Genomic DNA, 40,389 nt, shown 5'->3' with positions numbered 1-40,389 from the left:
TCAAAAGCCCCCGGTCCAAAACCGGGGGCTTTTTGCGTTGCATGAAGCGGGAATCGGAGAACCGCCGAGTGGCCGGTTTAGCGGGGGAAGGGCACTACAAACGGCGCAGCATGTCCCACATGAGCTTGAATTCCTTCAAGCGGTTCGCGTCATCTTCGAATTGAAGACCCACCAGCGTGGCGTTGTAGCCTTCCTCGAACTCCGTGTCGCTGAATTCGTAGCCGTATTTGGCGAGAACCTCTGCGCGATCCGCCGCATTCGATGTTGAGATCAGCTTGTCGCGGAAAGTTTTATCGGTGAGAATCTGCTTGAGAAATGGGCGGACATGGGCCATGGGCATGGGGTAGCTCCTTCGTCTCGTATGGTCGCGCATGTTACCACGCACAGGTTTTCCGGGCCATGGAAAAAACCATCGCGCGGGTCGTGTTGTCTGCGATTCCGTTGCCCTTCGCCCGGACCTGTGCTACCCGACACGAATCCACAAAAACCCGCAAGGAGTCCGAGCGATGCGTCTGAATCCCAAGGAATGCATTCTGTACAGCGGCGGCGCCAACGGAGCGGAACAGGTTTTCGGCGAAATGGCCGAGAAGTACGGGCTCGATGAAGTCAATTACAGCTTCGAGGGGCACCAGCTTGCCCGGACCCGCGGCGTGCGCATGCTCACCCAAGAGGAGTTGAACCTCAAGGACGTCAGCATGACGTATGTCTCTCGCCTCATGCATCGCGACTACTCCCGCGCGCCCCTTTTTCGTAAGGTTTTGCAAACCATCTGCTGGCAAGTTTCCAGTGGGCACGAAGTTTACGTCGTCGGATCCATTTTGGAAGACGGTACTGTCAAGGGCGGCACGGGCTGGGGCGCGGAGTTCGCCAAGCTGTGCAACAAGCCCCTGTACGTTTTTGATCAAGTGAAGGATGGTTGGTTCTTCTGGGACAAGGAGAATTGGGAGAGCTGCGGGGAGCCGACGATCACCCATAGTCATTTTACGGGCACGGGCACTCGCTTCCTCGAAGAAAACGGCCGCAAGGCCATCGCCGTCCTCTTCGCCCGAAGCTTTGGCTAAGCGACGATCAAAGCGTAAGAAACGCCCACGTTAAACAGGATTTTCTCGAAGACTTACTTGTCCTTGATGGGCCGCGTGGCGGCCATGGGAACTGGAGGTGTATAATGAGTGCAGCCGAAAAAATATCTACCCTCAACGATTACCGGCACGAGCCCGAGAACCAGCCTGCGGAGGCTCCGGAGAAGACCAGCCGCGACATGGGCAAGGTGGCCCTGTTCGTTTCGATTTTGGCGGTCCTTCTTTTGGTAGTGTTCTTTTTCGGGCTGAACCAGAATTTGAAGGGGCTGACCGCCGAGGTGCAGGTCATGAGCGGCGACGTGGCTGCACTGAAAACTACGGTGGCCGACATGCCCGAGCAGGTGCGCAAGTCCATCGTGGCCGACGAGCTTTTCGAGATCACCTCCAAGCTCGGCTACATGCGGGGCAAGGTGAGCGAGGAGCAGGCCGCCCGTCTGACCGAGGCTCTGACGATCCTACAGGGGATTCAGGGACAGGTGCAAGAGTAGCCCTGGAATGTGATAACGACTCTGCGCGCCTCGGATCCCCTGATCCGGGGCGTTTTTCTTTAGCATGCACTTGAGATATGCGGATGCGTCCGAATACCCTTGATCGTCGGGAGTGTGGCGTTTCTGCGTAGTCTGGGGTAGATGCTTCCTAGGAGTTTGACCCCCGATGGCAGAGCGCAGCGGGCACCACGAGCATGCGCCGGTGATTCTTCATCTGGATATGGACGCCTTTTTCGCGTCCGTGGAGGAGGTGGACAACCCGTCGCTCAAGGGCAAGCCAGTGATCATCGGCGCGTCGGACAGGGGCGTTGTTTCCGCGGCTTCCTATGCGGCGCGGAAATTCGGCGTCCATTCTGCCATGCCCGTGGCCCGGGCGCGCAAGCTCTGTCCACAGGGCATCTTTCTGCCTGGACGTCACAAGCGCTATGGAGAGATCTCTCGCCTGGTGATGCGGGAAGTGGCGAATTTTTCGCCACTCGTCGAGCAGACCTCCGTGGATGAGGCATATGTGGATATCACGGGCATGGGACTCTTGCACCAAAGCCCGCGAGTCCTGGCCATGCGCATGAAGGAGCGGATTCACGAGGTGACGGGCCTAACCTGTTCGATCGGCATTGCCCCCAACAAGTTTCTGGCAAAGATATGCTCGGACATCAACAAGCCGGATGGCATCTACATTCTGCCTCCCCAGGATATTCCGGCCTTTTTGACGACCCTGCCGGTGGGACGCATTCCTGGCGTGGGTAAACGACTCGAAGCGGAATTGAACTCCCTGGGCGTGCGTCACACCTCGGATATCCTGCGCTTTACAGAGGCGTTCTGGGCCGGTCGCCTGGGTGAAAAGGCCGCGCAGTTTCTGTACGCCAGAGCCAAGGGTGAGGGGAACGCGGTGCTCAGGCCCCACGCCGCGCCCAAATCCTCGGGCGCGGAAAACACCTTCCGCGCCGACACGAATGATCGTGAGGAACTAAAGCGGTGGCTGATGCGTCAGTCCGAGCGCGTGGGCCGTGATCTGCGCAAGGAAGGGTATTTCGGCCGGACAGTGACCTTGAAGATGAAGTTCAAGGACTTTCGCACCATCACCAGGAGCCGGACCCTGGCCCGTCCGGTTCAGTGCACGGACGACATCTTCAGGGCGGCCGAGGAACTTCTCGATGCAGAGTCGCTTCCCATGCCGCTTCGGCTCATCGGGGTGAGCGTCTCGGGCTTTTCGCGCGGGGAGCGGCAGCTTGGGCTTTGGGACGAGCCGGGAGAAGAAGAGATGCTTCGCCTGGACAAGGCGCTCGACGCCATTAAAGAGAAATTCGGCGGTACAGCGGTTTTTCGGGGCCGTACGTTCGATTTCTGGAGAACCGGAAAATAAGGAGAGCGCGTGTTCACGCAGACACAACTTGAAAAATACGCCGAAATTCTTCTTTGGGGACTCGGCATCTCGCGCAAGGAGCCGTTTAAGCACGGCGACGCGGTGTTGGTGCGCTTTGACAAGGCAGCCCTTCCCTTGGCCGAAACGGTGCATGCGCACCTGCTCGACGAGGGGCTCAATCCCGTGCCGCGCATGACCATGACCCCGACCATGGAAACGGATCTCTACCGTCTGGGTCGGTTCAATCAGCTCAGGTTCGTTGCGCCGGGCGAGGAGCATCTCATGCGCGGTCTGGCCGGGGGCATCTACCTTCTCGCGCCTGATTCCCTGACACATCTGTGCCATGTGAATCCCGAGGACATCACGGTGCGGCAACTGGCGCTCAAACCATTGCGGGACATTTTGGACCGCAAGGAGGAATTGGGCGGCTACGGGTGGACTCTGGCGTTGTACCCGACCTGCGCGCTCGCTGGGCATTCCGAGTTGTCGCCCGAAGAATATTCCGCGCAGGTCGCCAGCGCCTGTCACCTGGGGGCGAGCGAGCCGGTCAAAGAATGGCGTCGCATATTCGAGCACGTCCAGGAGATCAAGTCCTGGCTCAACGGGCTTTGCATCTCTTCCCTGCACGTGCAGTCCGAGAACACGGACCTGGAGCTCTCCCTTGGCGAGCGGCGACGCTGGCTCGGCATCACCGGGCACAACATTCCGAGTTTCGAGGTCTATACCTCCCCGAATCAGAACAGCGCGCGCGGCGTGTTCTACGCCGACCAGCCGTCCTTTCGCAGCGGCAACATCGTGCAGGGCGTTCGGCTCGTTTTCAAGGGCGGCCAGGTTACGAGCCTCTCGGCGGAGGCGGGCGAGGGTTTCGCGCTCCGGCAGATATCCATGGATGCCGGAGCGCGGCGGTTGGGAGAATTTTCGCTCACGGACAAGCGCTTCTCACGCATCGACAAATTCATGGCCCACACCCTGTTCGACGAGAACTACGGAGGGGAGCACGGCAACTGTCACGTGGCGTTGGGTATGTCCTATTCCGACACCTTTGACGGCGACGCCGCGATCCTCGACGAGGCCATGAAAAAACAACTCGGCTTCAACATCTCGGCCATGCACTGGGACCTTGTGAATACGGAGGACAAGGTCGTGACCGCGCGGCTTCCCGGCGGAGAACGGCGGGTTATCTACGAGCGCGGCCAATTCACCCTCTGAACTTTTTTAAAAAACCCTGCTTGCGGGCTTGGCATCCAGAGGGACTTGTGATAATTGTCACATGTCCTTTGGTTACATGACACTAAAGTCCCTTTAGGAGGAGATCATGGCTATCATTGCTGTTGGTCACAAAAACCCGGATACCGACACCATCGTGTCGGCCATCGCCGTCGCCGATCTCTACAAGAAGGCGTATGGCAAGGACGTCAAGCCCGTGGCTCAGGGCGCCGTGAACCCCGAGTCCAAGTTCGTGCTCGACAAGTTCGGCCTGGCCGCTCCCGAGATCGTCACCGACGCCACCGGGCAGCAGATCATCCTGGTCGATCACACCGACCTGTCTCAGTCCCTGGCCAACCTCGACAAGGGCGAGATTGTGGCCGTCGTGGATCACCACAAGCTGGGCGACGTGACCACCACCAACCCGCTCGAGATGTGGGTCTGGCCCGTGGGCTGCTCCTGCACCGTGATCAAGGGCATGTACGACTTCTTCAAGGTCGAGGTTCCCAAGCCCATCGCCGGCGCCATGCTCTGCGCCATCCTCTCCGACACGGTCATGTTCAAGTCCCCGACCTGCACCGACGCCGACAAGAAGGCCGTTGACGCCCTGGCCAAGATCGCCGGCGTTTCCGACTACATGTCCATTGGCGTGGAGATGTTCAAGGTCAAGTCCGCGGTGGAAGGCACCCCCATGAAGGATCTGCTGAACCGCGACTACAAGGATTTCGACATGTCCGGCAAGAAGGTCGGCATCGGCCAACTCGAGGTCGTGGACCTGTCCATCCTGACCCCCTACAAGGACGGTCTGTACGCCGAGATGGAGAAGGCCAAGAAGGAAGGCGGTAACCACTCCGTGTTCCTGCTCCTGACCGACATCATGAAGGAAGGCTCCGAGATGCTCTGTCTGACCGACGATCCTTCCGTGGTCGAAAAAGCCTTCGGTAAGAAGATCGAAGGCAAGAGCGTGTGGCTGGACGGCGTGCTGTCCCGCAAGAAGCAGGTCGTGCCTCCCTTCGAGAAGGCCTTCAAGGGCTAGGCTCCAAGGATTCGCCTGACTGATATTAAAGGCCCGTCCGGTTCGCCGGGCGGGCCTTTTCGTTTGTAGCGGCAGGTGCGGATTGCCGGGCACGGCGCGAACGGGTAAAGATACGTGTTCGTGTCGCCAAGATATGCCGATCGCCAAGGAGGACCGCATGCAGCGGAAAAAGGTCTTCATTACCCGTAAAATCCCGCAGGCTGGAGTCGCGCTTCTTGAGAAATCGTGTGACGTAATGATCAACCCGGAAGACAGACCATTGTCGCGTGAAGAGCTTCTGGCCAAGGTCGCGGAAGTCGACGGGGTCATCGGGTTGCTCACGGACAAGATCGACGCGGCGTTTTTCGACGCGGCGAAAAATCTCAAGGGATACGCCAATTACGCGGTGGGCTACGACAACATCGACGTGGCCGAAGCCACGCGTCGCAAGATTCCAGTCTCCAATACACCGGATGTTCTGACTCTGGCCACGGCCGAGCTCGCCTGGGCCCTCATCTTCGCGGTGGCACGCCGCGTGGTCGAAACGGATGCGGTGATGCGCTCCGGCACGTGGACCGGCTGGGGGCCTTTGCAGTTCATCGGGCTCGACGTCAGCGGAAAGACGTTGGGCATCCTCGGGGCAGGGCGCATCGGCGCGGCAGTGGCCCGTATGGCCCAGGGATTCGGCATGCCTCTGATCTATTACAACCGCTCCTCTAACCCTGAACTTGAAGCGCAGACCAAAGCCCGGAAAGTTTCCTTCGATGAGTTGCTGGCCCAGTCTGACTTCATCAGCATCCACGCCCCGCTGACCCCTGAAACGCGCCACCTCTTCAACCGCGAGAGCTTTTCCCGCATGAAGCGCACGGCCGTGCTCGTGAATACCGGGCGCGGACCGATCATCAAGGAAGACGACCTCGTCTGGGCGCTTCGAAACGGGGTCATCGCGGGCGCGGGGCTCGACGTCTATGAATTTGAACCCCGCATGGCCGAAGGGCTTTCGGAACTGAAAAACGCCGTGCTGCTGCCCCACATCGGGTCGGCCACGAACTCCTCGCGCGACGGCATGGCCGAGCTTGCGGCGCGCAACCTGCTCGCCATGCTCGCGAGCGCGCGGCCCCCGACGATCCTCAATCCGGAAGTGCTCGGTTGAGGCTTTTGGCAGCCTCGGCTTTCAGCGGTGACGACAAGACAATGGAGACAGCGATGACGAAGGACGCGCTACGCGACGCGGAAGCCATATTCCGGGCCGGACTCGCCCGGGTCGATCCTCTGGGCATGATGGAGCGCATACTTTCGCTGGATGGCGACATCCTGCGCGTGCGCACGGAGAGTGAATCGTTCGCCTACGATCTGTCATCGTACGAGCGCATCATCGTGCTCGGCGCGGGCAAGGCCTCGGCCCGCATGGCGCTCGGTCTGGAGCGGCTGCTCGGCAAGCGGATCACTGGGGGCATCGTCGCGGTCAAGGAGGGGCACCTCGAAGACCTCGCCCACGTGCGCTTGATTGAAGCCGCCCACCCTGTGCCGGACGAGCGGAGCGTCCGCGCGGCCGAAGCCGTGCTGGAGGAGGCAGGCAAGGCCCGGCCGAATGATCTGGTCATCGTTCTCGTTTCAGGCGGCGGATCGGCCATTCTGGCCGCGCCGTACAAGGACGAGACGCATGCCCTGACCCTTGAGGACAAGCAGGCAGTGACCCTCAAGCTGCTCGCCTCGGGCGCGTCCATCCAGGAAATCAATTGCGTGCGCAAGAAACTTTCACGCATCAAGGGAGGCAGGCTCGCCCAGGCCATTGCCGGGGCGGACGTACTGAGTCTCATCCTTTCCGACGTCATCGGCGACGATCTGGACGCCATCGCGAGTGGGTTGACCGTGCCCGACAGCACGACCTGCACGGACGCCCACGGCGTGATCGAGCGTTATGGCCTGTCGGGCAAGATTCCCGCCTCCGCGGAGGCCGTCTTGCGCGACGGGGCAAAGGGCTGCCTGCCGGAAGCGCCCGGCTGCGGCGACAAGGCGTTCGACACGGTGCGCACGGTGCTCATCGGCACCAATCAGCAGGCCCTGCTTGCGGCGTGCGACAAGGCGCGTGAACTCGGCTACGACACGCTGCTCCTGAGTTCGCACCTGACGGGCGAGGCGCGAGAGATCGCGGGCGTGTTCCTGGGGGTGGCCAAGGACATCGCCGCCCACGGCATGCCCGTGAAACGTCCGGCCTGTGTCATCGCGGGCGGCGAAACCACCGTGACCCTGCGAGGCCAGGGCAAGGGCGGCCGCAATCAGGAGATGGCCCTGGCCTATCTTGCGGGCCTTGATCGTTCGCCCAAGGACGCTCGCGAGGCGGTGTTTCTGGCCGCATCCACGGACGGCAGCGACGGCCCAACGGACGCCACCGGAGCCTTCGCCTCGGCTTCGATCTTGGACGAAGGCCTACAGAAAGGCCTGAAGCCAGTCGCCTTCCTCGCCCACAACGATGCCTACCATTATTTTGACAAGCTCGGCCGACTCCTGAAAACCGGACCGACCAACACCAACGTCTGCGACATCCAGGTTTTGCTCGTGCCCTGAACGCGTTTCGGTGAGTACAAAAAAGTCCCGCCGGACGTGCGTCCGGCGGGACTTTCCGTTGCTGGGGGGCGATTGGATCTAGACGAGTCCGGCCTTCTTCAGGATGTCGCGCAGGCAAGCGTCGTTCTTTTCTTCGAGGGGAACCAGGGGCAGCCGCAGCTCGGGGGTCAGCCGACCCATCATGCCCAGAGCAGTCTTCACCGGGATGGGGTTGGTCTCCAGGAACATGGCTCGGCAAAGGGGCGCAAGGGCGTAGTGCAACTCGCGCGCCCTGGCCAGATCGCCCGCGAAGAAGGCGTCGCACATCTGGGACATCATTTTCGGGGCCACGTTGGAGACCACGGAAATCACGCCTTTGCCGCCGATGACCAAGGTGGGCAAAACGGTGAAGTCGTCGCCCGAGAGCAGGGTGAAGTCGGGGCCGCAGCATTCCATGACTTCGGAAATCTGGGTCAGGTTGGCCGTTGCTTCCTTCACGCCCACCACCTCCGGGATGCTCGCCTTCATGGTCGCGAGCGTCGCGGGCAAAACGTTCGTGCCCGTGCGACCGGGCACGTTGTAGACGATGAAGGGCATGCTCACTTCGGCGGCGATGGCTTTGAAATGGGCCACAAGACCGCGCTGGGTGGGCTTGTTGTAGTAGGGAGTGATGAGCAGCGCGCCGTCGGCCTTGGCGTCTTTGGCGAAACGGGTCAGTTCGATGGCCTCGGCCGTGTTGTTGGAGCCCGCTCCGGCAATGACCGGGACGCGGCCCTTGACCTGATCCACGCAGATGCCGATGACCCGCTTGTGCTCCGCGTGGCTGAGGGTGGCGGATTCGCCCGTGGTGCCGCAAGGAACGAGGCCGTGGATGCCTTGCTCGATCTGCCACTCGACGTGGGCGCGATAGGCCTCTTCATCGAGGGAGCCGTTCTTGAAGGGGGTCACGAGGGCGGTAAAGGCCCCTTGGAAATGCATGGCGGACTCCTTTTGGCGCTTAGTCGTTCATGATCCGGCCAGCAGCGCCGCAACGGCCGGGTCGTCCGGCAGATCGTCCCGCAAGGGCAGGACGTCGAAGCGCAGACTCGAATTGATCCACACGTCGGCTTTGCCGGGCTCAGGCCAGGAAAACGCGTCGATACGCCCCACGCCCTTTCCGTCGGAATAGGGTCGGACCCACAGCGTTTTGCCGAAGGCCATGGGCATGCCGACCAAGCCCCGGCCGGAGCCGCCGCCGATAAGGATATGAAATGCGCCATCGGCGCGACCGATAAGCAATTGCTCGGCATCGATGCCCCAGGAAGAAAGCCCAATGACGAGGTCGACCTTGCCGGACAAGGAGGCTGCAGTCTCCACGACTTGGGTCATGAGGGCCGAAGGCGGCGTCTTTCCGTACGTGTCGGGCAAAAAGATCAGCCCCACGGTTCTGTCCCCCACGCGCGCGAGTGCTGTGTCCGGGGCGCGGGGCGCGATGAAACCAAGCGGCACGGCGGCCTGGACCGCTTCCAGGGCCGACTTTTCGGCTTCAAAGAGCAGGCCAGCATCGTAACCGAGTTGGCCATAGACCCGAGCCATTCGTTGCAGAAGTCCGGGCTTGGGCATGACGCCGTTTTCGTCCCGGAACTCTCCGGCGCTGGCCAAGAGGAGCAACCCAATCCCACGATCTGCCCGAATCCGGGCGAAGAGGGTGGCCCTCCGGGCCAACCCGCCAAGCGTCGTTTTGCCTCAGGTGGGGCAGGGCAGGTATTCGCCGTGGCTCCTGCCGGTATACAAAATCGTCAGGACCGGTTCGCTGCCCGCCTTGGCGGGCGGCGCGGACACAAATAAGACGAAGGCCGCGAAGACGAAAAGAAACCGTCCCATGCTATTTGTTGAGGTATTCCTTCAACTCCTTTCCGGGACGGAAAAAGGGAAGCCTTTTGGGATGAACTTCGACCAGGTCGCCGGTCTTGGGATTGCGGCCGGTGTAGCCCTGGTAATCTTTGACTTTGAAGCTGCCGAAACCGCGGATTTCGACGCGGTCGCCACGAACCAGCGAATCCTTGATTGAATCGACGAAGGCATTGACGATGACCGCCGCCTCGTCCACGTGCAACTCTTTCTTTTCAGCGAGCTTCTTGATGAGTTCGCTCTTGTTCATTCGCATACCTCGGAATTATGTTGGCGTGCCATCCGGGAAACGTTCCCGAACGGTAGGAAATCCAGTCTGTTCCTATCTCCCGGCGTGGCCGAGAGTGCCCAAAAGACACGCGGTTCGTCAAGCCCCCCGGTCGTGGAGATCGGGAAAACCCTTGAGCGGCGGAGTGGCCGCGATGAGTTCCAGGTTGTCCTGGCGGAAACGCTCGAATTTGGCGGCCACGGCCGCGATGTCCTTGGCCGCGTTCGAGGCGGGCGCGAATTTCATGAGTGGCGTCTGATGGCGCACAGCCTCGACGACGCTCTTGTCGTGGCGCACCGCGCCGAGCATCCTGATGGTGATGCCCAGAAATTTCTGGCAGGCTCCAAAGAGACGCTCAAAGGTCTGTTTGGCCTCGCTGTGACTCGCCTGATTGACAACGACCAGAAAGTCGTCGATGCCGTGCTGCTGTTTGAGCACCTTCATGAGTGCATACGAGTCGGTGAGGGAAGTGGGCTCCGGCGTGACGATGACGACGCGCATCTGGGTCATGGCCGCGAAGGAGAGCACCGTCTTATTGATGCCCGCGCCGAGGTCGAGAATGAGAAACTCATAGCCTCCCACGAGTTCCACTAGCTTGCCGAACAGCACGGCCTGCATGTCCTCGTCCATTTCCACGAGTTCGGGAACCCCCGAGGCTGCAGGCAGAAAGTCAAGCCCGTGGCTCTCGATGGGCACCACAACATCTTTCGGGGTCACGTCGGGCCGCAAGAGGTCCTGAAGATTTTTTTCGGGCGAGAGCCCGAGCAGGATGTCCATGTTGGCCAAGCCGAGGTCGCAGTCCATGAGTAGCACGGAGCTACCGCTTTTGTGCAGCGCCTGTCCCATGGACAACGAGAGGTTTGTCTTTCCCACTCCGCCCTTGCCGCTCATTACGGCCACGGACAGGGTTTTGGCGACGTTGTCGAATGCGCCTTTCATTTTATCCCCGTGAACAGGAATTTCTTTTCGTTGGAATGGACGAGGCTCTTTTCCGGTAGCGGAGCCGCCATGTCGGGTATGGCCGCGCTCACGTGTCTGTTCTTACCCGAATGCTTGGCCTCGTAGAGCGCCTTGTCGGCCAATTCCACCAGTTCGACCGGAGTCAGGGCTACGCGTCCCTTGTAGGAGGCGATTCCGGCCGAGCAGGTCAGACGGATGGGTTCTCCGTCGCAGTCGAGTTGCAGTTCTCGGACAGCCTTGAGCACTCTATCCACCATGGTTTGTGCCCTGATGAGGCCAATGCCGGTGAGGACAAGGGAGAACTCCTCGCCGCCGGTGCGGGCGGCCAAGTCGTAGCGCCGTTTTTCCTCGAGCAGGACGTTGGCCACGGCAACCAGCACCTTGTCTCCGAAGGGATGTCCATACGTGTCGTTGACGCGTTTGAAGTCGTCGAGATCGAGGACTACCAGGGAAACGGGCGTGCGATTGCGGCGGCACCGTTCCACCTCGATGTCCAGGACCCGTTCGAAGGCCCGGCGGTTGGCAAGACCCGTGAGGGGGTCGTGTTCCGAGAGGTGCGCCAGCCTCGCCAGTCTCTCCTGGAGCCGCTGTAGTTCGGGAAAGAGATCTCCGCTGATCGGCATAGCCAACCAGTCCGCCAGATTGTGGTTCTCGGAAAGACTGTGCCAATCCGAGATGGGCAACCCTGGGCAAACGCGCAGGATGGCCAGCACCTCTTCCGATGAGCGCGATTCGCACACGCCTCCGGTCTCGCTCAGGATGGTCCGTAGCCGTTCAAGTTCGCGGGCCAGTTCGAGGCCGTTGTCGATCTTGGTACCGTCAGCCATGAACATGCAGAAGGTAGCTTCGAATGAGGTGGTCGATTTCGCCGTCCAAAACGGCCTCCACGTTGCCGATTTCCGTGCCGGTTCGGTGGTCCTTGACCAGCCGGTAGGGCTGAAGCGTGTACGTGCGTATCTGGCTGCCGAAGCCGATGGCCTCCTTGGTCTCGTACTGGGCTTGACGCTCGGCCTGACGCTTCTTGACCTCGACCTCGTACAGTCGGGCCCGAAGAATTTTGTAGGCGGTCTCTTTGTTGCGGATCTGCGACTTTTCGGTCTGGCACTGAGCCACGATGCCCGTAGGCAGATGGGTGAGCCTGACCGCCGAGCTCGTCTTGTTGACGTGCTGCCCGCCCGCGCCACTGGCACGATAGGTGTCCACGCGCACATCCTCCTCGCGAAGATCGATCTCGATATCGTCCTCGACGTCCGGGTAGACGTCCACCGATGCGAACGACGTATGGCGTCGTCCCGAGGCATCGAAGGGGGAGATGCGAATCAGGCGGTGGATTCCAGCTTCTCCCTTGAGAAAGCCGTAGGCGTAAGATCCCTCGATCTGCAGGGTGACGCTCTTTACGCCCGCCTCGTCGCCTTCCAGGAAGTCGAGGAAGGAAACCTTGAAGTCCATGCGTTCGGCCCAGCGGCGATACATGCGCAGGAGCATCTCGGCCCAGTCCTGGGCCTCGGTCCCGCCTGCGCCAGGGTGGATTTCGAGGATGGCTGCGCTTTTGTCCTCGGGCTGTGAGAGCAACTCGGCCAACTCCATTTCCTCGATGAGGCGCTCCAGGGCGTCGATCTGTTCGCGCAACGCGGTCAGGACATCCTGGCTTTGTTCATCCTGAGCCAGGACGAGCCATTCCTCGACGTCGTCGCGCCTCTTGCGCAGTGCCGAAAGTCTCGCCGCCTTGTCTTCCAGGCGACTTTTCTCCTTGAGTATGGGGCGTAGTGCCTCAGGCCTGTCCCATGCGCCGGGTTTGGTCAGCTCGTGCTCGATTTCGGTCAGGCGTTCGGAAATGGCCGCGGGGTCAAAGACGCCTCCACAAGGAGTCGTACTTGTCCATCAGCGGAAGGCTTTCGGTCTTGAGGTCGGCGTATTGCAGCATGGTCTGGGCAATCCTCGAATCAGTTTTTCCGGGTGCGGCGGCATCCGGCAAGCACAGCCGTCAGCGCCAGGACGATGACGACGCCGTGCACCAGCGAGCGGTGGCGGTGGTACGGCGTGGTCGGCTCGGCGAGGGTCAGCTCCATGACGGCGACAGCCTCCCGAAAGAGCGGCGTGGACTCGTGAACGCGGCCCCTGGAGTCGATGAAGGCCGAAATGCCGGTGTTCGTGCTTCGGGCCATGGCTCGCCCCTGTTCCACGGCGCGCACGAGCGACAGGTGCAGATGCTGCAGGGGGGCGCTCGAAATTCCGAACCAGGCGTCGTTGCTGATGGTCACGAGCAGGTTCGCGCCTTGGGCCACGCGCTCCTGCGCCGACCCGCTGAAGATGGCCTCATAACAGATCAGCATTCCGGCCGCAACCGGACCGTGCCGGAGAGGCCGCGGGTCCGCGCCGGGCGCGAAATCCCCGATGCCCTCGACGAGCTTCTCGAGGGGCAGATATTCACCGAAGGGGACGTATTCGCCGAAGGGAAGCAGGTGCATCTTGTCGTAGAACGGATCGGCCAGCCCTTCGCCCGTGATCAGGTAGGCCCGGTTGAAGAGCGTATAGTCGTTCGCACCGACGTCCAGGGTGTAGGCGGGCGATCCGGTGAGCACGGCCGCGCCGTGTTCCCGGACGAACTCGCGGACCTGGCGGGAAAGCTCGTTCCCGTCCTGGTAGTAGAAGGGCAGGGCCGTCTCGGGCCAGATGACGAGGGATGGCGCATGCCGGTCAACGAGTTCGCGCGAGAGGGCCAGATAACGCTGCACCGTGTGGGCCTGGAGCTCGGGGTTCCATTTCAGGCTCTGGTCGATGCTACCCTGGGCCAATCCGATGCGCGCGGTCGCAGCCGCTTCGTCGGGGGCGTCCAGTCTGTGCCAGCCGAAAGCGGTGAGCCCCGCCAGGAGCAGAAGCCCCGCGAATCGCACGGGCAGGTTCGGGCGCGGCAGACCGAGGAGCCAGACCGAGGCCGTGGCCAGCAACAGGCCGAGCCCGAGCCCGCCCACGATGGACGCGCCTTGAAGCATGACGGGCCAAGGCGCGAAGGCCGAGACCAGGGTCAGCCAGGGAAAGCCCGTCAGGGCGACTTCCCGGAGGGCTTCGAGACCGGCCCACAGCGCGCCGCAAGCGGGACCCAGCAGCCAGGGCGAAAGGCGCGATCCCAAGCGGTGCGTGAAGAAGCAGAAGACTCCGGCGTACAGGGCCAGATACATGGAGACCAGCACCGGGCAGGGGGCCGCCAGCGCCCACGGCAGGCCACCAAAATCGTGAACCGGGATGGCTATCCAGTAGAGGCAACCCGTGAAGGCTGCGGTCGCGGCCCAGAACCCTCGCCAGAATGCCCTGCGCGGCGTGGGCGCGAACAGGCCGACCAAGGTCAGCCCGGCGGGCAGGAGAAGGACGGCGGCAGGCACGTGCAGCCAGAGGTTGGCATGGCCGAGCCATGCGCCGAGGACGCTCGCGGCGGCGGGAAGCATCACGGGATCATTCGCCCGGTTTTGCCTTGGAGGGATCGGCCGCGAGGGCGTCCTGGGCCATGCCCGGAGAGGCGGTCTTCAGGTGCAGCCAGCGAATCTGCTTCTTGTCCGCTTCTTTCACGGTGAGCCGTAGGCCCTGCAAGGTGAAGGTCTCGCCCTGCTTGGGGACCCGACCGGTAAGCTCGCACAGGTAGCCGCCGATGGTCTCGACCTGATCGGAAATGAGGTTGACGAGGAAGCGCTCGTTCAGTTCCTCAAGTTCCAGGCGTCCACTGACCAGATGACTGCCGTCGGGCAGTTCCTGGATCTCGTCGGGCTCGTCCACGTCGTGCTCGTCCTCGATGTCGCCAACGATCTCCTCGATGACGTCTTCAAGGGTGATCAGACCCGACGTACCGCCGTACTCGTCCACGGCGATGGCCAGATGTTGGCGGCGTTTGAGAAATTCGTGCAGCATATCGCGCACGTTCTTGTTCTCGGGGATGAAGAGAGGCGGTCGCATGACCTCGCGGATTTCGGGACGCTTCTCTGGCGGAGTCAGCAGCACGCCGAGCAGATCCTTGGAATGGATGATGCCGATGATGCTGTCCTTGTCGCCTTCGAAGATGGGAATGCGCGAATGGCCTTCCTCGACGATGAGGCGGCAGACTTCATCGAGTCCAGCGGAAACCTCGCAACAGACGATGTCCGTGCGGGGAACCATGAGCTCATGAACGTAGAGACGTTGGAGGCGGAGGACACCGAGGAGCATCGGGACATCGTGGCTGGTCAATTCACCGTCCCGCAAGGCCTCGCGAATGGCATCCTCGAGGGTGTGCCCGTTCTTGTTCTTGAAAATCCCGACGAGACTCGACCAGAAACCGCCTTCCTGAGGACTACTGTCGTCCAAAAGATACTCCTTGGTTGCAGGTTGGGGAAAAGGTCAGGCGACTCCCTTCTCCCTATGCAAATCCAAATGACGTTTGAATACCCAATTGTCAATGCTTTCCACGCTGGCATCCCCCGTGAGGGCGCGCCATTCGACCAGGTCCGGGGATTCGGCAGAGATGCGCGCTTCTGCGGTGAAGGCCATGCCCATTTCCAGATCCCGGGAAGAGCCTCTTGTCGAGGCGGTCTTGACCGTGGCGTGCAGCAATAGCCGCAAGAGGGCGTTAGTCTTGGGATCGTGCAGTCCAAGGTCGATGAAGAATCGCACGCCCGGAACGAATTGCGGCCGTCTGTCGCCGGTGAAGCGCTGTTGCATGGTCCCCTGTTGGACGAGCACCTTGACGCCTCCGCCGGAGATGTCGAGGATGCGAACGGCGCGCGGATTTTTCGGGTCGAGGCGCAGCAAAGGCGTTCCCCATGCCCTGGGATCCTGCGAAAGTGAGCCCTCTTCGTTGCGTTGTTCAGGCCAGACCGTGAAGTTGCGCACGAGCTTGAAGGGCGGCTCGATGCGCAATCGGGAGCGTTTCTGGCGCAGTTCGATCCGGTCGGGCAGCCGTACTGTGACGACAGTTGCTCCGTGAGGCGAAACTCCGACGTTCACGACTTCGGCCGCAAAACCGAAGAAACTCGGCAGGTCCGGGTCTTCCAGCTTGAGTTTGAAATATACCTTCGCCCTCTGGTCAAGCCATTCGTCCGAAAGCTGGATCACCTCGGAAAGTTCAAGGGAGACGCCATCGTCGCCGCTGGCCACGAGTGCGCAGGGGATAAAGCGGCTGCGTGCTGCCTTGTTTTCGAGCACGATATCGAAGCGAGCCCGTTGATTCAGAGCCAGGTCGAGCATGCCCAGGATGTTCTCGCGACCCGTGGTCCACGTGGAAGGGGGGGGAGTGACGCGACGACTGGCTATCCAACGACTGAGGAGCCAGCCCAGGACGATCGCTGCCCCCAGCAGAAAAACCAGCGTCAGGAGATTGGCCAGCAGTTCCGGGGTTGTCCCATGGCCGGAGAAGGTTCGTTGCACGTCGGCGAAACCGCGGTCCATTTCGCTGCGTTGCCTCCCTTTTGATCGTCTTTATACAGGTTTCGACCAAAACAAAAGCGGAGGGAAAGATCAGCGGCGCGACATTTTCCGCAGATGGATTTCCAGGCAGGAGACGGCGGCCGGGGTGAGGCCGGGAATGCGCGCCGCCTGCCCCATGGTCATGGGCCGCACGCGCAAAAGCTTCTCGCGCGCCTCGCGGGTCAGGCCGCAGACCGCCGAGTAGTCGATATCCGCAGGCAGCGGCGTCTCCACCATGGCTTCAGAGCGCGCCACCAACTCCTCTTGGCGCTTGAGATAGCCCGCGTATTTGATCTGGGTCTGGGCCTCTTCCAGCACATCGGCCGGAAGCTCTCCCAGCCGGGGCCAGAACACGGCCATGTCCCTGATCTCGACCTCGGGCTGGCGAAGGATGGTGGCCAGATTCGCGGCCGCATGCGGCGCGGCGGCCTTGATCCCGGCCAGCCGTTCGCGCGTGGCAGCATCGGGCGTGAGCGTAATTTCCTCGAAGGCCGCCAGCGCCTCATCCAGGAGACGTTTTTTGGCGGAAAACACGGTCCACTGCGTGTCACCCACGAGTCCCCGCGCCCGGCCAAGCGCCGTGAGGCGGAGGTCGGCGTTGCCCTCGCGCAAAAGCAGCCGGTGCTCGGCGCGCGAGGTGAACATGCGGTAGGGTTCGCGCGTGCCCTTGGTCACCAGGTCGTCCACCAGGACCGCCATGTAGGCCTGATCTCGGCCGGGCAGGAAGGGCTCCTCCCCGCGAAGCGCGGCCGCGAGGTTGCATGCGGCCCAAAGTCCTTGCGCGGCGGCCTCCTCGTAGCCCGACGTGCCGTTGATCTGGCCCGCGCAATAAAGGCCGGGCACGAGCTTGGCCTCAAGGGTGGGCAGGAGTTGCTCGGGCGGGATGTAGTCGTACTCGATGGCGTAACCCGGCCGCACGATCTGGGCCTTTTCCAGCCCGGGGATGCTCGCGATCATGCGCTTTTGTACGTCCAGCGGCAGGCTCGTGGGAATGCCGCCGGGATACACTTCGGGACTCTCGACGCCCTCGGGTTCGAGGAAAATCTGGTGCCGTTCCTTCTCGGGGAAACGGGCGATCTTGTCTTCGATGGATGGACAGTAGCGTGCGCCCACGCCCTGGATGACCCCGGTGAACATGGGCGAGCGCGAAAATCCCTCGCGGATGATCTCGTGCGTCGTCGGCGTGGTCCAGGTGATGTGGCAAGACACCTGCGGCAGGGCGGGCGCGGCGCTCGCGAAGCTGAAGAGCGGCGGGGGGGCGTCGCCGGGCTGCGGCGTGAGCCTCGCGTAATCGATGCTTTGCGCCAGGAGCCGTGGCGTGGTGCCGGTCTTCAGACGGCCGAGTTCGAAGCCGAGGGACACAAGACAAGCGGACAGCCCCACGCTCGCGGGATCGCCCATACGACCGCCGGAGAAGTTCGTCAGTCCTACGTGGATCAGGCCAGAAAGGAAGGTGCCCGTGGTCAGGAGCACCGCGCGAGCCGAGTGGGTTTCGCCAAGCCCTGTACGCACCCCGGCCGCACGGCCGTCCCGGATCAGGATCTCCTCGGCTGTGTCTTGGCGCACCCAAAGGTTATTCTGGGCGAAGACATCGTTCTTGACCGCGCGCATGTAGGCGTCGCGATCCACCTGGGCGCGGGTGGAGCGCACGGCCGGGCCTTTTCGTGTGTTCAGGGTGCGGAATTGGATACCGGCGAGATCGGCCCAACGCCCCATGCAGCCGCCCATGGCGTCGATCTCGCGCACCATGTGGCCTTTGGCCAGGCCCCCGATGGCCGGGTTGCAGGACAGATGCCCAACGCGGTCGATGTTGATGGTCAAAAGCAGGGTGGCGAAGCCCATGCGCGACAGGGCCATGGCCGCTTCGCAGCCCGCGTGGCCAGCGCCGACGACCACGGCGTCGAAAGTCTCGGGAGGCGTCGGCTTCATCGTGGTCTAGGCCTGTCCGTCGTCCAGGAGCATGCGCGCGATGACTTTGGCGTCGTTCAGGTGGTTGGAGATGCGTGCCCTTTCGCCCGGTTGATGCGCGTTGTGCAGCAGCGTGGCCCATACCGCGGCCTCATAGCCTCTGCGCCTGAGGTAGGCGGCCACGGTGCCGCCACCGATGCCGCGCGGCGTGGGCGCCTTGCCGGTCTCGGCGAAGACCGCGCGGGAAAGGGCGCGGGCTACGTCGGAATCGGGCGAGGTGGCGGGCGCGGCCTGTTCTTCCTGCACGACGTGATATTCCACGGACACGCCGTAGGCTCTTTCTATCTCGCGGCCCATGTCGCGGATGGCGTCGAAGACCTGCGTGAGCGGATATTCCGCCAGAACGCGGCAGTCGACATAGAAGACATCGCGGCCGGGCACGGTGTTCACGTTCTCCACGTTGGCTTCTTTTTTGGTCGGTTCAAACGTGGAGCGGGGCGGATCGAAAAGCGGGTCCACACGATCGAAGCATTCGCCGAGCGAACGGATTTTGAGGATGAAGGCCGCAGCCGCCACAAGGGAGTTCACGCCTTCATGCGGCACCGAGGCATGGCACTGTTTGCCCGTGACCGTGATCTTGAGCCAAAACATGCTCTTTTCGGCCAACTCCAGGAGCGATCCGTCCGGTTCACCGAAGTCCGGGATCAGGAACAGGTCATCCTTTCCGAAGCGCTCGCCATGCTCGCGCAGCACGAAGTCGAGACCGTGTTTGCTGCCGGTCTCCTCGTCGGCAACGAAAAGCATGCCGTAGGACAGATTCGGCGTGACGTTCAACTCCCGCAGGGCTTTGGCCGCGAGCAGGGAGGAGACGACGGCTTGGTTGTTGTCCTCCACGCCCCGCCCGATCAAGATATCGTCCTCCACATGCAGTCGCCAAGGGTCCGTGGTCCACAGCGAGAGATCGCCAGCCGGAACGACATCCAGATGCGAGATGACCCACAGAGTGCGCGGGCTACGACCTTGGATGCGCACAGCCAGATTGGGACGCGAGCCACTGTTGACGCGTGGATCGGGAGAGGGCATCTCGATATGCTCGTGTAATCCCAGACCGCGTATATAGTCGCGGACAAAGGAGCACTTGGCGTCCTCCCCGTCGCCACCGTTGTCCGGCCCCAACGCGAGCAGAGCCACGAGGTTTTCCTGCAGGGAGACGACCTCCGAACGCTGGGCTTCAATGTGACGAAGAACGGCGTCGAGCATGGGGGCTTCCTTCGTGGTTCCCGGTGCGCCGGGAAGGGAATGCGTCATGATAGGAAAAAATGCCAAGCAGGAAAAGGGGACGGGCTTTCGCCCGCCCCCTTGGCGTTTTCCGTGGGTTCCCGGAGAATGTCCGGGGAGGGCCCTAGCGGCCGCGCGCAGCGCGCTTGGAGGCCTTGAGCGGGTTGATCTTGACTTCGCCCGTCTTGGTCTTCTCGGCCTTGACGTGGGTGGCGAAGTTACAGATCCCATAGGACCACTTGCGGGCGGGCTTGGCGTAGCTCGGGCAGTAGGTGGTGTCCTCGAAGGCCACGGCGCGATCGCAACCTTCGCACTTGTCGATGATCGGCTCCATGATGAAGCCCTTGAAGGACAGACCCTTTTCCGTCTTGACCGCGCCCTGCAGGGCGTTGGCATTGCCGTTGGACATGGTGACCACTCCTTGTGGGAGATAAATTGTACGTTCGTGCAAGAGGGGCTTTATTTAATGAGAACGGCGGGCTTGTCAAGCGTCTTCAACAGATTCCCCCTTCGGCGACCCAGGCGGCGACGTCGCGGGCTTCCTCAACCAAGGCCTCGTGGTCCAAGGCCAGGAACCGGCCATCCATGTAGAGCACCCGGCCGTTGACCATGGTCAGTCGCACCTCGCCGCCTGTGGCGGCGTACACGGCCTGCGAAACGGGATCGTGCAGCGGCATGAGGTTCGGGCACGACATATCCAGGGCGCACATGTCGGCCCGAAATCCCGCCGCGATGCGGCCCAGTCCCGGCAGGCGCAGAGCGTGCGCCGAACCGATCGTAGCCATGTCCAGGACGGATTTTTCGTTGAGCACCGAAGGATCGCCCCGGTAGGCTTTCTGGATTCTGGCGGCCGAGCCCATCTCTCGAAACATGGAAAGGTCGTTGTTGCTGGCCGCGCCGTCCGTGCCAAGGCCCACACGCACGCCCGCGTCGAGCATCTTCTGCACGGGCGCGAAACCGTTGCCGAGTTTCATGTTACTCTCTGGACAGTGGACAACGGCGGTTCCCCGTTCGGCCAAAAGGGCGATTTCATCCATGGTGACGTCCACGCAGTGGAACAGCGTGGTGCGAGGGGAAAGCAGCCCGAGGGATTCGAGATGGGCGATGGGCCGCATGCCGAAGGCTTCCACGCACTGTCTCGTTTCTTCCGCGGATTCCGCCGCGTGGAGCATGAACGGCGCGTCCAGGCGGCCGGCCAGGGCGAAGCTGTCCTTAAGCATGGTCGGACTCGTGGTGTAGACCGCGTGGGCCATGACCGCCGTGGAGACGAGCGGATGGCCGTCGTAGCGGCGGTGCAGCCTTTCGATCAGGGCATAGCCCTCCTCGGGCGTGGCGTAGGTCATGGTGGGCGTGGTGATCACTCCCTCGGCGACCACCGCCCGCATGCCCGTGGCCTCGGCCGCTGCGGCCACCTCGTGTTCGAGGAGGTACATGTCCGAAAAGCAGGTCGTGCCCGAGGCGATCATCTCGGCGCAGGCCAAAAGCGCCCCCAGATGGACCATGCGCGGCGTGAGCCGCTTCTCCACGGGCCAGATGTGATCCGAGAGCCACTCCATGAGCGGCAGGTCGTCGGCCAGGCCGCGAAAAAGGCTCATGGCCACATGGCTGTGAGCGTTGACCAGACCGGGCAGGAGCATGGCCGCGCCCAGGTCGAGCACACGGTCGGCGTTGGCCAGGGGCTCGATCTCGGCGCGCGTCCCCACGGCGGTGATGGTGTCGCCATGGATGGCCACGGCCCCGTCGTGAATCACGCGGCGCTCGTCGTCCTGGGTGACCACGACGTCGGCCAGCACCAGCAGATCGCAGGCGATGTCCATATCATCCTCCGGAACCCACGCTAGATGATTTGCGCGGGAAAATGAAGTAGAGGGCCTGCATGTCGAACGCCATTCGTCCCGCCTGCCTGTTGTTGCACGGTTTTACTGGCACCCCCTTCGAGGTGGCCCCCCTTGCCCGCGCGCTGCGCGAGCGGGGATTCGCGGTCGAAACGCCGCTTCTGCCCGGACACGGGACCACACTCGCCGAGTGCGACCGGGCCACCTGGGCCGACTGGAGCCGGTCCGCCCGCGAGGCCTTCGACCGTCTGGCCGCCTTGGGCGGCCCGGTGTTCGCGGCCGGACTCTCCATGGGCGGCAGCCTGTGCCTGCAACTGGGACGCGAGCGGTCCCCGGCGGGCATCGCCTGCCTGGCCGCGCCGCTCAGGCTGTATCGGCTCATGCCCTTCATCGCCAAGGACCCGAGGCTGCCGTTCGTGGGCCTGATGCGGCACGTCCGCCCCATCTGGCCGGTTCCGCCCAAGACCCGCGAATCCCTGGCCATCGCCCCCTGGGAGGGTTACGAAGGCGGCACGCCCCTGAACGCCCTGCATTCGCTCATGCACGGGCTGGCCGACCTGCGGCGCAACCTCGGATCGGTGCGCGTGCCGCTCCTCGTGGCCCAGTGCCCCACCGACACCACGGTCAACGCGCGCGACGCCTTCGCCATCCGCCGCGAGACAAGCTCGGCGGTGAAGCGGCTGGTCTGGCTGCCCATCGAGGAGCGCGTCACCGGACACCATCTGGTGACCACACATTGCGAGACGCGGGAGCTCGTGGCCGGGCTCGTGGCCGGCTTCTTCACGGAACTGCTTTCGGATGACGGCCATGCGCAATCGTGATATCATTTTTTTATAGGGAGTTGCGATGAACGGTGAAAAACGCACCAGAACGCGCGTGGCGCTCATGTTCGGGGCGGTCGTCAGCCTCGACGGCCGCGACGTGCCCGTCCGCCTGAACAACCTGAGCCTCAAGGGATTGTCGTGCAATCCCGATCCGCGTCTGGTCGAAGGAAAGGACTGCGTGGTGCGCATCGCCCTTTCGGGCAGCGTGACCATCCGCGTCCAGAGCCGCGTGGTGCGCGTGAACCCGTGCGAGACGGCTGTGGAGTTCCTGGAGATGGACCCCGAGAGCTTCGGGCATCTGCGCAACCTCATCCGCATGCACGCCGAGGACCCCGACCGCATCGACGACGAGATCATCGGCATCCCCGCGTTCGAGTCCTGATCTTTTCTCGGGAATTTTCATGCGCCTGACTCCCCTTGCCAGTCCCTACGTATTTCCCGTCTATTTTTTTCTCGCGACCATCATCGCGGGGGCCATGCTGCTTACTCAGCCGATGAGCCTGAACGGCACGGAATTGTCCTTCATCGACGCGCTGTTCACGGCCACCTCGGCCACCTGCGTCACGGGTCTCGTGGTCGTGGATACGGGAACCCATTTCAGCGTCTTCGGCCAGGCCGTGATCCTGACCATGTTCCAGTTGGGCGGCCTGGGCGTGATGACCTACACGAGTCTCGTCTTCTATCTGTGGCGGCGGAAGGTGACGCTCACCGACCGTCTGGCCGTGGGGCAGAGCCTTCTGCACGACGCATCCTTCAGCCTCGGCAGGTTTCTGGTTCACATCGTGCTGTGGGTCCTGATCCTCGAAACGCTCGGCGCTCTGGCCTTGTGGCTTTTCGACCCGAGGGGATTTCATCCGTGGTCGGCCGTTTTCCATGCCGTCTCAGCCTTTTGCAATGCCGGATTCGCGCTGCAAAGCGACAGCCTCGTGCACTGGCAGGGGCACGCCGGAGTCAATGCCGTAGTCATGCTTCTGATTGTCGTCGGCGGCATCGGCTTTTCGGTGATCGTCGAACTTGAGGAATGGGTGCGCAACGTCATCGGCAAGAGAAAGAGACAGCGTCTGTCCTGGTATGCGCGGACGGTGCTCTCCGTCAGCGGTTTGCTCGTTTTCGGCGGTGCTGCGGTCTTTCTTCTGGCCGAAGTCGCGGGAGTGCAGGGTGATTTCTCGTTCTCCGAAGGAGTGCTGGCAGCGCTGTTCCAGAGCGTGACCTGCCGTACGGCCGGGTTCAACACCGTGGACATTGGCGGGCTGACCACGATCACCCTGTTGGTCATGATCATGCTCATGTTCATCGGAGGTTCGCCCGGCAGTTGCGCCGGAGGCGTGAAGACCACGACCTTCCGGGTGCTGTGGGCCTTTGCCGTCGCCAAGCTTGCCGGTCGGCAGCAGCCTGTCGTGGGACGTTTCGCCGTGGATCAGGAGACGCTCGGGCGTGCGGTGACGCTCTTCCTGTTCGCCGTGGCGATCATCGGCGCGGCCACGCTCTGGCTCCTGGTGAGCGAAGCCGGAGGCGTGCCGCATCCCCAGGCGCGGGGACTCTTTCTCGAAATCCTTTTCGAGGCCGTTTCGGCCTTCGGCACGGTCGGCCTCTCCATGGGGCTCACGCCGAACCTGAGCGATTCCGGAAGAATCGTGATCACGGTGCTCATGTTCGTGGGGCGTCTGGGGCCCATCGTGTTTCTCACGGTCTTGACCAGGCTGCACGAACGGTCGAGGTATTCCTGGCCCGAGGAAGGCATGCTCATCGGTTAGATGGAGGTTCTCTCATGCGCAAGATAAGCGTTGGCGTCATCGGGCTTGGCAAGTTCGGCCTGTCCTTCGCCCAGGCGCTCATGGATCTGCGGCAGGAGGTCGTGGGGCTCGATTCGGTTCCCGAGCACGTCCGCAACGCCCAGGACGTTTTGACGCAGGTGTACCAGGGCGACGCCATGGACCGGAAGGTTCTCGAACAGCTCAACTTCGCGGATTTCGGCGTGGTCATGGTCAGCGTGGGGCAGTCCATCGAGGCCAGCGCCATGATCTCGCTCTATCTGAAGGAGCTCGGCGCGGCCCAGGTCTGGGTCAAGGCCGTCAGCCAGGACCATCATAAACTTCTGGACCGCATCGGCGTGGACCGGGTCATCCTGCCCGAGCATTTCGCAGCCACGCAACTCGCCCACAGTCTCGTCACGCCGGGGCTCATGGCCTGCCTACCGTTCGATGCGGGCATGGCCCTGCGCGAGATCACGATCGACAAATGGGCGGGAAAGACCCTGCGCGACCTGGACATGACCAATGTTCACGGCGCGCAGGTCGTGGCTGTAAGGCGACACGGCGAGAGCGCCTACACCTATGTGCCTCGCGCGGATATGCTCTTCGCCAGGGGCGACGTCATGGTCGTGCTCGGAAGCACCGAGGCCCTGGAAAAGATGAAGGCCTGAAGCCCGCTCTTCGGGAAGCGGGGCGTCAGGCCTTCGTTTCCTCGATTTTCAGTGACCCTTACAGATCCGTCTTCTGCGGCCACTTCTGAGGATCATCCTTGAACAGCTTGTAGACGAAGGAGTCCACCAGGGCCTGCCAGCTCGCCGCGATGATGTTGTGCGAGAGGCCCACGGTGGTCCACTTCTCGGTCTTGTCGCCGGATTCGATGAGCACCCGGACGTTGGAGGCCGTGCCGCCGGTGTCGCGGATGTATCCCGAAAGCACGCGGACCTTGAAATCCATGAGCTTCATCTCGTTCAGGTGCGGATAGGCGTCGCACAGCGCCTTGCGCAGGGCGTTGTCCAGGGCGTTCACCGGTCCCGCGCCGTCGGCGGCGGTGTGCACGATGCGGCCCTTGACCCTGATCTGCACCGTGGCCTCGGAGATGGGCTGCTCGCCGCCGCGCTTGCCGTCCAGAACCCGGAAGTTGACCAGGTCGAAGTAGCTCTTGGACCAGCCCATGGTGCGGAAGAAGATGAGCATGAACGAAGCCTCGGCCGCGGAATACTCGTAGCCCTGGGCCTCGCGCTCCTTGATCTCGGCCAGAAGCGCCTCCACGCAGGGGTCGTCCTTGTCCAGATCCTTGTAGTAGCGCCGGGCCATGGCCAGGATGTTGGAACGGCCCGCCAAGTCCGAAAGGATGATGCGCTGCACGTTGCCCACGCTTTCGGGCTGGACGTGCTCGTAGGTACGGGCGTTGCGCAGCACCGCCGAAACGTGGATGCCGCCCTTGTGGGCGAAGGCCGAGCGACCCACGAATGGCTGGCGCATGAAGGGCCGCAGGTTGCAGACCTCGGCCACGTAGTGCGAGGCACTGGTGAGCATCGAAAGCTTGCCTTCCGGAAGGCAGCCGATGCCCATTTTCTGCTCCAGAATGGGGATCACGGAGCACAGGTCGGCGTTGCCGCAGCGTTCGCCGTAGCCGTTGATGGTTCCCTGGATCTGCGAGGCGCCCAGGCGCACGGCCTCGATGCTGTTGGCCACGGCCACGCCCGAGTCGTTGTGGCCGTGGAAGCTCAGGGCCGCCCCGGGCAGGGCCGCGCGCACGGCCGTCATGGCCGGAGCGAGGTCCTGGGGCAGGATGCCGCCGTTGGTGTCGCACAGGACGAGCATGTCGGCCCCGGCCTCGTGCGCGGCCTTCAGGCAGGCCAGGGCGTAGTCGGGAGTGGCCTGGAAGGCGTCGAAGAAGTGTTCCGCGTCGAAGAAAACTTCCTTGAAGTGGGGCTTTAAGAATTCGACGGAATCCCGGATCAGTTCAAGGTTGCGCTCCAGGGGAATGCGCAGCGCTTCTTTGACGTGCAGGTCCCAGGTCTTGCCCACGATGGTGGCCACCTGGGCCTTGCTCTCCACGAGCGCCTTGAGGTTCGCGTCGTTCTCGGCGGCGTTCTTGGCCGCGTGGGTGCTGCCGAACGCGGCCAGGGCCGCGTTCACGAGCCTGACTCCCTTGATTTCCTTGAAGAACTGGCGATCCGTGGGGTTCGATCCCGGCCAGCCGCCCTCGATGTAGTGAACGCCGAGTTCGTCGAGCTTCTTCGCGATGAGCAGCTTGTCATCGAGATTGAGGGTGATCTCCTCGGCCTGCGAGCCGTCGCGAAGCGTGGTGTCGTAGATCGAGACCCTGCGGTTCATACTTCTCCGACCTTTCGTTCACCGGGTTGCTTGTCCAGTTCGAATTCCTCGTGCAGCGTGCGCACGGCCAATTCGGCGTACTTGTCCTCGATGAGCATGGTGATTTTGATTTCGGAGGTGGAGAGCATGAGCAGGTTGATGTTCTCGCGGGCCATGGCCGCGAAGGCGCGGGAGGCCACGCCGGAATGGTTGCGCATGCCCACGCCGATGACCGAGACCTTGCACACGCCGGTGTCGGATTGGATCTCCTTGGCGCCGATGTCCTGGCGCACGGCTTCGAGCAGGGCCAGGGTCTTCTGCAAATCCTTGCGGGAGACCGTGAAGGTCATGTCGGTATGGCCGTCGCGGCTGGTGTTCTGGATGATCATGTCCACCAGGATGCCTTTTTCGGCGATGGGGCCGAAGATGGAAGAGGCCACGCCGGGCTGGTCGAGCACGTCGTAGATGGTCACGCGGGCCTGGTCCTTGTCGTAGGCGATGCCGGAGACGAGAACGTATTCCATGGACTTGTCCTCCTGGGAGACGAGGGTGCCGGGATTGTCGGAGAAAGTGGAGCGCACGCGCACCGGGACATTGTACTTCTTGGCGAATTCCACCGAACGGATCTGGAGCACCTTGGCTCCCATGCTGGCCATCTCCAACATCTCGTCGTAGCTGATGCGATCGAGCTTGCGCGCCTTGTCGCAGATGTTGGGGTCGGTGGTGAAGACCCCCTCGACGTCGGTGTATATTTCGCAGGTCTCCGCGTTCAGGGCAGCGGCCAGGGCCACGCCCGAGGTGTCGGAGCCGCCGCGGCCGAGCGTCGTCAGGCGGCCGTGTTCATCGCAGCCCTGAAAGCCCGCCACGGCCAGAACGTCGTGATCGTTCAGCATGGCGCGCAGGGTGTTCGCGTCGATGTCCAGGATGCGGGCGTTGGTGTAGTCGCAGGTGGTGCGGATCTGCACCTGATGGCCGAGGACGGAGCGGGCTTTCAGCCCGGCGTCCTTGCAGAGCATGGCGAACAGGGCCACGGACACCTGTTCTCCCGTGGTCGCCAGGGCGTCCAGTTCGGCGGGGTCGGGGTCGGACGACCACTGCGAGGCTAGATCGAGGAGACGATTCGTCTCGCCCGCCATGGCGGAAAGGACGATCACCACCTTGTTGCCCCTGGCGCATTCGCGGCTCACAATCTCGAGGACCCGCTTCATGCGTTCCAGTCCGGCGACGGAAGTTCCGCCGAATTTCTGCACCGTTATTTTCATCGTATTCACGTGTCGTCTCCCGTGGGGGATTGAAAGGGAACGGACATCGCCACCAGTTTGCGCGCCAGGCTGTCGAGAAATCCCTCGGCCTTTTGTCCCTGCGCTCGAAACACGGCCTTTCGCCCTTTTTCGCGGGAAGAAAGCAGGCACTCCACCCGTTCCTCGGGGCGGCCGGGTCCGACTAGATACTGCGCCCACTCGACAATGACAAGGGTGTCGACGGTTTCGAGGTCGTCGAGGAGATCGTCGCCGGGGGCCTGGCCCTCCAGCCGGTAGAGATCGTAATGGGCGATCGCCGGCTCCGTGGGATACAGATTGCAGATCGTGAACGAAGGGCTGGCCACCTCGGCTGCGTGCGCGCCGGGCAAGGCGCCGACAAGCCCCCGCACGAGCGTGGTCTTGCCCGCGCCCAGGTCGCCTTCGAGAAGCAGGGCGAAACCGGGCCTCGATGAGAGCGAGGCCGCCATGGCCCGCCCCAATTCTTCCGTGGCCCTGGCATCGGACAGAACGACCGAAAGGCTCTTCACGTCTGGCTAACCCTTGCTCTGCATCACAGTGCGCAGCACGTCGGACTTGCCGATGACGCCCACGAGGCGTTCGCCGTCCACGACGGGCAGGGTATGCAGCCGCTTGTCGACCATGATCGCGGCCACGGTATCCATGGGTGTGTCGGGCGTCACGGTCACGGGATCGGGAGTCATGGCCTCGCGCACGCTCATGGCCGTGATCTTCTTCATTTCCCGCTCCAGGCGCTCCAGGCCTCCGAGCGGCACCAGCCCGTCCAGAAGCGTGAATACGCTGGGCAGGTTCAGGGCCTTTTGCTGCGTGATGAGGTCCGACTGGCAAAGGATGCCCACGAGCTTGCCGCCCTCGACCACGGGCACGCCGTTGATCTTGTTCTCCAGCAGAATCTTCGCCGCCGAGGGAATGTCCAGTTCGGGGGTCACGCTGATGATCTCGATGGTCATGATGTCTTTCGCGGTGCGCATGGTTGCTCCTTCATGGCATGTGGCAGGGCGGCGGCTATCTCGGTGGCCGTGCAGCCCCGGTTGGGGAAATTTTCGGCAAGATGCAGTCCGGCCGAGGCATGCAGCCATACGGCTAGGCGGGCGGCCTTGAAGCAGGACAGCCCTTGTGCGAGCAGCGCGCCGAGCAGCCCAGCCAGGACGTCGCCCGAGCCGCCCACGGAGAGGGCAGGGGCGTCCACGGGGCAGAGGTGTATCGGCTGGCCTGGGGCGGCGACCAGGGTTCCTGCGCCCTTGAGCACGCACATAGCGCCGGTGCGTTCGACGAGCGCGCGGATCGCGGCCGGGCGGTCGGCCTGCACGGTGGCGGCATCAAGCCCCAGGAGGCGTCCGGCCTCGCGGGGGTGCGGCGTGAGCACAGCGTTTTCGGGCAGGCGCGGTGGGGTCTCTTCTTGGGCCAGCCAGTAGAGCGCGTCTGCGTCGAGCACAAGGGGCGGCAGAGAGGATGCGGCCAAAAGCCCGCGCAGGAAATCCCGCGCGCCTTCGGTGCGGCCGAGCCCAGGCCCCACGACCAGGGCGTTGAAATGGCCGACGTGCGGCAGCAATTCGTCGAGGAACCCGGCGTTCCACTCCCCGCCTTTGCCCAGGGGCAGAGTCATGATGTCCGGCTGTCCGGCCTTCAGATGCAGCGAGAGCCCTGAAGGGCAGCCCACGGTGGCCAGCCCCGCGCCGCCGCGAAGCGCGCCCAGCGCGGTCAGGACGGGCGCGCCGGTGAGGCCGTAGCTGCCGCCCAGGACCAGGACGTGGCCGTAGGAGCCCTTGTGCCCCTCCGGGGAGGGACGCGGAAGAAGGCCGAGCGTCTCCGGACCGAGCAGGGCGGCCGAGGCCGGGTGGGCGTCCTTGACCTCCGGCGGGATGCCGATGGGCCGCACGTGCAGCCAGCCCGTGAAGGGCGCGGCGAACGGCTGGGCCAGACCGATCTTGGCCGCCTCGAAGGTGACGGTGGCGTCGGCGCGAACGGCCGTGGGGTTCGGCCTGCCGGTGTGGGCCGAAAGTCCCGTGGGCGCGTCCAGGGCCAGGACCAGGGCATTCCGACCGAGCCGGTTGACGGTTTCGACGAGTTCAAGAAAGAAAGGCGAAAGCTGGCCGGAAAAGCCGGTGCCAAGCAGGCCGTCCACAACCACGCAAGGCCTCGAAAGCTCCCAGGAGAGCGCCTTGGAGGCAAGGTTTCGCTCCGTGACGAGTTCGGCCGCAAGACCGAGCTTTCGCGCCAGTCGGGCGTTGTAGCCCGCCTCGCCTTTGTAGGCCGAGAGCGGCTTGACGTGGGCGAGGAGAACCTTCGCACCCGCGCAGTGCAAATGGCGGGCAAGGGCGATGGCGTCGCCGCCATTGTTGCCGGGCCCGGCCAGGAGCAACACGCCTCGCCCCACCAGGTCGCCGACGAGTCCGCACAGGACGTGCATGGCCTCGCGCGAGGCGTTCTCCATGAGGATTTCCGGCCTGATGCCTAAGGCCACGGCGGCCTTGTCCCAGCGGGCCATCTCCTCGGGAGTGGGCAGGAGGGCGTGCAAGGCGAGCTCCTTTGCGCTCAGCGTTCCAGGACCACGACGGCGGCGGCGGTATCGCGGCCGTGGGTCAGGCTGACGTGGATGCGCGTCACTCCGAGTTCATGGGCGTGCTCGGCGGCCGAACCGTGGAAGACCATCTCCGGCTTGCCGCGCTCGCCGCCCACGACCTCGAGGGTGGTCAGCGAAACGCCCTTGGTGAAGCCGGTCCCCAGGGCCTTTGCTGCGGCCTCCTTGGCCGCGAAACGGGCCGCGAGAAAAGGCACGGGGTTCTTTTTCGGCATGGCCCGTCGCTCGCCTTCGGTCAAGATTCTGGCCACAAAACGCTCGTTGAAGCGCGCGAGGCTTTTCTCGATGCGATCGAGTTCCACCACGTCTATGCCGATACCCACTATCATTTCCACGCTCAGTCCGCAAAGCTCTCCACGATGTCGGCCATGCGCCGCACGGCTTCGGAGAGTCCCGTGAGCACGGCCCGCGAGACGATGCTGTGGCCGATGGAGTATTCGCACACGCCGGGCACGCGCCCGAAGGCGTGCACGTTTACGTAGTTCAGCCCATGTCCGAGATTGACCTTGAGGCCGAGTTCTTTTCCTTGGGCGATGGCTGCGACGATCTTCCTGAGTTCCGTGTCGCGTGTGGCCGAGTCCTTGGCGTCGGCGTAGTGGCCGGTGTGGATTTCGATGAACTGCGTCTTGATGCGTGCCGCCGCTTCCATCTGGGCGGGATCGGCGTCGATGAAGAGGCTTGAGGCGATGCCCGCCTCCCAGATCGGCTCAAGGTAACGCCGCAGGAAGTCCTCGCGCCCGGCCACGGAGAGGCCGCCCTCGGTGGTCAACTCCTCGCGCTTTTCCGGCACGAGGCAGACCGTGTCCGGCCGGACCGAGAGGGCGATGGAGCGCATCTCCTCGGTGGCCGCCATTTCGAGATGCAGCCGGGTTTGTATGGCTTCCCTCAGCACGCGCACGTCGCGATCCTGGATGTGACGACGGTCCTCACGCAGGTGGACGATAATCCCGCGCGCTCCGGCGAGTTCGGCCATCAGGGCTGCCGTGACGGGCTCCGGCTCGATTCCCAGCCGTTGCTGGCGCAAGGTGGCCACGTGGTCAACGTTGACCGACAAGACGGGCATGGCGTGCCTCCTGAAAAGAATCGTGATTTCCGGCCATGATTCCGGGACAACCGGTGTATGTCTTTAGGGCCTGGAAAGCAACACTCGGTGCGGGCGGCGGCGATTTCACTCGGCTTTCGTCCCTTCCGTTTCGCCTCCCCCGGTTGACGCACCACACCGCTTCCGGTAACCAGAATGCGCCCGCTTAGCATCCTAATTTCTCATCAACCAGGAGACACTGCAAACATGAACGTGTGTATCGTCGGCACCGGCTACGTCGGTCTCGTCAGCGCGGCCTGCTTCGCCGAAATGGGCAACGACGTCGTCTGTGTCGATGTCAACCCGCACATCGTGGAGATGTTGAACAAGGGATATGTTCACATTTTCGAGCCCGGCCTCGAAGAACTGGTGGCTCGCAACGCCCGCGACGGGCGCCTGCGTTTCACCACCGACCTCGCCGAGGGCTTGGCCGACGCCCTATGCGTCTTCGTCACCGTAGGCACGCCCTCAAAGCCCGATGGCTCCTGCGACCTGATCTACGTGCACCAGGTGGCGGCCCAGATCGGTCAGGCCATGACCAGCTACAAGATCGTCATCGACAAATCCACGGTTCCGGTGGGCACGGCCGACCAAGTGCGGGAGATAATCGCCCAGGAACTGCGCAAGCGTGGCCTCGATCTGCCCTTCGACGTGGTTTCGAACCCCGAGTTCCTCAAGGAAGGTGATGCGGTCAACGATTTCATGAAGCCCGACAGGGTCATCGTGGGCACGGACAGCGAACGAGCCGCCAAACATCTTGAGGCGCTTTACGCCCCTTACGCGCGCAGCCGCGAAAAGCTGATCATGATGGGTGTGAAGAGTGCCGAGATGACCAAGTACGCGGCCAACTGCATGCTGGCCACCAAGATATCCTTCATCAACGAGATCGCCAACATCTGCGAGATGGTGGGGGCAGACGTGCGCGAAGTGCGCATGGGCATCGGCTCGGATCACCGCATCGGATACCATTTCATCTATCCCGGCGTGGGCTACGGCGGTTCGTGCTTTCCCAAGGACGTCAAAGCGCTCATCAACACGGCCAAGGAATACGGCTACAAGCCCCGGCTCATCGAGTCTGTGGATCTGGTTAACTCGCGCCAGAAGCTCATGCTCTCCAACAAGATCAAGAACTACTTCGCCGACCAGGGCGGGGTGAAAGGCCGCACGCTCGCCATGTGGGGCCTGGCCTTCAAGGCCAACACCGACGACATGCGCGAGGCCCCGTCCATCGACATCATCCGCGATCTCACGGCCGAAGGCATGCGCATCCGCGCCTTCGACCCTGTGGCCGGAGACAAGGCCCGAGAGACGTTCAAAGACAATCCCCTCGTGGAAATATTCGACGAGCAGTACGGGGCGCTCGAGAACGCCGACGCCCTGGCCGTGGTCACGGAATGGAACCAGTTCAGAAATCCGAATTTCACGCGGATGAAGCGCTTCTTGCGTGCGCCCATTGTTTTCGACGGCAGAAACCTCTATTCGCCGTCGTTCATGTCGTCGGAAGGATTCGCCTATTTCAGCATCGGCCGCAGACCGGCTAGGCCGGAATAGGGTGGCGGGGAAAAATCCAGTTCCACAGGCCGCTTAAAAAGCACCAAAGGCAAGGACGCGAAAAGTTCAAGGCCGACCCGTCGTTTAACCTTTGCGAAGGCTTGAACGTTTTTCGGCAACGCGGCAGACGATGCTTTTTCAGCGATTGAAAATCAGAAAGAAGCCCGGCCCCTGCGCTGGCTGCGGACCTGTAATTCCTTGAGGATCAGGGCTTCGTAATCCGCTTCACGTTCGACGAGCACGGAGTCGTCGTGCAGGAAGCGTTCGAGAAACTGCGCCTCTTCCCAGAAGTCCAAAAGCTCGTCGTCGCCCAGCGTTTTCAGTTGTTCTTCGAGGGGAAAACTGTCGGGGAGCGAGAGAAGGTGGGCCATGAAAAAGGGTTCCTCCGGGTGACGGGATGGGCGTTGCCGTCCTTACTTATTGGAAGGGGAGTGGTTTGGCAAGTGTGTCCGCCGAGGTCGGACAAAGACCCCTTGCGCTTGTGGCCCTTAGGATTTATAGATTTTCCTGGCCTGGACAACTTTCATCCAGGGGTACCGCATCTTGCCGGGGGTATTGAATGAACGACATGCACAAGCGACAGGACGCCGAACTGCTCCAGTTGGTCACGTTCAGCATCGGAGACGAAGAGTTCGGGGTGGACATCCTGAAGGTCCAGGAGATCATCCGCACCATGGAGATCACCAAGGTGCCCAGAGCTCCCGAGTTCGTCGAGGGCGTCATCAACCTGCGCGGCAAGGTGATTCCGATCATTGATCTGCGCAAGCGTTTCGGCATGGAGACGCGGCAACATGACAAGGACACGCGCATCATCGTCATCGAGATCAACAAAATGATCGTCGGCTTTGTCGTCGATTCCGTGTCCGAGGTGCTGCGCATATCGGCCGACACGGTCGAACCGCCGCCGCCCGTGGTCGCCGGTCTGGAATCCGAATACATCAAGGGCGTGGGCAAGCTGGCCGACCGCCTGCTCATCATGCTTGATCTCGATCGCCTGCTTTCCCGCGAAGAGAAGAACGTGCTCGCCCAAGTCTAGCGCGGACGAAGGGAACAACGCCGCCCGTGGCGCGAGAGCGGCCGCGGGCGGTTTTTCGTTTGCATGGGGCTCAGCCCGCTCAGGGTCACGGCCCGAAAGGTGAATGCGTGCATTTTCCTCGAAAAATCCAGGAATTCATATCCGGACGCGGCGAGAACCTGCGCGTCTTCAAGAGCGGCCACGCCTCGCAGGCCATGGTCGCCGCCGCCCTCGGACGCCAAGGGAAAAGCGTGGTATGGGTTTTGCCCGACGAACGCTCCGCCCGATCCGCCAAAGCGTTGCTTGGCCTTCTCTCCGGCGAAAGGGACGAGGAGATCGTCTTTCTGCCAGAATACCGCGCTGGCTGGCCCGACCCGCGCGAATGGGCCGTGCGTTGGGCCGCTCTGTCGCGCCTTTCCGCCCGCTTGGGCCGCGTGGCCGTGGTGCTCTCCGCCGACAATCTCCTGCCCAAATGGCCGCCCGTGGAGACGGCCATGGGGGCCGAGCTTCGCCTGCGTCGAGGCGAAGAGATTCTCTCCGAGATGGTCCTCGAACAACTCGTGCTGTGGGGATACCGGCGTACGGCCATGGTCGCCCAACCCGGCGAAATGGCCATGCGCGGCGACATCCTCGATGTCTTCGCGCCTGGGTTCGAGCACCCGGCTCGGCTCGAATTCTTTGGCGACACCCTTGAGGACATCCGTCTTTTCAACGCTCAAAACCAACGTTCACAGGCCGACCTCAACGAGATCGCGTTCGTCCCTGCCGCTCCTGCGATCCTCTCGCCGGAACTCGGCGAGCAGGCGCTGGCCGGGCTCTCTCGGTTGAAGACAACGGGACAGATCAACGCTCAGGCTCTCTCGCGCTTCGGCAGGGCCATCACCGAGACCGACGCATCCATCCTGCCCGGCCTATATTACCAGGAGCCAGCCAGATTATCTGACTATTTTCCCCGCGATGCCGTCTACCTCCTGACCGGAGGAGCGGTGCTGCGCACGAAAATGGAGGAGGCCGTGTGGAACTGGCAGGAATTCTGCCAGAAACAACGAACCGACGCAGGAATCTCCTTTCGCGACGACCTGCTTCTCTGGCCCGAAGAGGACGCCCGCAAATCCTGGGCGGGCAAGCGGCACATCGCCTTCGAGGAATTGGTTGTCGGTGTGGCCAAGGACGGCGTGGAACTGCCGGAGCGGCAGCTCGATTCTTTCGGCGACCTGTTCTGGAAGCCAGACGACCAGAAGCGGCCGTGGACGGCCCTGGTAGCGGCCCTGCGCAAATGGGGCGCCGAGGAGGGCCAGACGCTTCTCGGCTTCCAGTCGTCCAGGTCGCGATCGCGCTTTTTGAAAATGGCCGCCCAGGAAGACATTTCGCTGCATACGGAATACGCCCCAGACAGGCGAGGGCTCTACGCCCTGATATCCCCGCTCTCGCGCGGCATGGAGCTCGATTGGGCAGGGGTGCGGATTCTTTCCGAGGACATCCTGCAGCCGGGCGAATCGGCCGTGCGCGCTCCAAGGGCCAAGGACTGGAAGGGACTCTCGACCTCGGACGAGATCACGCCCGGCGATCTGCTCGTGCACCGCGACTATGGTCTGGCGCGATTCGCCGGACTGCACCGCCTGGCCCATGGCGAGGTTGCCAACGATTATCTGCTGCTCCTGTTCGACGGCGAAGACAAACTCTATCTGCCCGTGGACCGCATGCGCCTCGTGCAACGTTACAAAGGCCCTGAAGGCGCCAATCCCGCACTGGATTCGTTGCGTGGCGCGCGCTGGCGAGCGGCCAAGGAGCGGGCCCGCAAAGCCATCGAAAAAATTGCCCAGGAACTCGTGGAAATGTATGCCTACCGCCGCGTGGCCAAGGGGTATGCGTACTCCCCGCCTGGTGAACTTTACCGGGAATTCGAGGCCGGATTCGGCTTCGAGGAGACTCCGGATCAGGCCCGGGCCATCCTGGACGTGATCGAGGATATGGAAAAGCCCGAGCCCATGGACAGGCTGGTCTGCGGCGACGTCGGCTTCGGCAAGACCGAGGTGGCGCTGCGCGCGGCGTTTCGCGCCGTGGCCGACGGCAAGCAGGTGGCCCTATTGTGTCCCACCACCGTCCTCGCCGAGCAGCATTACCATACATTCAAGGCGCGTATGGCCAATTTCGCCGTGTCAGTGGCCATGCTCTCGCGCTTCGTGCCTAAACCCGAACAGAAACTCATCGCCTCGGCCGCGGCGCGCGGCTCCGTGGACGTGCTTATCGGCACCCACCGCATGCTCTCGGCCGACATCTCCATGCCGCGCCTGGGCCTTATGATTCTCGACGAGGAGCAGCGTTTCGGCGTCAAGCACAAGGAAAAACTCAAGGAGATGAAGCGGACCATCGATTGCCTGACGCTCACGGCCACGCCCATCCCCCGCACCTTGCAACTTTCGCTTTCGGGCATTCGCTCCCTCTCGGTCATCGAGACCCCGCCACTGGACAGAAAACCCGTGGAAACAGCTCTCATCGAACGCGACGACGGCATGCTCAAGCGCATTCTCGAACGAGAACTGGAGCGCAAGGGGCAGGTTTTCTGGGTTCACAACCGGGTGCGCACCCTCGACGGCGTGGTCGAATACGTCCGAAACCTCGTGCCTGGGGCACGGGTAGGCATGGCACATGGCCAGATGTCGGCCCCGGCCCTCGAAGAGGCCATGCGGGCCTTCTGGCACGGCGAAATGGACGTGCTCGTGTGCACTGCCATCGTCGAATCGGGTCTCGACTTCCCCAACGCCAACACCCTGGTCGTTGATCAGGCGCAGATGTTCGGCCTGGGACAACTCTACCAGCTTCGCGGCCGGGTGGGGCGGTCCGAACGCCAAGCCTTCGCCTACTTCGTGGTGCCCAGCATGGCCGCCGTGCCCGAGGACGCCCGCAAACGACTGCGGGTCATCCTGGACATGGATTTCCTGGGCGCGGGATTCAGGGTGGCCATGGAGGACTTGCGCCTGCGCGGCGCGGGCAACATCCTGGGCGAGTCCCAGTCCGGCCAGATCGCCAAGGTCGGACTCGACCTCTTCCTGGAGATGCTGGAGGAGGAGGTGCGCCGCGTGCGCGGCGACCTGACCACGTCCCTGCCCGAAACCGAAATGAATTTCGTGATCCCCGCGCACATCCCGGAAAATTACATTCCCGACGCCCAGGATCGCCTGAACTGGTACAAGGCCCTGGCTGCCGCGCGCAACGCCGACGAGGCGCGCGAATTGGCCATGGAGGTCAAAGATCGCTTCGGCAAGCTGCCCGAGCCGCTCATAAACTTCCTGGCCGCCCTGGATCTCAAGCGCATCCTCGTCGCTCTCGGCGCGACACGGGCCGACGTCTATCCGGGCCGTGTGACAGTGCACTGGTCCGGCGAGGGCGGAGCACCGGATCCGGAAAGAATTTTCGCCTGGTTGCAAAGCAGGCGCGAATGGGCCAGACTTCTCCCGCCGGGAAAACTCGAAACCAGATTGCCAGACCACACGGCCACGGCCGAGGGCTTGGCTTGGTTGCACGACGAACTCGCGGCGCTGGCACCCGTCGAGGGTGATCGGCCAGGCGCTCTTCAGCTTCAGGTATAGACGACATGAAAAAATACCTTCTTCTCGCTACGCTCTGCCTTGCAGTCTTCATGGGCGGGTGCGCCCGGGATTCCGAGGAGCCTGGCGTGGTGGCCAGGGTCAACGGACGCCCCATCACCCTGGCCCAACTCGAATTCGTGAGTGACATGATGCAGATGCAGCAGCTCGCGGATTTCAACCCGTCGCTCGAACAATTGCGCGCGGACCACGGCCTCGCCCTGGCGGACCTCATCGTGCAGCAACTGGTAGCCCAAGAGCTCGAAAAACGCGGCCTTGAGGTCACGGAAGAGGAATTGCGTCAAGCCGAGGAAGCCGTGCGCGCCGACTATCCCGAAGGCACTTTCGAGGAAGTCCTGATCGAGGAGTATATCGATATCGAGGCTTGGCGCGGACAACTAAAGGCGCGCCTGTCCATGGAGAAATTTCACAATCTGGTGCTTAGGCCGCGCGTACGTCTCGACTACCAGGAGGCCGAGAAGTTCTACAGGGATAATATCCAGGATTTCTATCTGCCTCCCCGCGTTTCCGTCGTTCTGATTACTGGTCCTTCCCAGGATCTCGTGCGCAAGGCCACGGATGCGTATCGGGCAGGGGAGGAGCCGGAGGAGATTGAGGCGAGGCTGAACCAGGTGTCGGTCCGGCTGGTGAAACTGCGTGAGGATCGTCTGCCCGCAGCCTGGAAGGAAGCCCTGAAAGGCACGGACAAGGAAGGACTAAGTCCAGTGTGGACGGACAAAAACGTCGTCAACCGCATCATGGTGTTGGAGGAAGTGCCCGGGAGGTTGCTCGACCCGAGCCAGGCGTATCCGTTGGTGGAAACAGTACTCGTTGAGCGCAAACTGGCCGAGGAATTCAGCTCGTGGCTCGATCAGGCTCTGACCTCAGCCTCCATAAAAGTCAGCGCCCACCTTCTGCGGACCGAGGAAGGCGAGGGGGAACAGGACCAAGCGACCCGGAACCTGGAAGCCGAGCGACTGCTTCATGACACCCCTTCGCCCGAAGAGGCGTCTGGAAACGGCGATCCGAAGGAGGACGCTTGGGCGGATCGCAACGGTCGGGATGACGGGATCGAGGGGCCGACCGTTCAACCGGAACTCTCGGCGCAGGATTTTGCTCCTCCCGAAGTCGTGGCCGCTGAAAAAAGACGGGGCACTTCGGCGGATGACTCGCCCTAGCGGTGGACATCCTTTGAGCGCCGAATATTTTCGGAAATTTTGGACAGTGATTGCATATGATGTTGAAAGCGACTACAAACCGGTCCGAAGATGATCGTCTAGGATCACGGAGTAAAGTTTTGCGGATACGTTGCGGTCGTTGCATACAATCGATTTTCGGCGGAGCCGCGCTCTCCTTGCTGACGATGTTCGCCATTTGTCTTTCGGCGGCGCTTCCTGTCCATGCCCAAGTCGCCGACCGTATCGTGGCGGTGGTCAATGGCGAGATCATCACGCTCTTCGATCTCAACCGGCGTTTCGAGCCGGTCATGCGCCAACTCGAAGGGCGAACACTCAGCGCTGCCGATGAGGATCGTCTGAAAGCCATGAAACGGCAACTCCTCGATCGCATGGTGGTGGACACCCTTCTGATGCAGGAGGCAGAACGTCTGGGCATGCGGGCCTCGGACGCCGAAGTCGAAGACCAGATCAAGGAAATGCTGCAGCAAAACCGCATGAGCGAGGAACGTTTCCGCGAAGAACTTGTCCAGCAGGGCATCACCAGGTCTCAGTACGTGACGGAACTTCGCCGCGAGATTTCCATCAATCGCCTCATCTCCACCAGGGTACACAACAAGATTGCAGTGAGCGACCAGGAAATCGCCGAATACTTCCAGGCAAACATGAAGCATCTCGGAAGCGGCCGCACGGTCGACCTCCAACTCATTCTGCTGCCGCCCGGCGAGGATGTCGAGACGCTGCGGCAACGCATCCAGCGCAAGGAGATCGATTTCGCCGAGGCGGCCAGACAGTTTTCCCGGGGCCCCGGTGCCCAGGACGGCGGCTATATCGGTTCCTTCGCCTTCGATCAGCTTGCCCCGGCATGGAAAAGCGCGCTTCAAAGCGTTTCCCCGGGAGAAATCAGTGCCCCCTTCGATCTTTCCGGGGGCACTGCCCTGCTCAAGCTCGTCGGAGAGGCGACCGGAGATGCCCCCGGACCCGACGTGGCCGAGCGCATTCGCGAAACGCTGGCCAAGCCCAAGTACGAAGAGGTTTATTCGAACTACATCGAACGGCTGAAGAGCAGGGCTATCATCGACATCAGGATGTAGGACGCGGGAGCAGGCATGGATCTTAACCAACTTGGCGCATTGCTGCGCGAGCGACGCGAGACGGCTGGACTGTCTCTAGCGGATGTTGTCGAGCGCACCAAGATCAGCCGCCGCGTTCTCGAATCCATCGAGCACGGCCGCCTGGAAGACCTTCCCCATCCGGTCTATACGAAAGGTTTCATCCGAAACTATGCCAACGTGCTCGGATTGGATCTGAACGAGATCAACGCATCCCTGGTGGAAATCTTCCCCGTCGAGAGCGACGAAAACGAAGAGGCTGCCCTTGAGGTGCAGCGAGACGTGAGGCTGCATGTAGGGCGAAGCGGGCGGGGACCGCGCTTGCTGACCGCAGCGGTGGTCCTTGGACTGCTCGTCTCGGCGATCGTTCTTTTCATCTGGTTCCTGCCGGGCGAAAACGGGAAAACGCCGCAGATCGAGACGCGGACGTCCCCTGACGTTCCCTCCGAACAACCTTCGCAGCCTTTTGGACCTGCCCCATCCGGACAGCAGCCCGAAATTCCGGCGGAGTCCCCCGTTGCGCCTACACCTCCGGAAGCGCCAGCCCAGCCGCAGCCTCCCGTGCCCGAAACATCCCTTCGGCAGTCCTCGGCACCAGCGTCCGCCCAAGCAGCCGTGGTGCCGGAGGAATATCCCGTCGCGCCCGCGCCCGAAATCGTAGAGCGTCCGGCATCGCCGCAGCCCGGCGTTCTCGTGGTCACGGCCGTGGAGCCCTGCTGGTTCGAGGTCGTGGTGGACGGCAAAAGCCCCACCGAATATTTCCTACAGCCCGGCGAACGGCTCACGGCCGAATACTCTTCCGGCCTCACGTTGCGCGCGGGCAATGCAGGCGGGATCGCTCTGCTC

Annotated in this window: 39 protein-coding genes (1 of these 39 cut by a window edge); 17 read left to right on the top strand and 22 right to left on the bottom strand. The window is 62.7% G+C overall.

Annotation, left to right across the window (positions count from 1 at the left end):
- Positions 1 to 94 precede the first annotated feature (94 nt).
- The gene (locus DSAT_RS14645) at positions 95 to 340 is read right to left on the bottom strand and encodes a Nif11-like leader peptide family natural product precursor (RefSeq protein WP_020888316.1); all 246 of its coding nucleotides are present in this window, start codon (positions 338 to 340) and stop codon (positions 95 to 97) included.
- Positions 341 to 506: 166 nt separating this feature from the next.
- Here DSAT_RS14645 and DSAT_RS14640 point away from each other — a divergent pair, with 166 nt between their 5' ends.
- From DSAT_RS14640 to DSAT_RS14610, 7 genes are all read left to right on the top strand, one after another.
- Positions 507 to 1,061 (top strand): hypothetical protein, encoded by a 555-nt coding sequence (locus DSAT_RS14640; RefSeq protein ID WP_020888315.1) that lies wholly within the window; start codon positions 507 to 509, stop codon positions 1,059 to 1,061.
- Between the two features lie 104 nt (positions 1,062 to 1,165).
- On the top strand, positions 1,166 to 1,567 hold the full coding sequence (locus tag DSAT_RS14635; RefSeq protein WP_020888314.1) for a hypothetical protein: 402 nt from the start codon (positions 1,166 to 1,168) through the stop codon (positions 1,565 to 1,567).
- A 166-nt stretch (positions 1,568 to 1,733) separates the two neighbouring features.
- Positions 1,734 to 2,930: a DNA polymerase IV gene (dinB, locus tag DSAT_RS14630; protein WP_020888313.1), complete on the top strand. Its 1,197-nt coding sequence runs from the start codon at positions 1,734 to 1,736 to the stop codon at positions 2,928 to 2,930.
- A 9-nt stretch (positions 2,931 to 2,939) separates the two neighbouring features.
- A complete protein-coding gene (locus DSAT_RS14625; protein WP_020888312.1) occupies positions 2,940 to 4,139 on the top strand; it encodes an aminopeptidase in 1,200 nt (399 codons plus the stop codon).
- 106 nt (positions 4,140 to 4,245) lie between these two features.
- Positions 4,246 to 5,172, top strand: coding sequence for a manganese-dependent inorganic pyrophosphatase (locus DSAT_RS14620; protein ID WP_020888311.1), 927 nt, complete (start codon positions 4,246 to 4,248; stop codon positions 5,170 to 5,172).
- Between the two features lie 157 nt (positions 5,173 to 5,329).
- Positions 5,330 to 6,304, top strand: coding sequence for a 2-hydroxyacid dehydrogenase (locus DSAT_RS14615; protein ID WP_020888310.1), 975 nt, complete (start codon positions 5,330 to 5,332; stop codon positions 6,302 to 6,304).
- A gap of 53 nt (positions 6,305 to 6,357) precedes the next feature.
- A complete protein-coding gene (locus DSAT_RS14610) occupies positions 6,358 to 7,719 on the top strand; it encodes a glycerate kinase type-2 family protein (protein WP_020888309.1) in 1,362 nt (453 codons plus the stop codon).
- A gap of 78 nt (positions 7,720 to 7,797) precedes the next feature.
- On the opposite strand, the gene dapA is transcribed toward DSAT_RS14610, so the two are convergent.
- The 13 genes from dapA to DSAT_RS14545 all read right to left on the bottom strand — a co-directional run bounded on the left by dapA (position 7,798) and on the right by DSAT_RS14545 (position 21,249).
- The gene (dapA, locus tag DSAT_RS14605) at positions 7,798 to 8,676 is read right to left on the bottom strand and encodes a 4-hydroxy-tetrahydrodipicolinate synthase (RefSeq protein ID WP_020888308.1); all 879 of its coding nucleotides are present in this window, start codon (positions 8,674 to 8,676) and stop codon (positions 7,798 to 7,800) included.
- A 27-nt stretch (positions 8,677 to 8,703) separates the two neighbouring features.
- Positions 8,704 to 9,561 (bottom strand): UshA-like (seleno)protein family 2, encoded by an 858-nt coding sequence (locus DSAT_RS15010; RefSeq protein WP_420705115.1) that lies wholly within the window; start codon positions 9,559 to 9,561, stop codon positions 8,704 to 8,706.
- Between the two features lies 1 nt (position 9,562).
- Positions 9,563 to 9,838 carry an HU family DNA-binding protein gene (locus tag DSAT_RS14595; RefSeq protein WP_020888306.1) on the bottom strand — a complete coding sequence of 92 codons (276 nt, stop codon included), beginning with the start codon at positions 9,836 to 9,838 and terminating at the stop codon, positions 9,563 to 9,565.
- A 117-nt stretch (positions 9,839 to 9,955) separates the two neighbouring features.
- The gene (locus tag DSAT_RS14590) at positions 9,956 to 10,795 is read right to left on the bottom strand and encodes a MinD/ParA family protein (RefSeq protein ID WP_020888305.1); all 840 of its coding nucleotides are present in this window, start codon (positions 10,793 to 10,795) and stop codon (positions 9,956 to 9,958) included.
- Complete coding sequence (locus DSAT_RS14585) at positions 10,792 to 11,643, bottom strand: GGDEF domain-containing protein (RefSeq protein WP_040371430.1); 852 nt, start codon at positions 11,641 to 11,643, stop codon at positions 10,792 to 10,794. Before DSAT_RS14585 ends, DSAT_RS14590 begins: the two co-directional genes overlap by 4 nt.
- Positions 11,636 to 12,740, bottom strand: a protein-coding gene (gene prfB, locus DSAT_RS14580; protein ID WP_174375664.1) for a peptide chain release factor 2 whose coding sequence is annotated in 2 segments (ribosomal slippage) — positions 11,636 to 12,664 and positions 12,666 to 12,740 — 1,104 coding nt in all. Because the reading frame shifts where the segments join, the coding sequence is not laid out codon by codon here. The genes DSAT_RS14585 and prfB overlap by 8 nt, the downstream gene beginning before the upstream one ends.
- A gap of 19 nt (positions 12,741 to 12,759) precedes the next feature.
- Positions 12,760 to 14,259 (bottom strand): apolipoprotein N-acyltransferase, encoded by a 1,500-nt coding sequence (gene lnt / locus DSAT_RS14575; RefSeq protein ID WP_020888302.1) that lies wholly within the window; start codon positions 14,257 to 14,259, stop codon positions 12,760 to 12,762.
- Positions 14,260 to 14,266: 7 nt separating this feature from the next.
- The gene (locus DSAT_RS14570) at positions 14,267 to 15,148 is read right to left on the bottom strand and encodes a hemolysin family protein (RefSeq protein ID WP_020888301.1); all 882 of its coding nucleotides are present in this window, start codon (positions 15,146 to 15,148) and stop codon (positions 14,267 to 14,269) included.
- Between the two features lie 33 nt (positions 15,149 to 15,181).
- Positions 15,182 to 16,228: a hypothetical protein gene (locus DSAT_RS14565; RefSeq protein ID WP_020888300.1), complete on the bottom strand. Its 1,047-nt coding sequence runs from the start codon at positions 16,226 to 16,228 to the stop codon at positions 15,182 to 15,184.
- Positions 16,229 to 16,297: 69 nt separating this feature from the next.
- Complete coding sequence (mnmG, locus tag DSAT_RS14560) at positions 16,298 to 18,175, bottom strand: tRNA uridine-5-carboxymethylaminomethyl(34) synthesis enzyme MnmG (protein WP_020888299.1); 1,878 nt, start codon at positions 18,173 to 18,175, stop codon at positions 16,298 to 16,300.
- Positions 18,176 to 18,181: 6 nt separating this feature from the next.
- A complete protein-coding gene (locus DSAT_RS14555) occupies positions 18,182 to 19,414 on the bottom strand; it encodes a M20 family metallo-hydrolase (RefSeq protein WP_020888298.1) in 1,233 nt (410 codons plus the stop codon).
- A gap of 142 nt (positions 19,415 to 19,556) precedes the next feature.
- Positions 19,557 to 19,841, bottom strand: a complete 285-nt coding sequence (locus DSAT_RS14550) for a PxxKW family cysteine-rich protein (protein WP_020888297.1) — start codon at positions 19,839 to 19,841, stop codon at positions 19,557 to 19,559.
- Between the two features lie 85 nt (positions 19,842 to 19,926).
- Entirely contained in the window at positions 19,927 to 21,249 is a 1,323-nt protein-coding gene (locus DSAT_RS14545) for an amidohydrolase (RefSeq protein ID WP_020888296.1), read from the bottom strand.
- Between the two features lie 59 nt (positions 21,250 to 21,308).
- Here DSAT_RS14545 and DSAT_RS14540 point away from each other — a divergent pair, with 59 nt between their 5' ends.
- From DSAT_RS14540 to DSAT_RS14525, 4 genes are read left to right on the top strand one after another with little or no spacing between them, the layout of a single operon-like run.
- Complete coding sequence (locus tag DSAT_RS14540; protein WP_020888295.1) at positions 21,309 to 22,088, top strand: alpha/beta hydrolase; 780 nt, start codon at positions 21,309 to 21,311, stop codon at positions 22,086 to 22,088.
- Between the two features lie 25 nt (positions 22,089 to 22,113).
- On the top strand, positions 22,114 to 22,473 hold the full coding sequence (locus DSAT_RS14535; RefSeq protein ID WP_020888294.1) for a PilZ domain-containing protein: 360 nt from the start codon (positions 22,114 to 22,116) through the stop codon (positions 22,471 to 22,473).
- Between the two features lie 19 nt (positions 22,474 to 22,492).
- Positions 22,493 to 23,845 (top strand): TrkH family potassium uptake protein, encoded by a 1,353-nt coding sequence (locus DSAT_RS14530; protein ID WP_020888293.1) that lies wholly within the window; start codon positions 22,493 to 22,495, stop codon positions 23,843 to 23,845.
- A gap of 14 nt (positions 23,846 to 23,859) precedes the next feature.
- Positions 23,860 to 24,513 (top strand): potassium channel family protein, encoded by a 654-nt coding sequence (locus DSAT_RS14525; protein WP_020888292.1) that lies wholly within the window; start codon positions 23,860 to 23,862, stop codon positions 24,511 to 24,513.
- 58 nt (positions 24,514 to 24,571) lie between these two features.
- Here DSAT_RS14525 and cimA read toward each other — a convergent pair whose 3' ends face one another.
- From cimA to DSAT_RS14490, 7 genes are read right to left on the bottom strand one after another with little or no spacing between them, the layout of a single operon-like run.
- The gene (gene cimA / locus DSAT_RS14520; protein WP_020888291.1) at positions 24,572 to 26,182 is read right to left on the bottom strand and encodes a citramalate synthase; all 1,611 of its coding nucleotides are present in this window, start codon (positions 26,180 to 26,182) and stop codon (positions 24,572 to 24,574) included.
- A complete protein-coding gene (locus DSAT_RS14515; protein ID WP_040371383.1) occupies positions 26,179 to 27,423 on the bottom strand; it encodes an aspartate kinase in 1,245 nt (414 codons plus the stop codon). Before DSAT_RS14515 ends, cimA begins: the two co-directional genes overlap by 4 nt.
- 5 nt (positions 27,424 to 27,428) lie before the next feature.
- Positions 27,429 to 27,950: a tRNA (adenosine(37)-N6)-threonylcarbamoyltransferase complex ATPase subunit type 1 TsaE gene (gene tsaE, locus DSAT_RS14510; protein WP_020888289.1), complete on the bottom strand. Its 522-nt coding sequence runs from the start codon at positions 27,948 to 27,950 to the stop codon at positions 27,429 to 27,431.
- Between the two features lie 6 nt (positions 27,951 to 27,956).
- On the bottom strand, positions 27,957 to 28,412 hold the full coding sequence (locus DSAT_RS14505; protein WP_020888288.1) for a CBS domain-containing protein: 456 nt from the start codon (positions 28,410 to 28,412) through the stop codon (positions 27,957 to 27,959).
- Positions 28,388 to 29,959 (bottom strand): NAD(P)H-hydrate dehydratase, encoded by a 1,572-nt coding sequence (locus tag DSAT_RS14500; protein WP_020888287.1) that lies wholly within the window; start codon positions 29,957 to 29,959, stop codon positions 28,388 to 28,390. The genes DSAT_RS14505 and DSAT_RS14500 overlap by 25 nt, the downstream gene beginning before the upstream one ends.
- Before the next feature lie 17 nt (positions 29,960 to 29,976).
- Entirely contained in the window at positions 29,977 to 30,351 is a 375-nt protein-coding gene (locus DSAT_RS14495) for a holo-[acyl-carrier-protein] synthase (RefSeq protein ID WP_020888286.1), read from the bottom strand.
- 8 nt (positions 30,352 to 30,359) lie between these two features.
- Positions 30,360 to 31,085 (bottom strand): pyridoxine 5'-phosphate synthase, encoded by a 726-nt coding sequence (locus tag DSAT_RS14490; RefSeq protein ID WP_020888285.1) that lies wholly within the window; start codon positions 31,083 to 31,085, stop codon positions 30,360 to 30,362.
- Positions 31,086 to 31,310: 225 nt separating this feature from the next.
- On the opposite strand from DSAT_RS14490, the gene DSAT_RS14485 reads away from it, so the two are divergent.
- Entirely contained in the window at positions 31,311 to 32,654 is a 1,344-nt protein-coding gene (locus DSAT_RS14485; protein WP_020888284.1) for a UDP-glucose dehydrogenase family protein, read from the top strand.
- A 152-nt stretch (positions 32,655 to 32,806) separates the two neighbouring features.
- Here DSAT_RS14485 and DSAT_RS14480 read toward each other — a convergent pair whose 3' ends face one another.
- Positions 32,807 to 33,025 carry a hypothetical protein gene (locus DSAT_RS14480; protein WP_020888283.1) on the bottom strand — a complete coding sequence of 73 codons (219 nt, stop codon included), beginning with the start codon at positions 33,023 to 33,025 and terminating at the stop codon, positions 32,807 to 32,809.
- Between the two features lie 188 nt (positions 33,026 to 33,213).
- On the opposite strand from DSAT_RS14480, the gene DSAT_RS14475 reads away from it, so the two are divergent.
- The 5 genes from DSAT_RS14475 to DSAT_RS14455 form a co-directional block, all read left to right on the top strand.
- The gene (locus DSAT_RS14475; protein ID WP_020888282.1) at positions 33,214 to 33,690 is read left to right on the top strand and encodes a chemotaxis protein CheW; all 477 of its coding nucleotides are present in this window, start codon (positions 33,214 to 33,216) and stop codon (positions 33,688 to 33,690) included.
- 107 nt (positions 33,691 to 33,797) lie between these two features.
- Positions 33,798 to 37,259: a transcription-repair coupling factor gene (gene mfd / locus DSAT_RS14470; protein ID WP_020888281.1), complete on the top strand. Its 3,462-nt coding sequence runs from the start codon at positions 33,798 to 33,800 to the stop codon at positions 37,257 to 37,259.
- 5 nt (positions 37,260 to 37,264) lie between these two features.
- Complete coding sequence (locus tag DSAT_RS14465; RefSeq protein ID WP_020888280.1) at positions 37,265 to 38,434, top strand: SurA N-terminal domain-containing protein; 1,170 nt, start codon at positions 37,265 to 37,267, stop codon at positions 38,432 to 38,434.
- Between the two features lie 56 nt (positions 38,435 to 38,490).
- Positions 38,491 to 39,525 carry a SurA N-terminal domain-containing protein gene (locus DSAT_RS14460; protein WP_040371380.1) on the top strand — a complete coding sequence of 345 codons (1,035 nt, stop codon included), beginning with the start codon at positions 38,491 to 38,493 and terminating at the stop codon, positions 39,523 to 39,525.
- Between the two features lie 15 nt (positions 39,526 to 39,540).
- Positions 39,541 to 40,389, top strand: the 5' portion of a protein-coding gene (locus DSAT_RS14455; protein ID WP_020888278.1) for a helix-turn-helix domain-containing protein. 66 nt of this gene lie beyond the right edge of the window; the window shows 849 of its 915 coding nt (coding positions 1-849); it begins with the start codon at positions 39,541 to 39,543; its stop codon lies off the right edge, out of view.

The sequence above is a fragment of the Alkalidesulfovibrio alkalitolerans DSM 16529 genome, from assembly GCF_000422245.1.
In the GTDB taxonomy this organism is placed as follows: Bacteria; Desulfobacterota; Desulfovibrionia; order Desulfovibrionales; family Desulfovibrionaceae; genus Alkalidesulfovibrio; species Alkalidesulfovibrio alkalitolerans.
The sequence above is the reverse complement of the archived record's forward strand: the minus strand, read 5'-3'. Positions and strand labels throughout refer to the sequence as shown.

Coding starts and splice junctions, on each gene's coding strand:
- DSAT_RS14645 (WP_020888316.1), bottom strand. CDS start 340: ATGCCCATGGCCCATGTCCGCCCATTTCTCAAGCAGATTCTCACCGAT.
- DSAT_RS14640 (WP_020888315.1), top strand. CDS start 507: ATGCGTCTGAATCCCAAGGAATGCATTCTGTACAGCGGCGGCGCCAAC.
- DSAT_RS14460 (WP_040371380.1), top strand. CDS start 38,491: ATGATGTTGAAAGCGACTACAAACCGGTCCGAAGATGATCGTCTAGGA.
- DSAT_RS14465 (WP_020888280.1), top strand. CDS start 37,265: ATGAAAAAATACCTTCTTCTCGCTACGCTCTGCCTTGCAGTCTTCATG.
- DSAT_RS14590 (WP_020888305.1), bottom strand. CDS start 10,795: ATGAAAGGCGCATTCGACAACGTCGCCAAAACCCTGTCCGTGGCCGTA.
- DSAT_RS14485 (WP_020888284.1), top strand. CDS start 31,311: ATGAACGTGTGTATCGTCGGCACCGGCTACGTCGGTCTCGTCAGCGCG.
- DSAT_RS14615 (WP_020888310.1), top strand. CDS start 5,330: ATGCAGCGGAAAAAGGTCTTCATTACCCGTAAAATCCCGCAGGCTGGA.
- DSAT_RS14490 (WP_020888285.1), bottom strand. CDS start 31,085: ATGCCCGTCTTGTCGGTCAACGTTGACCACGTGGCCACCTTGCGCCAG.
- DSAT_RS14585 (WP_040371430.1), bottom strand. CDS start 11,643: ATGGCTGACGGTACCAAGATCGACAACGGCCTCGAACTGGCCCGCGAA.
- dapA (WP_020888308.1), bottom strand. CDS start 8,676: ATGCATTTCCAAGGGGCCTTTACCGCCCTCGTGACCCCCTTCAAGAAC.
- DSAT_RS14620 (WP_020888311.1), top strand. CDS start 4,246: ATGGCTATCATTGCTGTTGGTCACAAAAACCCGGATACCGACACCATC.
- DSAT_RS14495 (WP_020888286.1), bottom strand. CDS start 30,351: ATGATAGTGGGTATCGGCATAGACGTGGTGGAACTCGATCGCATCGAG.
- DSAT_RS14545 (WP_020888296.1), bottom strand. CDS start 21,249: ATGGACATCGCCTGCGATCTGCTGGTGCTGGCCGACGTCGTGGTCACC.
- dinB (WP_020888313.1), top strand. CDS start 1,734: ATGGCAGAGCGCAGCGGGCACCACGAGCATGCGCCGGTGATTCTTCAT.
- DSAT_RS14635 (WP_020888314.1), top strand. CDS start 1,166: ATGAGTGCAGCCGAAAAAATATCTACCCTCAACGATTACCGGCACGAG.
- DSAT_RS14475 (WP_020888282.1), top strand. CDS start 33,214: ATGAACGACATGCACAAGCGACAGGACGCCGAACTGCTCCAGTTGGTC.
- DSAT_RS14530 (WP_020888293.1), top strand. CDS start 22,493: ATGCGCCTGACTCCCCTTGCCAGTCCCTACGTATTTCCCGTCTATTTT.
- DSAT_RS14610 (WP_020888309.1), top strand. CDS start 6,358: ATGACGAAGGACGCGCTACGCGACGCGGAAGCCATATTCCGGGCCGGA.
- DSAT_RS14550 (WP_020888297.1), bottom strand. CDS start 19,841: ATGTCCAACGGCAATGCCAACGCCCTGCAGGGCGCGGTCAAGACGGAA.
- DSAT_RS14505 (WP_020888288.1), bottom strand. CDS start 28,412: ATGCGCACCGCGAAAGACATCATGACCATCGAGATCATCAGCGTGACC.
- DSAT_RS14595 (WP_020888306.1), bottom strand. CDS start 9,838: ATGAACAAGAGCGAACTCATCAAGAAGCTCGCTGAAAAGAAAGAGTTG.
- DSAT_RS14525 (WP_020888292.1), top strand. CDS start 23,860: ATGCGCAAGATAAGCGTTGGCGTCATCGGGCTTGGCAAGTTCGGCCTG.
- DSAT_RS14565 (WP_020888300.1), bottom strand. CDS start 16,228: ATGGACCGCGGTTTCGCCGACGTGCAACGAACCTTCTCCGGCCATGGG.
- mnmG (WP_020888299.1), bottom strand. CDS start 18,175: ATGAAGCCGACGCCTCCCGAGACTTTCGACGCCGTGGTCGTCGGCGCT.
- lnt (WP_020888302.1), bottom strand. CDS start 14,259: ATGCTTCCCGCCGCCGCGAGCGTCCTCGGCGCATGGCTCGGCCATGCC.
- DSAT_RS14480 (WP_020888283.1), bottom strand. CDS start 33,025: ATGGCCCACCTTCTCTCGCTCCCCGACAGTTTTCCCCTCGAAGAACAA.
- DSAT_RS14555 (WP_020888298.1), bottom strand. CDS start 19,414: ATGCTCGACGCCGTTCTTCGTCACATTGAAGCCCAGCGTTCGGAGGTC.
- DSAT_RS14535 (WP_020888294.1), top strand. CDS start 22,114: ATGAACGGTGAAAAACGCACCAGAACGCGCGTGGCGCTCATGTTCGGG.
- DSAT_RS14515 (WP_040371383.1), bottom strand. CDS start 27,423: ATGAAAATAACGGTGCAGAAATTCGGCGGAACTTCCGTCGCCGGACTG.
- cimA (WP_020888291.1), bottom strand. CDS start 26,182: ATGAACCGCAGGGTCTCGATCTACGACACCACGCTTCGCGACGGCTCG.
- DSAT_RS14540 (WP_020888295.1), top strand. CDS start 21,309: ATGTCGAACGCCATTCGTCCCGCCTGCCTGTTGTTGCACGGTTTTACT.